At 45.7% G+C, this 57,671-nt stretch carries 56 protein-coding genes and 1 pseudogene (1 of these 57 only partly in view); 52 read left to right on the top strand and 5 right to left on the bottom strand.

The features are described 5' to 3' along the window. Together AB4384_RS18090 and AB4384_RS18085 are read left to right on the top strand one after the other, a co-directional pair. Window positions 1-374, top strand: partial view of a methyltransferase gene (locus AB4384_RS18090; protein WP_065584069.1) — the final stretch only. The gene continues 700 nt to the left of window position 1, outside the view; 374 of the gene's 1,074 nt are visible here — the last part of the coding sequence; its start codon lies beyond the left edge, outside the window; its stop codon occupies window positions 372-374. A gap of 23 nt (window positions 375-397) precedes the next feature. Beyond that, a complete protein-coding gene (locus AB4384_RS18085) occupies window positions 398-1,639 on the top strand; it encodes an NAD(P)/FAD-dependent oxidoreductase (protein ID WP_372129901.1) in 1,242 nt (413 codons plus the stop codon). Window positions 1,640-1,768: 129 nt separating this feature from the next. Here the strand turns inward: AB4384_RS18085 and AB4384_RS18080 are convergent, their stop codons facing one another. Together AB4384_RS18080 and AB4384_RS18075 are read right to left on the bottom strand one after the other, a co-directional pair. After that, the gene (locus tag AB4384_RS18080; RefSeq protein WP_372129900.1) at window positions 1,769-2,275 is read right to left on the bottom strand and encodes a Fe3+-citrate ABC transporter substrate-binding protein; all 507 of its coding nucleotides are present in this window, start codon (window positions 2,273-2,275) and stop codon (window positions 1,769-1,771) included. Window positions 2,276-2,414: 139 nt separating this feature from the next. Beyond that, window positions 2,415-3,548, bottom strand: coding sequence for a flagellar assembly protein FlgT (locus tag AB4384_RS18075; protein ID WP_017064138.1), 1,134 nt, complete (start codon window positions 3,546-3,548; stop codon window positions 2,415-2,417). Between the two features lie 192 nt (window positions 3,549-3,740). Between AB4384_RS18075 and AB4384_RS18070 the strand changes: the two genes are divergently transcribed. After that, a complete protein-coding gene (locus AB4384_RS18070) occupies window positions 3,741-4,376 on the top strand; it encodes a FlgO family outer membrane protein (protein WP_017064137.1) in 636 nt (211 codons plus the stop codon). Between the two features lie 9 nt (window positions 4,377-4,385). Continuing rightward, the gene (gene flgP, locus AB4384_RS18065; protein ID WP_017062265.1) at window positions 4,386-4,817 is read left to right on the top strand and encodes a flagellar assembly lipoprotein FlgP; all 432 of its coding nucleotides are present in this window, start codon (window positions 4,386-4,388) and stop codon (window positions 4,815-4,817) included. A 295-nt stretch (window positions 4,818-5,112) separates the two neighbouring features. Here flgP and AB4384_RS18060 read toward each other — a convergent pair whose 3' ends face one another. The 3 genes from AB4384_RS18060 to flgA form a co-directional block, all read right to left on the bottom strand. Next, a complete protein-coding gene (locus AB4384_RS18060) occupies window positions 5,113-5,538 on the bottom strand; it encodes a flagella synthesis protein FlgN (RefSeq protein ID WP_372129899.1) in 426 nt (141 codons plus the stop codon). 66 nt (window positions 5,539-5,604) lie between these two features. Next, entirely contained in the window at window positions 5,605-5,922 is a 318-nt protein-coding gene (gene flgM / locus AB4384_RS18055; protein ID WP_017062263.1) for a flagellar biosynthesis anti-sigma factor FlgM, read from the bottom strand. Between the two features lie 178 nt (window positions 5,923-6,100). Further along, entirely contained in the window at window positions 6,101-6,847 is a 747-nt protein-coding gene (gene flgA / locus AB4384_RS18050) for a flagellar basal body P-ring formation chaperone FlgA (RefSeq protein ID WP_372129898.1), read from the bottom strand. A gap of 77 nt (window positions 6,848-6,924) precedes the next feature. On the opposite strand from flgA, the gene AB4384_RS18045 reads away from it, so the two are divergent. From AB4384_RS18045 to AB4384_RS17810, 48 genes and pseudogenes are all read left to right on the top strand, one after another. Continuing rightward, window positions 6,925-7,851, top strand: coding sequence for a chemotaxis protein CheV (locus tag AB4384_RS18045; protein WP_017064134.1), 927 nt, complete (start codon window positions 6,925-6,927; stop codon window positions 7,849-7,851). Between the two features lie 11 nt (window positions 7,852-7,862). Continuing rightward, window positions 7,863-8,690, top strand: a complete 828-nt coding sequence (locus AB4384_RS18040; protein WP_004736174.1) for a protein-glutamate O-methyltransferase — start codon at window positions 7,863-7,865, stop codon at window positions 8,688-8,690. A 255-nt stretch (window positions 8,691-8,945) separates the two neighbouring features. After that, window positions 8,946-9,341, top strand: a complete 396-nt coding sequence (flgB, locus tag AB4384_RS18035; protein WP_004736175.1) for a flagellar basal body rod protein FlgB — start codon at window positions 8,946-8,948, stop codon at window positions 9,339-9,341. Window positions 9,342-9,345: 4 nt separating this feature from the next. Then, window positions 9,346-9,759 (top strand): flagellar basal body rod protein FlgC, encoded by a 414-nt coding sequence (flgC, locus tag AB4384_RS18030; protein WP_004736176.1) that lies wholly within the window; start codon window positions 9,346-9,348, stop codon window positions 9,757-9,759. A gap of 17 nt (window positions 9,760-9,776) precedes the next feature. Further along, window positions 9,777-10,490 (top strand): flagellar hook assembly protein FlgD, encoded by a 714-nt coding sequence (flgD, locus tag AB4384_RS18025; protein WP_010439286.1) that lies wholly within the window; start codon window positions 9,777-9,779, stop codon window positions 10,488-10,490. A gap of 49 nt (window positions 10,491-10,539) precedes the next feature. Then, the gene (flgE, locus tag AB4384_RS18020) at window positions 10,540-11,844 is read left to right on the top strand and encodes a flagellar hook protein FlgE (RefSeq protein ID WP_102321491.1); all 1,305 of its coding nucleotides are present in this window, start codon (window positions 10,540-10,542) and stop codon (window positions 11,842-11,844) included. A gap of 253 nt (window positions 11,845-12,097) precedes the next feature. Beyond that, window positions 12,098-12,847 carry a flagellar basal body rod protein FlgF gene (locus AB4384_RS18015; protein ID WP_019825277.1) on the top strand — a complete coding sequence of 250 codons (750 nt, stop codon included), beginning with the start codon at window positions 12,098-12,100 and terminating at the stop codon, window positions 12,845-12,847. A gap of 21 nt (window positions 12,848-12,868) precedes the next feature. Further along, on the top strand, window positions 12,869-13,657 hold the full coding sequence (flgG, locus tag AB4384_RS18010; RefSeq protein WP_017062259.1) for a flagellar basal-body rod protein FlgG: 789 nt from the start codon (window positions 12,869-12,871) through the stop codon (window positions 13,655-13,657). A gap of 88 nt (window positions 13,658-13,745) precedes the next feature. Then, window positions 13,746-14,522 (top strand): flagellar basal body L-ring protein FlgH, encoded by a 777-nt coding sequence (gene flgH / locus AB4384_RS18005; RefSeq protein ID WP_017071817.1) that lies wholly within the window; start codon window positions 13,746-13,748, stop codon window positions 14,520-14,522. A 94-nt stretch (window positions 14,523-14,616) separates the two neighbouring features. Next, on the top strand, window positions 14,617-15,708 hold the full coding sequence (locus AB4384_RS18000; protein ID WP_372129897.1) for a flagellar basal body P-ring protein FlgI: 1,092 nt from the start codon (window positions 14,617-14,619) through the stop codon (window positions 15,706-15,708). A gap of 10 nt (window positions 15,709-15,718) precedes the next feature. After that, the gene (gene flgJ, locus AB4384_RS17995) at window positions 15,719-16,636 is read left to right on the top strand and encodes a flagellar assembly peptidoglycan hydrolase FlgJ (RefSeq protein WP_372129896.1); all 918 of its coding nucleotides are present in this window, start codon (window positions 15,719-15,721) and stop codon (window positions 16,634-16,636) included. A 220-nt stretch (window positions 16,637-16,856) separates the two neighbouring features. After that, complete coding sequence (gene flgK, locus AB4384_RS17990) at window positions 16,857-18,737, top strand: flagellar hook-associated protein FlgK (RefSeq protein ID WP_017067655.1); 1,881 nt, start codon at window positions 16,857-16,859, stop codon at window positions 18,735-18,737. Window positions 18,738-18,747: 10 nt separating this feature from the next. Then, window positions 18,748-19,938, top strand: coding sequence for a flagellar hook-associated protein FlgL (flgL, locus tag AB4384_RS17985; RefSeq protein WP_017064129.1), 1,191 nt, complete (start codon window positions 18,748-18,750; stop codon window positions 19,936-19,938). Window positions 19,939-20,356: 418 nt separating this feature from the next. Beyond that, a complete protein-coding gene (locus AB4384_RS17980) occupies window positions 20,357-21,493 on the top strand; it encodes a flagellin (RefSeq protein WP_017064128.1) in 1,137 nt (378 codons plus the stop codon). A gap of 648 nt (window positions 21,494-22,141) precedes the next feature. Continuing rightward, complete coding sequence (locus AB4384_RS17975; RefSeq protein ID WP_048616124.1) at window positions 22,142-23,275, top strand: flagellin; 1,134 nt, start codon at window positions 22,142-22,144, stop codon at window positions 23,273-23,275. A 632-nt stretch (window positions 23,276-23,907) separates the two neighbouring features. Beyond that, on the top strand, window positions 23,908-25,038 hold the full coding sequence (locus tag AB4384_RS17970; RefSeq protein ID WP_372129895.1) for a flagellin: 1,131 nt from the start codon (window positions 23,908-23,910) through the stop codon (window positions 25,036-25,038). Window positions 25,039-25,119: 81 nt separating this feature from the next. Beyond that, a complete protein-coding gene (flaG, locus tag AB4384_RS17965) occupies window positions 25,120-25,545 on the top strand; it encodes a flagellar protein FlaG (protein WP_017066380.1) in 426 nt (141 codons plus the stop codon). Between the two features lie 22 nt (window positions 25,546-25,567). Next, window positions 25,568-27,595 (top strand): flagellar filament capping protein FliD, encoded by a 2,028-nt coding sequence (gene fliD, locus AB4384_RS17960; RefSeq protein ID WP_017066379.1) that lies wholly within the window; start codon window positions 25,568-25,570, stop codon window positions 27,593-27,595. Window positions 27,596-27,598: 3 nt separating this feature from the next. Further along, complete coding sequence (locus AB4384_RS17955; RefSeq protein ID WP_017060688.1) at window positions 27,599-27,904, top strand: flagellar protein FliT; 306 nt, start codon at window positions 27,599-27,601, stop codon at window positions 27,902-27,904. 12 nt (window positions 27,905-27,916) lie between these two features. Continuing rightward, the gene (gene fliS / locus AB4384_RS17950) at window positions 27,917-28,327 is read left to right on the top strand and encodes a flagellar export chaperone FliS (RefSeq protein ID WP_004736194.1); all 411 of its coding nucleotides are present in this window, start codon (window positions 27,917-27,919) and stop codon (window positions 28,325-28,327) included. 228 nt (window positions 28,328-28,555) lie between these two features. Beyond that, window positions 28,556-30,022, top strand: a complete 1,467-nt coding sequence (locus tag AB4384_RS17945; protein ID WP_017064122.1) for a sigma-54 dependent transcriptional regulator — start codon at window positions 28,556-28,558, stop codon at window positions 30,020-30,022. Window positions 30,023-30,206: 184 nt separating this feature from the next. Next, the gene (locus AB4384_RS17940; protein WP_372129894.1) at window positions 30,207-31,247 is read left to right on the top strand and encodes a PAS domain-containing sensor histidine kinase; all 1,041 of its coding nucleotides are present in this window, start codon (window positions 30,207-30,209) and stop codon (window positions 31,245-31,247) included. Window positions 31,248-31,280: 33 nt separating this feature from the next. After that, complete coding sequence (locus AB4384_RS17935; protein ID WP_372129893.1) at window positions 31,281-32,690, top strand: sigma-54-dependent transcriptional regulator; 1,410 nt, start codon at window positions 31,281-31,283, stop codon at window positions 32,688-32,690. A gap of 132 nt (window positions 32,691-32,822) precedes the next feature. After that, a complete protein-coding gene (gene fliE / locus AB4384_RS17930; RefSeq protein ID WP_017060684.1) occupies window positions 32,823-33,134 on the top strand; it encodes a flagellar hook-basal body complex protein FliE in 312 nt (103 codons plus the stop codon). A gap of 16 nt (window positions 33,135-33,150) precedes the next feature. Beyond that, window positions 33,151-34,893, top strand: a complete 1,743-nt coding sequence (fliF, locus tag AB4384_RS17925) for a flagellar basal-body MS-ring/collar protein FliF (protein ID WP_017060683.1) — start codon at window positions 33,151-33,153, stop codon at window positions 34,891-34,893. Next, complete coding sequence (fliG, locus tag AB4384_RS17920) at window positions 34,886-35,947, top strand: flagellar motor switch protein FliG (protein WP_017060682.1); 1,062 nt, start codon at window positions 34,886-34,888, stop codon at window positions 35,945-35,947. The genes fliF and fliG overlap by 8 nt, the downstream gene beginning before the upstream one ends. Before the next feature lie 124 nt (window positions 35,948-36,071). After that, window positions 36,072-36,872, top strand: coding sequence for a flagellar assembly protein FliH (gene fliH, locus AB4384_RS17915; protein WP_372129892.1), 801 nt, complete (start codon window positions 36,072-36,074; stop codon window positions 36,870-36,872). After that, on the top strand, window positions 36,872-38,191 hold the full coding sequence (gene fliI / locus AB4384_RS17910; protein ID WP_017060680.1) for a flagellar protein export ATPase FliI: 1,320 nt from the start codon (window positions 36,872-36,874) through the stop codon (window positions 38,189-38,191). The genes fliH and fliI overlap by 1 nt, the downstream gene beginning before the upstream one ends. A 19-nt stretch (window positions 38,192-38,210) precedes the next feature. Next, window positions 38,211-38,648 carry a flagellar export protein FliJ gene (gene fliJ / locus AB4384_RS17905; RefSeq protein WP_048661518.1) on the top strand — a complete coding sequence of 146 codons (438 nt, stop codon included), beginning with the start codon at window positions 38,211-38,213 and terminating at the stop codon, window positions 38,646-38,648. A 182-nt stretch (window positions 38,649-38,830) separates the two neighbouring features. Further along, window positions 38,831-40,969 carry a flagellar hook-length control protein FliK gene (locus AB4384_RS17900; protein WP_372129891.1) on the top strand — a complete coding sequence of 713 codons (2,139 nt, stop codon included), beginning with the start codon at window positions 38,831-38,833 and terminating at the stop codon, window positions 40,967-40,969. Between the two features lie 90 nt (window positions 40,970-41,059). Beyond that, the gene (gene fliL / locus AB4384_RS17895; protein ID WP_017060677.1) at window positions 41,060-41,548 is read left to right on the top strand and encodes a flagellar basal body-associated protein FliL; all 489 of its coding nucleotides are present in this window, start codon (window positions 41,060-41,062) and stop codon (window positions 41,546-41,548) included. A 7-nt stretch (window positions 41,549-41,555) separates the two neighbouring features. Next, window positions 41,556-42,602 carry a flagellar motor switch protein FliM gene (fliM, locus tag AB4384_RS17890; protein ID WP_017060676.1) on the top strand — a complete coding sequence of 349 codons (1,047 nt, stop codon included), beginning with the start codon at window positions 41,556-41,558 and terminating at the stop codon, window positions 42,600-42,602. Window positions 42,603-42,631: 29 nt separating this feature from the next. Beyond that, complete coding sequence (fliN, locus tag AB4384_RS17885) at window positions 42,632-43,042, top strand: flagellar motor switch protein FliN (RefSeq protein ID WP_004739851.1); 411 nt, start codon at window positions 42,632-42,634, stop codon at window positions 43,040-43,042. Beyond that, window positions 43,042-43,482, top strand: coding sequence for a flagellar biosynthetic protein FliO (gene fliO, locus AB4384_RS17880; protein ID WP_017060675.1), 441 nt, complete (start codon window positions 43,042-43,044; stop codon window positions 43,480-43,482). The genes fliN and fliO overlap by 1 nt, the downstream gene beginning before the upstream one ends. Further along, window positions 43,469-44,398 (top strand): flagellar type III secretion system pore protein FliP, encoded by a 930-nt coding sequence (gene fliP, locus AB4384_RS17875; protein WP_017064117.1) that lies wholly within the window; start codon window positions 43,469-43,471, stop codon window positions 44,396-44,398. Before fliO ends, fliP begins: the two co-directional genes overlap by 14 nt. An 11-nt stretch (window positions 44,399-44,409) precedes the next feature. Then, window positions 44,410-44,679 (top strand): flagellar biosynthesis protein FliQ, encoded by a 270-nt coding sequence (gene fliQ / locus AB4384_RS17870; protein WP_029235191.1) that lies wholly within the window; start codon window positions 44,410-44,412, stop codon window positions 44,677-44,679. Window positions 44,680-44,685: 6 nt separating this feature from the next. After that, the gene (fliR, locus tag AB4384_RS17865; RefSeq protein WP_017060672.1) at window positions 44,686-45,468 is read left to right on the top strand and encodes a flagellar biosynthetic protein FliR; all 783 of its coding nucleotides are present in this window, start codon (window positions 44,686-44,688) and stop codon (window positions 45,466-45,468) included. A gap of 9 nt (window positions 45,469-45,477) precedes the next feature. Next, window positions 45,478-46,608 carry a flagellar biosynthesis protein FlhB gene (gene flhB / locus AB4384_RS17860; RefSeq protein WP_017064116.1) on the top strand — a complete coding sequence of 377 codons (1,131 nt, stop codon included), beginning with the start codon at window positions 45,478-45,480 and terminating at the stop codon, window positions 46,606-46,608. A 210-nt stretch (window positions 46,609-46,818) separates the two neighbouring features. Next, window positions 46,819-48,918 (top strand): flagellar biosynthesis protein FlhA, encoded by a 2,100-nt coding sequence (gene flhA / locus AB4384_RS17855; RefSeq protein WP_372129890.1) that lies wholly within the window; start codon window positions 46,819-46,821, stop codon window positions 48,916-48,918. 27 nt (window positions 48,919-48,945) lie between these two features. Beyond that, window positions 48,946-50,508, top strand: coding sequence for a flagellar biosynthesis protein FlhF (gene flhF / locus AB4384_RS17850; protein ID WP_029235190.1), 1,563 nt, complete (start codon window positions 48,946-48,948; stop codon window positions 50,506-50,508). A gap of 13 nt (window positions 50,509-50,521) precedes the next feature. Continuing rightward, a complete protein-coding gene (locus tag AB4384_RS17845; protein ID WP_017060668.1) occupies window positions 50,522-51,409 on the top strand; it encodes a MinD/ParA family protein in 888 nt (295 codons plus the stop codon). Then, a complete protein-coding gene (locus AB4384_RS17840) occupies window positions 51,402-52,136 on the top strand; it encodes an RNA polymerase sigma factor FliA (protein WP_017060667.1) in 735 nt (244 codons plus the stop codon). The genes AB4384_RS17845 and AB4384_RS17840 overlap by 8 nt, the downstream gene beginning before the upstream one ends. 42 nt (window positions 52,137-52,178) lie before the next feature. Continuing rightward, window positions 52,179-52,547, top strand: coding sequence for a chemotaxis response regulator CheY (gene cheY, locus AB4384_RS17835; protein ID WP_016767062.1), 369 nt, complete (start codon window positions 52,179-52,181; stop codon window positions 52,545-52,547). A gap of 105 nt (window positions 52,548-52,652) precedes the next feature. Further along, window positions 52,653-53,384, top strand: coding sequence for a protein phosphatase CheZ (locus AB4384_RS17830; RefSeq protein WP_017064113.1), 732 nt, complete (start codon window positions 52,653-52,655; stop codon window positions 53,382-53,384). A 9-nt stretch (window positions 53,385-53,393) separates the two neighbouring features. Continuing rightward, window positions 53,394-55,586, top strand: a complete 2,193-nt coding sequence (locus AB4384_RS17825; protein ID WP_017064112.1) for a chemotaxis protein CheA — start codon at window positions 53,394-53,396, stop codon at window positions 55,584-55,586. 13 nt (window positions 55,587-55,599) lie between these two features. Then, on the top strand, window positions 55,600-56,724 hold the full coding sequence (locus AB4384_RS17820) for a chemotaxis response regulator protein-glutamate methylesterase (protein ID WP_372129889.1): 1,125 nt from the start codon (window positions 55,600-55,602) through the stop codon (window positions 56,722-56,724). 10 nt (window positions 56,725-56,734) lie between these two features. Next, complete coding sequence (locus tag AB4384_RS17815; RefSeq protein WP_004736223.1) at window positions 56,735-57,517, top strand: ParA family protein; 783 nt, start codon at window positions 56,735-56,737, stop codon at window positions 57,515-57,517. Continuing rightward, window positions 57,504-57,671 (top strand): annotated as a pseudogene (locus tag AB4384_RS17810) (chemotaxis protein CheW); the annotation flags it as partial. The gene AB4384_RS17815 and the pseudogene AB4384_RS17810, both read left to right, overlap by 14 nt.

Raw genomic sequence — 57,671 nt, 5'->3', positions numbered from 1 at the left:
TCCCAGCGAATATGCTCGATAAACAGCAAACTCTGCCAACGGGCGCGGATGTTTGGTGGATGAGTCAGTTCCTTGATTGTTTCTCGCCAATGGAGATTCTGAGCATATTAAAGCGCGTTCGCTCTCATATGTCAGAAGACGCGACTGTCTATATCCTTGAACTGTTTTGGGATGCACAGAAATACGATGCGGCTTCTTATAGCTTAAACGCGACGTCTCTCTACTTTACCTGCTTGGCAAATGGCAACAGCCGTTTTTACCGCAGTGAAGATTTCTTAGAGATCGTTGAAGAAGCGGGCTTTGAAGTGGTAACTCGCACCGACGATATCGGTCTTGGTCACACGCTTCTTGAATTGAAAGCTGGCGCGCAATAAAAATAACAAACATGGCTTAAATAATGAAAAAACTATCAACTCAAGTGGTGATCATCGGAGCTGGGCCATCAGGGTCTATTGCTGCGTCTTTACTTCATAAAAAAGGCATCGATGTTCGAGTGATTGAAAAGAGCGTATTCCCTCGCTTTTCTATTGGTGAAAGCCTATTACCAGCTTGTATGGAAGTGATTGAACAGGCTGGGATGACTGACGCAGTGATCAACGCTAACTTCCAATACAAAGATGGCGCTGCCTTTCGCAAAAATGGCGTTTATACGGCGTTTAATTTTGAAGACAAGTTCTCTTCTGGCCCTGGAACTACGTTTCAGGTTCAGCGAGGTGCCTTTGATAAGGTTTTGGCAGATACGGCTGAGGCGCAGGGTGTCTGCATTGATTACCAACATGAGTTAATGGGCATTAATTTCACCGACGACAGCACCATTTTAGATGTACAAGTGCTGGGTGGAGAGCGTTATCAGATAGAAGCGCAATACGTTCTGGATGGCAGTGGTTTTGGTCGAGTGCTACCAAAAATGCTTAACTTGGCAGAGCCGTCATCGCTCCCTCCACGCAAAGCTATTTTTACGCACATTAACGATCATATTGCAGAGGTGGATACCGATCTTGAATATGACCGAAATAAAATTCTTATCTCTGTGCATCCAACCAACCCTGATGTTTGGTATTGGTTGATCCCGTTTAGTAACGGTGTCTCTTCGTTTGGTGTGGTAGGAGAGCCTAAGTTCTTTGAGTCCTATCCAGAAGACAAGATTGCTGCAATTAAACAGCTGGCAGCGGAAGAGCCGGGCTTGGCTGAGATACTGGCAAGCGCCGAGTATCCAAACCCTGGGGGTGAAATTGGTGGCTATTCTGCCAATGTAAAACATTTGGCGACGGATAAGTACGCGTTGCTTGGCAATGCCGGCGAGTTCCTTGACCCGGTGTTCTCGTCAGGCGTGACGATTGCGATGAAGTCGGCACAGTTTGCGGTTGAGTGTGTCGAAAAGCAACTTAACGGTGAGAAGGTAGATTGGGAACGCGATTATGCCGCTCCTTTGATGGTTGGTGTAAACACCTTTAGAACGTATGTTGAGGGGTGGTACTCAGGTACTTTGCAGGATGTGATTTTCTATCAAGATCCAAATCCAAAGATTAAGCAGATGGTATGCTCAATTCTGGCGGGTTACGCATGGGATCAAGCCAACCCTTATGTGAAAGAGTCTAAGCGCCGACTCACAACATTGGCAGAGATATGCCGAAGCTAGGTGGTCTATTTAGTGTGTGGACGACATGCTAAAGCGCCAAGATGCCTAACCCAAAAAGAAAAACAGCCACAATGTGCGGCTGTTTTTGTATTTGAAGAATACAGGTAATCAACCTAATTGCATTCTAGGCTACTTCAGGTCGATGCTGTTTAATCGTCCCATAAAGACAAGTAGATCAATCACATCTTTGTGGGCATCCAGTAGCGCCCTTTTGGTTTGGCTATAAGCGGCAAGTCTGCCGTGCTTTCTAATGGAGCACACCTTAGTTTTGTATTTGTAGTCGCCGTTTTCTGAGAATACACGCCACTTAGCGATGTAGCATTCGTCGCGGTGTTCAGGATCACTCTGAGTTGGATTTGGTTTGAATACTATTTTGGGTTCTAAACTATGAGGCAGGCGCGTCATCAGGAAGGGCTCTTTGAGGACTTTGGGCCAAAATTTACCCCAAAGCTGTCTGCCCAGTTCATCTCTTAATTTAATGGTTTTCTTTAGTGCTTTGTCTTCACCCATACGAACAAAGCCGACCGATCGATGCAACACCGTATCTTCGGGAGTATGGATGTGGATCTTAAAAGCGGTTTTACCTTTCGAGATAAAGCGGTAACCGGTAGCACCAATTAGATTATTCTGACTCATAGTTTGCTAAGTGATGATTATGTTATTAATAAGACTACGCCAAATACTGCAAAACCGAAACTAATACCCATGAAAAAAATAAAGCCTTAACAAAAGTGCTAAGGCTTTATTAGAAACTATGAGATGAGCGTGTCGCTAACTACATGATTTTCTGCATCACATCACCAATTTGAATGCTTCCTGCAAGGCTTGGTTGGTCGATCGTCAGTTCTGCTTCGTTTTCATAAACGCGAGAAACCGTCAGTGTGATATCGCTTTGAGATACCTTATTACGCGGCAAGCCGCGTTGGTCGATAAACGAGCCTGTGTGCCATAGCTGTAGCTTGTCACCTTGTTGAACACCATGCATTCGACCTAAATCAATGGTTACCGTGTTACCAAATACTGCAGCCACCTCTGGAAGTGTGATCTTACATGACACTTCAGATTCTAAGTCCAACATAATATTGCGGCTAACACGCAGCATCATACTGCCGTAGGTTGATGCCCAGAAACGAGCACTGCGGGTGTCCACTTCACTGGTCTTAGCAAATGGCCACTTTGCCACTTCACGATAGCTACGGTTGTAAACCTGATGTCCTGTTTTGCCATCGAAGACTTGCATCTCTAACGCAAACTGACGATTGATGATGTCGTCTTTCAAAAGCTTGGATTCGATGGTCGCGGTTAAATCGGTAATGTCGCCACCAATGATGTACTGCGCGCCAGTGTCTTGGGCGATCATCTTGATCACCTCAGGTCGACGTTTGTCGATGTCGTAATTGGTCGTGCCAACGGAAACAAAGCTGCGAGACTCTTGCGCCAGTTGTCGGTCCACGACATGGCCAAAATCATCACCAATGTTATAGATTCTGCCCATTACAGCTTGCTGAGGGGAGGTCACATCAATGTTGCCGACTAAAAATGTCTTCTTGTATTGGCTCTCATGGCAAGCATTTGCCGAAGGATAGATATCGATCCTTGCGGTGATCATTATATTGCCACTGCGTTTTTTCTCTTTCTCTACCAAGATGTAGCGCACTTCATGATTGGTAAATTGAAACTCTTTCTTGTTTGCGTCGAGGTACGGCGTGAGGTTGGAGATACTACCAATATCAGCACCTGAGAACTGGATCGCTTTATATACCGCGTCTTCCAGAGCATGAACCCTTGCCGTTTCCTCTGAGGATACGATGGCTGCGGTACCGGTAACTTCATACCAAGAGGCATGAGCACTGAAGCTTATGGTTATCAGTGAACTTATTGAAAATAAGTAAGAAATTATTTTTTTCATCTATTCGTTACCAGTTGGGTATAAATATTGCTTAACAAATAACTATAAGCTTGAAGCTGACTTAAGTGCGTTTTTCTTAATCTGAACCATTAATGAAAAGCAAAGACTGTTCCAACATTGTAATCCATTGAAAAGAATAATGGTGAGAACATATTGGAACAGGGAGCACTAAACCTATCTGGAGATAAGAGAATGAAAAAATGGCTCGTAGTAATGAGTGTCATGTTGTTGACCTCATGCGCTTATTCGCCAATCTATAACGGCAAGTCTGAATATTCAGGCAGTCAGTTTATGTTGATGGATAGCCCTCGTCATACCATGGATTTCTTCGTGGAAAGTATGACCGAAGATCTGATCATTTCGAATACGAGTATCTCAGCAAGAACTCCGATAGCGATTACCTCGTTTGTCGACCTACAACACATGGACACAACGAACTGGCTAGGAAACTCGGTATCAGAAGGTTTCATTCATCAGTTTCAGCGTCGTGGCTTCAAGGTTGTTGATTTCAAAACAACAGGTTCTATTCAAGTGACTCACCAAGGTGACTTCGCGTTAAGCCGCGATTGGAAAGACTTAGCTCAAGAGCAAGACGTACAGTACGTACTGACAGGCACTATGCTGCGCCAAGAAGGCGGTGTGTTAGTCAATGCTCGTGTTGTTGGCATGCAAACTCGCATTGTCGTGGCGACGGCACAAGGCTTCTTGCCTGCAGACCGTATTGGTCGTGACCTAGATACTCTAAACAGTATTCGAACTCAAGATGGCGTTATCATTCGTTCTGACCCAACGATCAGCCAGCCTTATACTGTTATTCTTCGCCCTTAGGAGTTCGAGATGAAGAAGTTAATATTTGTTGTTGCCGCTTTACTGCTTGTTGGCTGTCAGCCACTGCAAAACATGAGGCCAGACGACTACTTAGTTGCCGTTGGCTACGCGAGTATCAGTGAGCAGAAGGGACGTAACGATGAAGAAAGACGTATCCGTGCGATGAGAGCCTCTAAGATCGATGCCTATCGTGAACTTGCTGAACAAGTCTATGGTATGCGAGTGAGTGGTCGAGCAGAGCTGGAAGATCAACGCCTTGGTACAGAACGTACTTCTGGTGCAGTTGATGGCGTAATCCGCGGTGCAGAAGTGGTACGCAGCTACCCAGTGGGTGACAGCTATGTAACAGAGCTTCAGCTTGATATCCGTAAGATGGAACAGCTACGTAATTACGGTGAAGTACAACCCGTACCCGAAAAGAGACAACAAACGTTGTTCTAGCCTAACGGGCGTCTAGTGATAGGATTATCCAGTTATATTGGCTGCTCTCGTTTTCCAGATGGCGTATCGGCAACCAATAACTGATATGAATGATAAGCGGCAAGTATGAAAATACTTGCCGCTTTTTTGTATTTATTGATTCGTTTGGCACATTTACCGACCTAGTGGGAGCTTTGACGGATGTCATGCTAAGGATAAGCTGAGATACAGATACAGATACAGATACAGATACAGATACAGATACAGATACAAGCAGGAAGGTGACTAAAGATATTATTGAATAGTGGGGGCTTAACTATGCTTTTACGTTGGTTCCCAGCGTAGAAATCGTATGCGTTTGACCGCCGGCATTGTAGGTCATGCCAATTTTACCGTGACTTTGCTGCATCATATTGCTGAGTTTTTTGAAGCTAAGGTGCGCTCGATTCAAGGCTTCGCCATTCACAAGGTTCGCTTGCTGGCAATCGTGCACTATGGACTGGATCTTGCTGACTAACTGAGCAAGTTCAGGGTTCTCGGTCAGTTCTGAGATATTGGTATGGGCTGCGATTCGCTGATCGGTTGATCTTAGTTGTTCAACTAGGACCACTTTTTCTTTGGCGATTCGCTCAATATCGTTTGATTGTCGGCTCGTAATAGCGGTTTTCTCTGAACTTAATAATTCAGATAAGGCTTTGGCATTTTGAAGTTGAAAATTAACTAAATCTGCTAGTGCCGCCATAACGTAAACCTATTCATAACCTCGTGTGCTTTAAGATAATCACTTCAATTAAAAGTGAGTGCTGGCTTAAAGACCTTTTAATTCATCTTCGAACTTGATCATGTTGTCTGCCAGTTTTTCTGGATCGACAGTGTATGAACCGTTCGCAATTGCTTCTTTGATCGCTGCTACTTTCACAGAATCAAAGCTTGGCTGTGCTGCCATATCTTGGTGGAGCTGACCAATCGCTTTGCCTTGTTGGCTCAGTGAAACCGCATCTTTGCTTGCTGGCGATTTAGTTGATACATCAGAGCGTGATGCCTCAGAACTAGAATCAGAGCGTACTGCTGATCGGTTAGTGGTCGTTAGGGTTTGCCCTGAACGAATATTATCAATGCCTGCCATAGTTAAGCCTTTTTCTTCAAAAATGGGAACCTGTACAGTCAATATCGACCAAGGGTTCGAATACTTTAGCAATTTTTAGCTCAATAGTCGAAAAGGGACCAAACACCGCAGCCGCTATATTTGGCGTTAGAGTTGAGGCTGAAATCGCTAACGATACCGTCAATTTAGAAGTAAAGAGTTAAAAGTAAACCGTGACTTCAGACATGCTGGTAACAATTCCTTCAATTATACGCTGTGATTTATCATTTTTCACTCTTACTTGATCGCCCATCGAGCCATCGGTAAGCGCAGTTCCTTTGGTGGTAATGGTCATGCCACCTTTTACTGCCTGTATGATAACCTTCTCGTTTCGGCACACGACACAGATATCACCTCTTTCTACAACATCACCCGGTCTTAGGTTCTTTTTTAACTTAGCGCCGATGACTTGTTGTGGATCTGTGAAACCTTGGCGACGAAACTTGTTAAGAGAAATCATAGCGGTGGTGACATCGTATTGGCCGACGATTTCGCCTCTCGCGAGTGAGCGAGTGGTGGTGACAAGGGGCACCGACATCGAAAGGCGAACGGGTACATAAACTCGCCACTCATCAGGAACACATTGCACTAAAACCGTAATACTGCTGCGGGTATTGGTGGTCGTTGAAGCACTGGTCTCTAAAGGCTCTGGGCAGTCTGTCGCTTTGATTCTTGAGTCAACATTTGCTGAATTAACAAAGAGTTCGCCACCTTGTGGCTGCTCAACCGTATCAAGGATATGTTGCTCCGCTGCAGACTGAATCGTCTCAATTTGTTCTGGGGTCGCAGCTTGTACAAAAAAACTAAACAATATTGATAAAATGCCGATAAACTTAGCGACAGTTTTAAAAGTAGCTCTACACATTGCTATGGAAAGAGGTGGCAAATTTGTTTTATAATACGTCATTCCGTTTCTCTGGTGGTTCGTAGCCTGCAGTAGACTAACACTTTTTATACAAAAAAGTTTGATATGGAGATGAGCTCATGACGGGTATTCTTGATTCGGTGAATCAGCGTACGCAACTCGTCGGTCAAAACCGATTAGAATTACTAACCTTTCGCCTAATGGGGCGTCAGCGTTACGGCATTAATGTCTTTAAAGTAAAAGAAGTGCTTCAATGCCCTAAGCTGACAAAGATGCCAAACTTGAACCCACTGGTTAAAGGTGTAGCACATATTCGTGGCCAAACGATCTCTGTGATCGATTTGAGCTTAGCGATTGGTGGCCGTCCTACAACGGATGTTGAAAAGTGTTTTGTGGTTATCTCTGAATTTAACCGAACCATTCAAGGTTTCTTGGTAAGTTCAGTAGAGCGCATTATTAACATGCACTGGGAATCGATTCTTCCGCCGCCAGATGGCGCAGGTAGAGCGAACTACCTGACAGCGGTAACCAACATTGATAATGAATTGGTAGAAATTCTTGATGTTGAGAAGATCCTTGCAGAAATTTCTCCTGTTGATGAAACAATGGACAGCAAGATTGCTGAAGATATTGCGAAAGTAGAACAAGAGAAAGAACTGGTTCGCCGCATCTTGATTGCTGATGACTCGACCGTTGCTCGTAAGCAGGTTCAACGTGCTATTGAGTCGATTGGTTTTGAAGTTATCTCGGTGAAGGATGGTAAAGAAGCCTACGAGAAGCTGATACAGATGTCATCAGAAGGCAGTATTTACGATCAGATTTCATTGGTGATTTCTGATATCGAAATGCCAGAAATGGATGGATACACGCTGACTGCTGAGATTCGTCGTCACGCCGAACTTAAAGATTTATACGTAATTTTACACTCATCGTTGAGTGGTGTATTTAACCAAGCCATGGTTGAGCGTGTTGGAGCTAACTCCTTCATCGCTAAATTCAACCCAGATGAGCTTGGTGCAGCTGTAAAAGCTGCGTTAACTAACTAAAAGAGACATTAATGACTGCTATAACAATAAGTGATCAAGAGTATCGCGATTTCAGCCGTTTCTTAGAATCTCAATGTGGCATTGTATTAGGTGACAGCAAGCAGTATTTAGTGCGCAGTCGTCTAAGCCCATTAGTAACGAAGTTTAAGTTAGCTTCTTTGTCTGATTTGTTGAGAGATGTAGTAACAGGTCGAAACCGTGAGCTGCGTGTGGCTGCTGTCGATGCCATGACGACGAACGAGACACTTTGGTTCCGTGATACTTACCCGTTTGCTGTGCTTGCGGATAAGCTTCTACCGGAAATAGCGGCAAATAAACGTCCTATTAAGATTTGGTCTGCGGCAAGCTCTTCAGGCCAAGAAGCATACTCAATGGCAATGACGATTCTTGAAACTCAAGCTCGTAAGCCAGGTATGCTGCCAAATGTATCGATTACCGCAACTGACATCTCAGCAAGTATGTTGGATATGTGCCGCACTGGCGCTTACGACAACCTTGCATTGGGACGTGGACTTTCTCCAGAGCGCCGTCGTACTTTCTTTGAAGATGCGGGCGATGGCCGTATGAAAGTGAAAGATAACGTCAAGCGCATGGTGAACTTCCGCCCTCAGAACCTGATGGACAGCTATGCATTGTTAGGCAAGTTCGACATTATTTTCTGTCGTAACGTGCTGATTTACTTCTCGCCTGATATGAAGTCAAAGGTACTTAACCAGATGGCAAATAGCCTGAACCCTGGTGGGTACTTACTATTGGGCGCGTCTGAATCGTTAACAGGCTTAACCGATCGTTTTGAAATGGTTCGCTGTAATCCAGGCATCATCTACAAATTAAAGTAACGAGCGGCACCGATATTAGGTGTAAGGTTACCGTCTAAATTTAAAACCCAGCCAAGTGCTGGGTTTTCTTTTTCCTGCTTAAGCTATATCTTTAAGTCAGAGTGACATTCCAATTTACTCTATTTTTTGGCTTGTTTATTGCAAGTTTACCCACGAGTAACCTGTAAAAGCATTGATAGACCGCCTTGTTTCAAAAGTTGGTATATATATTGCTTTGGTTATTTCATAACAGTCAGTTCTTGAGTTGAGGTTTACATGGCTATTTCTTTTGACAATGCTTTGGGCATTCACCAGCACACAGTTGGTGTACGTGAACGTAACGCTGAGGTGCTTTCCACCAATATCGCGCAAGCAAACACGCCTGGGTATAAAGCAAAGGGATTAGACTTTAAGAAATCACTGCAAGCGGCAAGTTCTGGGGCAAGCATTGGTCTTAGCCGTACAGATGGTCGGCACATTTCTGCCTCAACAACGGTGAACGGGGAAACGAAGTATCGCATTCCTACCCAACCTGATACAGGAGATGGCAACACGGTTGATTTGGATTTGGAAAGAAACCTTTTCATGCAAAACCAAATTAGGCATCAAGCCTCTCTCGACTTCTTAGGAAGTAAGTTCAAGAATTTAACTAAAGCGATTAAAGGGGAATAATTAGATGAGTTTATTCAATGTATTCAATGTGACTGGTTCTGCGATGAGTGCTGAATCTGTTCGTCTAAATACGACCTCGAGCAACCTTGCGAACGCGGACAGTGTAAGTAGTTCTGCTGAAGAAACTTACAAGGCTCGTCACGCAGTGTTCGGCGCTGAGTTAAATAAAGCACGCAACAGTGGTCACACTGTGCCTGTGAAAGTATTAGGTATTGTGGAAAGCGATAAGCCGCTAAGCGCGGAGTACAACCCGGATCACCCATTAGCGAACAACGAAGGCTATATCTACAAGCCTAATGTCAACGTTATGGAAGAGATGGCAAACATGATTTCGGCATCACGTGCGTACCAAACAAACGTACAGGTTGCTGACTCGAGTAAACAAATGCTGCTGCGTACGCTGCAGATGGGTCAATAAGGATAAGGAGGTAGCACATGGCTGGAATCAACAACAATGTTGGTCAAAGCGGCTTGTCCTATGTTGACCAGCTGAAGAGTCTTCAAGATGGCGCTAAAAAGCCCGACGAAACAACAGGTAAGCAGGATCTTAAACAAGAAGACTTCTTATCTTTGTTGACTAAGCAACTAGCACAACAAGACCCTTTCAAGCCGGTTAGCAATGACCAGATGATTGCGCAAATGGCTTCATTTGCGACCGTAGATGGCATTGGCAAAATGAATACACAGTTTGAAAGCTTGAATTCATCAATGACCTCTAACCAAGCTCTTCAGGCCTCCTCTTTAGTTGGGCGTGATGTATTGGTTCCTGGTGCGGCAGGTGTAAAACCCGGTGATGGCGGTATGGCGGCAATGGTTAAGCTTCCTCAGGCAATGGACAATGTAATGGTCCGTGTTGAGAACGAAGTTGGCCAATTGGTTCGCACATTTGATATCGGCTCTAAACCATCTGGTGATACACGTGTTGAATGGGACGGAAAAGACGAAGACGGTAACCCATTGCCGGCCGGTAAATACAACGTGAAAGCGTCGGGTTTGCTGGATGGCGAGAACACAGAGTTCCAAGTTTCCAGTTATGCGAACGTGAACAGTGTGCTTCTTGGTAAGGGCGATGGCAACGTACTACTCAATCTGGCTGGTTTCACATCGCCAGTACGACTTGCTGAAGTACTAGAAGTTGGTAAAGCGTAGCTCTTTATTGAGTGACTATGCTAGCTAGATAGATTAGGAGAATAATGGAATGTCATATGTAGCTTTAAGCGGCTTATCCGCTGCACAATTAGACCTGAATACAACCAGTAACAACATTGCGAACGCAAACACATTTGGCTTTAAAGAGTCTCGTGCTGAGTTTGGTGATGTTTACTCAAGCTCGTTGTTCACTAACGCAAAAACGACTGCTGGTGGCGGTGCGCAAGCTAGCCAAGTGGCGCAACAGTTCCACGAAGGTTCAAGTATTTATACGAACAACCCAATGGACTTACGTGTAAGTGGTACAGGTTTCTTTGCAGTATCGAAAGACCGCATGGTGCCAGAGATTAACGAATTAACGCGTAATGGTGCATTTCACCTAAACAAAGACAACTACATGGTTACCGCTAACGATGAGTTTCTTTTAGGTTACGATGTTGATCCAAACTCGGGTGAAGTTCTTTCTTACGCGCCAAAGCCACTCGACATTCCTGCTGAGTTTGGTAAGCCAAAACAGACAGAAAACATTGAAGTAGGAGTTAACCTTCCTGCAAACGGTGATCTTAAAGACCCGGCTGCATTTAACTACCAAGATGCTGATACCTATAACCGTGCAACGTCTTCGACGGTATACGATTCTATGGGTCAGTCTTACAAGTTAACGACTTACTACCTCAAAGATCAGACTCAACCAAACACTTGGCAGACATACTACACCATGTCAGATGAGAACGGTGAAAAGCCGGTCAACATTACTGGTGGTGATGCGACGAATGCACAAGGCCATGTTGGTCACACAATGAAGTTCAACAATGACGGTACGTTGGCGAGCCTGAACAATGGTCAGCCGATTAACTCGGAACCACTGGGTACTGGTGCGAACCCTATTGACTTGAACGGTGCTGATCCAACTCAAGTGCTTAAGTTTGGTCTAGATTCTTCAACTCAGTTTGCCGCTCCGTTTGAATTGACTAAGTTTGATGAAGATGGCGCGACAACAGGTTTCTTAACAAAAATCGATTTCGATGAGTACGGCAGTGTTCTAGGTACTTACTCAAATGGTGAAAACGTGATGCTTGGCCGTGTAGGCTTGGTTCGTGTACCCAATGAGCAAGGCCTAGATAAGAAAGGCGGCACTCAGTGGGATTCTACTAATGACTCAGGTTCTAAAATCTGGGGTGAATCGAACAAAGGTTCATTTGGTAGTATCAACAACGGCTCACTAGAGCAGTCGAACATCGATATGACTCAAGAACTGGTTGATTTGATTTCTGCTCAACGTAACTTCCAAGCGAACTCGCGTTCTCTAGAAGTGCACAACCAACTGCAACAGAATATTCTTCAGATTCGTTAATCGTTTCGAGCGTTTGAATCATCTGCGAATACCCAATTCAATGTTATTGAATTGGGTATTGTTGTTTGTCTTCTTATTTGCCGCCCCTATTGCCGCACGGTAATGCCACTGGCAACAATTCTTCCTGAATGATCCTTTAATGATCACCCCTCTTTGTTCATTTTCTATTTAAATTATTGATAAATAACAGTTAAAAATATTGGCACAGTGTTTGCTTTATAAGCTCTAGAAGATGATTTTTTGGAGCAAAATTATGGATCGCGCACTGTTTCTTGCCATGAGTGGCGCAAAGCAAAATATGCAGGCTTTGCAGCTACGTGCAAACAACCTTGCCAACGTAAGTACAACGGGTTTCCGTGCTGATTTAGCACAAGCACGTTCAATGCAAGCGTATGGTGAAGGCATGCCTACTCGTGTTTTCAGCATGACAGAGCGTCCTGGTCATAATTTTGCGCAAGGTAGTGTGGTTACCACTGGCCGAGATCTCGATGTTACCGTTCAAGGTGATGGCTGGATTTCAGTTATGGATAACACCGGCCGCGAAGGTTTAACGCGTAACGGTAACCTTAAGGTTGACCAAAACGGTTTGCTAACCAATGCAAGTGGCCATTTGGTGCTAGGTGAAAACGATGCGCCAATCACGCTGCCCATCCCAATCAGTAAAGTAGAAATTGGTACTGACGGTACGATTTCGGTGATTCCTCAAGGCGCTCCAGCTGAAGAATTGGCCGTCGTTGATCGTATTAAGCTTGTGCGTCCAGACAACCAAAGTTTGTTTAAAGATACGAATGGTCTATTCCGTTCGAAAAACCCAGATCAGGCATACGAAGCAGATGCAGCGGTAACGTTGCTAAAAGGTGCTATCGAAGGCAGTAACGTAAATGCTGTAGGTGAAATGACCAGCTTAATTGACTTACAACGTCAATTTGAAATGCAGGTCAAGATGATGAGCACAGCAGAGGAAATGGACAAGTCGTCTGATTCACTGCTTCGTATGAGCTAATAGAATTTAAAGGACATTGCTATGCATCCAGCATTATGGGTAAGCAAAACGGGTTTAGACGCCCAACAAACCAATATCTCAACGATTTCGAACAACCTTGCCAACGCCTCGACCATTGGTTTTAAAAAGAGCCGCGCTGTATTTGAAGATCTGTTCTACCAGAATATTAATCAACCGGGTGGTCAATCGTCTCAGAATACTGAGCTGCCAAGTGGTTTGATGCTGGGTGCCGGTTCTAAGGTCGTCGCGACTCAAAAAGTGCACACTCACGGTAACGCACAAACGACATCTAACAGCCTAGACATGATGATTGAAGGCGACGGTTTCTTCCAAGTTGAAATGCCAGACGGTGAAACAGGTTACAGCCGCAATGGTCAGTTCACACTGAACGGTGAAGGCGCGATCGTAACGTCGGGCCAAGGTTATCCTCTACAACCAGAAATTGTGATTCCTGAAGACGCGATCTCGGTAACGGTTGGTAACGACGGTGAAGTATCGGTTCGTCTACGTGGCGAGCAAAACAACGTCGTGGTTGGTCAAATTACCATTACTGACTTTGTAAACCCAGGTGGTCTAGAGCCAGTAGGTCAAAACCTTTACTTGCCAACTGGCGCGAGTGGCGACCCACAAGAGGGTGTACCGGGCTTTGATGGCCTGGGTAACATCCGCCAATCGATGCTAGAAACATCGAACGTAAACGTAACCGAAGAGCTGGTAAACATGATTGAAGCTCAGCGTGTATACGAAATGAATTCGAAAGTTATCTCGTCAGTAGACAAGATGATGAGCTTTGTTAACCAACAGCTGTAATTGGTTTATTCGCCGTTTACTTTTTTAATTAATCTATCTGTTTTTGCTAATTGACCCATTTACCACTGCCTGCTGAGAGTATATCGCCATGAAACGTATTTTTTGTTTAGCCCTGTTAGCTTCGATGACTGGTTGTACAGTACTGGATCCAATTGAGACGCCAGCACAAGAGAACGCGACCACAGTGGTTGATGCGGTTGAAGGCGATAAGTCGGCAGAAGAAAGTTCAGGAATTATCGACACGCTTCGTGGGCGAACCGATCCAATTGCTGGTGACCCTGCATGGGCGCCAATCAACCCCAAGCAGAAGCCAGAGCATTATGCAGCGGCAACGGGCTCACTGTTTAATGTGAACCACATTGGCAGCATGTATGACGACTCAAAGCCTCGTGGTATTGGTGACATCATCACTGTAGCGCTAGATGAGAATACTCGAGCGACCAAAAAAGCCAACGCAGACATGTCTAAGTCGAATGATGCATCAATGGAGCCGCTGGCTGTTGGTGGTCAAGATCTGACGATCGACAAGTACAACTTCTCTTATGATCTGAGTAACACCAATACTTTTGCTGGTGATGCGTCAGCCAACCAAAGTAACAGCATCAGCGGCTACATTACCGTTGAAGTCATCGAAGTATTAGCTAATGGCAACCTAGTGGTTCGTGGTGAGAAGTGGATGACACTGAACACCGGCGATGAGTACATCCGCCTAAGCGGTACCATCCGTCCAGACGATATTGACTTCGAAAATACCATTGCTTCAAACCGTGTTTCTAACGCACGAATTCAGTACTCAGGGACTGGCGTACAGAAAGATATGCAAGAGCCTGGATTCTTGGCACGATTCTTTAATGTATCTCTGTAGAGCTTGATAGGACGACGACATACTGACAGCCTCTATCACTCAGCCACATTTAGCTAAGCTATTATAAATTAAAGCAATACAGACAGGTTACTCAATGAAAAAACTGACACTCGTACTATTCGGCATGCTATTTCTTGCCACCAGTGCCCATGCTGCGCGAATCAAAGACGTGGCAAAAGTGGCGGGTGTTCGTAGTAACCAACTTATCGGTTATGGTTTGGTCACGGGCTTGCCGGGTACTGGTGAGACAACTCCCTTTACCGATCAAACATTTAACGCAATGCTGCAAAATTTTGGCATCCAATTGCCGCCCGGCACTAAGCCAAAAACCAAAAACGTCGCGGCTGTTATTGTGACTGCTGAACTGCCAGCATTCTCTAAGCAAGGCCAAGAAGTTGACGTAACCGTTTCTTCTATCGGTTCAGCAAAAAGCCTTCGTGGTGGTACCTTGCTACAGACCTTCTTGAAAGGTCTAGACGGTCAAGTGTATGCGGTCGCGCAGGGTAACTTGGTGGTAAGTGGCTTTAGTGCACAAGGTAACGACGGTTCTAAGATTGTCGGTAACAACCCTAACGTTGGTATCATCTCTAGCGGTGCGACGGTTGAACAAGAGATCCCAACACCATTCGGTCGTGGTGACTACATCACCTTCAACCTAATCCAATCAGATTTCACAACGGCTCAGCGTATGGCTGATGCGGTTAATAATTTCCTAGGCCCACAAATGGCTTCAGCGGTAGACGCAACTTCAGTAAAAGTTCGTGCACCGCGTGAAATCAGCCAGCGTGTAGCATTCTTGTCGGCTATCGAAAACATCGAGTTCGACCCTGCTGAAGGCTCTGCAAAAATCATCGTCAACTCTCGTACAGGTACGATTGTGGTTGGTAAGCACGTTCGCCTAAAAGCGGCGGCGGTCACCCACGGTGGTATGACGGTTGCAATTAAAGAAAATCTAAACGTAAGCCAACCGAATGCATTCTCTGGTGGCCAAACGGTAGTGGTCCCTGATTCTGATATCGAAATCACGGAAGGCGATGGTAAGATGTTCAAATTTGAACCTGGCCTAACGCTGGACGATTTGGTACGCGCAGTCAATGAAGTGGGCGCTGCACCTTCTGATTTAATGGCAATCCTTCAAGCACTGAAACAAGCGGGTGCGATTGAAGGCCAATTGATCATTATCTAAGGAATAAAGCATGATTAAGAATAACAATGACATCGGCTTTATTCACGACATCGGTAGTTTAGACCGTCTTCGTCAACAAGCGGTAAACGGTGAAGAAGGTAGCGAGAAAGAAGCATTAACCGCGGCGGCAAAACAGTTTGAATCGATTTTCACCTCGATGTTGTTTAAGTCAATGCGCGATGCTAACTCGAGCTTTAAGTCGGATATGTTGAACAGCCAGAACGAGCAGTTCTATCGTCAGATGCAAGATGACCAAATGGCGAGTGAGTTAAGCGCTTCAGGTTCATTAGGTCTTGCAGATATGATCGTGGCTCAACTAAGCGCTGGCCAAGCAAGCGATACGTCTGAAGAGAAGGTTCGCAGTGAAGGCTTTGATGCTTCATTGCAAAGACCGCAATATTCAGGCCGTTCGGAAGAGCGAGCGTCAGACGTTCAACCTGCGCAAGCAGCAAAACAGCCAGTATCCTTTGATTCTCCAGAATCGTTTGTGACCTCAATGAGGCCTTACGCGGAAAAAGCGGCAAGTGCGCTTGGTGTGGACTCGTCTCTTCTATTGGCACAAGCTGCCCTTGAAACGGGTTGGGGTTCTAAAATGGTTAAGAACTCTTTGGGCAACAGCAATAACTTATTTAACATCAAAGCAGATAGAAGTTGGAAGGGCGATAAGGTCGCGACTCAAACTCTTGAGTTCCATGGCAAAACCGCCGTTAAAGAGTCAGCTTCCTTCCGTTCTTACTCTAATTTCGAAGATAGCTTTAATGATTACGTGAAGTTCTTGAACGAAAATCCAAGATACGAAACGGCGCTACAGCATCAAGGCAATTCAGAGAATTTCATCAAAGGTATTCATCAGGCTGGTTACGCAACTGACCCTAACTATGCAGACAAGGTTTTACGAGTTAAAGCCAAGATTGATGAGATGAACTAGCGTCATAAATCAACATAGAGAGCTTGCTACTGGCAGGCTCTTTTCTTCTCCGCCCCTTCAGTTCTTACGCGTAATCCATAGTTATCTCCTTACACTTCAATAAATTATCGTCTTTTAATTTCCTATTGTTTTTGTTGGCACATATATTGCAATTATCTTAGTAATATACGGTTGTAGTTAATCAGTTCATTCTGGTTTTGTTAAGTTTTTTGGGGGCATTATGGCGTCGGATCTTCTGAATGTAGGGGCACAAAGTGTTCTTACGGCTCAGAGACAGCTCAACACCACAGGTCATAACATTTCTAACGCTAACACAGAGGGCTATAGCCGCCAGTCTGTGATTCAAGGTGTGAATGACCCGCGCCAGTACGGTGGGCAATCCTACGGTATGGGGGTACATGTGGAAAATGTTCGCCGCTCTTGGGATCAGTTTGCCGTCAAAGAACTTAACTTATCGACAACCAATGCCGCCAACAAAGGCGATACCGAAGCCAACCTCGATATGCTGTCGAGCATGTTGTCGTCGGTCGCTTCAAAGAAGATTCCAGAAAACCTCAACGAATGGTTTGATTCCGTTAAGACTCTCGCCGATACCCCAAATGATGTGGGTGCGCGTAAGGTCGTGTTAGAGAAAGCAGGGCTTGTAACTAAAACCTTGAATGAATTTCATGAAACAGTTCGTCAACAGTCTGATTCTACGAATAAAAAATTAGATATGGGTATCGAGCGAGTTAACCAACTTGCGTACGAGATCCGTGATGTTCAGCGTTTAATGATGCGAACTCCTGGGCCTCATAATGACCTACGAGATCAGCATGAAAAGTTGATTAATGAGCTTTCTGGTTACACCAAAGTTACGGTGACACCACGCTCAAATGCCGAAGGGTTTAATGTCCATATTGGTAATGGCCATACCTTGGTCTCTGGTAGTGAAGCGAGTCAGCTGAAGATGGTTGATGGCTTACCCGATGCACATCAGCGCCGCCTAGCGATTGTTGAAGGTAAGTCTTTAAAACCGATCACCAGCAGTGATATCGACGGAAAAATCGGCGCCATGCTAGACATGCGTGACGAACATATCCCAGCAATCATGGATGAGCTTGGTCGTTTGGCGACCGCGTTTTCATATGAGGTCAATAGTCTTCAAGAACAAGGTTTGGATCTTAACGGCAACGTAGGTAAGGACTTGTTTACCGACGTGAACTCAGAGCTGGTGGCAAAATCTCGTGTCACGGCTAGCGGGCAATCGAAAGCCGATGTTGCGGTATACATTGATGATACTTCTGCCTTAAAAGGCGGTGAGTATGGACTGAAATACGATGGCAGTGATTATGTCGTGACTAAGCCGAACGGTGAGACCGTTAAGATGGCGACCGACTCTAGCGGTAGTGCTTTTTATCTTGATGGCATGCGAGTGGAAGTACGTAACCCTCCTGAACTAGGAGAGAAACTGTTACTGCGTCCAACGCGTAATTTTGCTGCGCAGATTCATATGGAAACCAAAGACCCGAAAGACATTGCTGCGCAAAGTTATGAGGCATCGACCACGTTTGCCAAGGGTACAGCGGGATTTAAAATCCTAGAAGCAGGTCAACTGCGTGAGTTTGAAGTGATTGTCTCACCAAAAGGTGAGCAGTTTGCTGTGACGGATCCGAAGGGTAACATTTTAATGCAGCCTCAACCGTATCCGCCACAAGGGCCAGTGACCATCAACGGTACAACGTTTGAGCTCACACCCGGTGCGGTGGCAAATGATAAGTTTACGGCAAACCTTGTCCCATCAGAAGGTGACAACGGTAACCTGCGTAAGCTACAAGATCTTCAAACAGGAAAGCTGTTGAATGATGGTGAGTCTACGATTTTAGACCTTTACCACAACTTGAATACTAATACGGGCTTGAAGTCTTCAACGGCAAATCGCCTGAGTGATATTGCGACATTAGAAAAACAGTCGGCTCAAGAACGTATTGCTTCTATCTCGGGAGTAAACCTCGATGAAGAAGCGGCAAACATGATGAAATTTCAGCAAGCGTATATGGCTTCTTCACGTATCATGCAAGCAGCCAACGATACGTTTAACACTATTTTGGCTCTGAGATAGGAAGGTATAAATGTTGAATCGTATCTCTAGCTTCCATAATTATCAGTCAGTACAAAACGACTTGCGCCGTCAAGAGAACAAGGTGCATCACAACCAAGCACAACTTGCTTCGGGTAAGAAGTTACAGTCGCCAAGTGATGACCCATTAGCGACGCACTATTTACAGAACATTGGTCAGCAGTCAGAACAGCTTAAACAGTATGTCGATGCGATTACTCTAGTCAGAAACCGTCTTGAGCATCATGAAGTATTGGTTTCTAACACTGAAGGCTTTGCTGATGAAGCAAAACGAACCGTGATGGAAATGATCAACGGTGCGCTTTCTCCGGAAGACCGTTTAGCTAAGAAGCGTGAAATTCAAGAACTGGCGAATAACTTCCTGCATTTAGCCAACTCTCAAGATGAGTCGGGTAACTACACGTTTGCAGGCACTAAGCCGAAAAATCAGCCTTTCTTTCGAGATAACGAAGGGAATGTGACATATCAAGGTGATGACTACCAACGCAAGATGCGTGTGGCAAGCAGCTTTGAAATGGCAATGAATGATCCGGGCAGCAAGATGTTTATGGAAATAGACAACCCGTTCGGTGACTACGAACCTCAGTACGAGCTTGAACCTGCGTCTGAGTTATTGCTCGGGCGTGCGACCAACAGCGATGAAGATGGGTCTACTTATAAAGTGACGTTTGTCGACATGCAGACGGGCAATTTCGCTTATCAGCTTGAAAAAGACGGCGCAGTGGTTGCGGCAGAAGATTTTGATCCTTCGACAGGCATTGTTTATGAAGGGCTGAATATTCAAATCAAAGGCCAAATCACTAAAGGTGATTCGATCACCTTAGAACCACGAGAGACTTTCTCTATCTTTGATACGTTCAAAGAGGCTGCTGAGCAGGCTGAAAACCCGGTATCGGATGCATCAGCAACAGCGAAACTGCACCAAGTAACTGAAGAGTTCCACGCTGCGTTTATCCATTTGACCAAGGCAAGAACCGATGTTGGTGCACGCTTGAGTACTTTGGATATTCAAGAGCAACAACATGAAGATTTCAAGTTGTCTTTAGCAAAAGCAAAAAGCAACTTTGAAGACTTGGATTACTCGAAAGCGATCATTGAGTTCAATGAAAACTCTCGAGCACTACAAGCTTCTCAACAAGCGTTTGGCAAAACCAAAGACCTGACCTTGTTTAACTATATTTAATGATCAATCGGTATTTAATGGTGGCTTGTCGATCACCATGGCGTTGATTCCTTGCCGTATGTGCTATGCCATACGTGCGAATGACGCCACAGTTTGCCGCTTTTTTGTACGAAGCATGATGTTTCTAGAATAGCGGCAAAAAACGGCAATAAGGAAGGTGAATGTTTTTCATCTTCTAATAGTAGAAAATCATAATTGCGCAGTGTTGTTTGTAAGCTTCTGATTTTTAGATAATTAAAAAATTATTTATATGATATTAAACTTGGCATACAACTTGTATCTGTGTTGGTTATAAATGATTAATACAGATCTTAAACCTTGTATAGGGTTTATCGAGTAATACACGGTCAGTGCTTATCCATATGAGAGTAAAGCTGGCCGCTTCGCAGAAACTTTGCGAACTCATAAGGAGAGCAAAATGGCTATCAATGTAAGCACTAACGTATCTGCTATGACAGCACAGCGTTACCTGAATAAAGCATCTAATGACTTAGCGACTTCTATGGAGCGTTTGTCATCTGGTCACAAGATCAACAGCGCGAAAGATGATGCGGCAGGTCTGCAAATCTCGAACCGTCTAACCGCTCAGTCTCGTGGTCTTGATGTGGCAATGCGTAATGCCAACGACGGTATTTCGATTGCTCAAACAGCAGAAGGCGCGATGAACGAATCGACTAACGTACTACAACGTATGCGTGATCTAGCGATTCAATCATCAAACGGCACTAACTCGCCGGCAGAGCGTACTGCACTGAACGAAGAGTCAATGGCACTTCAAGATGAGCTTAACCGTATTGCGGAAACCACATCGTTTGGTGGTCGTCGTCTACTGAACGGTTCATTCGGTGAAGCTTCATTCCAGATCGGTTCTAACTCTGGTGAAGCAATGATCATGGCTCTGACAAGTATCCGTGCAGATGACTACCGTATGGGTGGTACTACGTTCGATTCAGAAAACGCGAAAGATAAGAACTGGGAAGTACCGCCAACAGCGAGCGATCTTAAGTTCGAATTCAAAACCAAAGCGGGTGAAGACATCGTTTTAGATATCAATACCAAAGCGGGCGATGATATCGAAGAGCTTGCGACTTACATTAATGGTCAGTCTGATCTTGTGAACGCATCGGTTACTGATGATGGTCGCATTCAACTGTTCGTTGCTGAACCTGACCTTGACGGCCCAATGTCTATCTCTGGTGGTCTAGCGTCTGAGCTAGGTATTAAGAGTGAAGGCCGCGCAACCTCGGTTCAAGATGTTAGCTTAACCAGCGTTGCGGGTTCACAGAACGCGATCAGCGTGATTGATTCTGCAATGAAGTACGTGGATTCACAGCGTGCTGATTTGGGTGCAAAACAGAACCGTCTAAGCCACAGTATTAATAACTTGGCAAACGTACAAGAGAACGTAGACGCTTCAAACAGCCGAATCAAAGATACGGACTTTGCGAAAGAGACGACGCAAATGACCAAATCACAAATTCTGCAACAAGCAGGTACTTCAATACTTGCTCAAGCAAAACAGTTGCCTAACTCTGCAATGTCATTATTGCAATAGTTATTGGTTGAACTTGCTGCTCGTGTTCAGACGTGAGCCATGCAGCAAGGGAAACTGGCAAGCATACTTACTATTGAATGTTTAGCTCTCTCATCTCTCACCTGCTATCCATTTTTGCAGTAAGAATGCAACGGCAAGTCGGAAATGTGTTCATTTCTCGATGATCTCCACACAGGCTCTGACGCGCCAACTAGCCCCGGTTCTCTCAAAGGAAAAGGGGCTTTTTCCTTTCTGTATTTCTTGTTTTTGCTATTTATTTTCCTGTGAACTTTCTCGCACTACCTTTTCCAAATCTCTATTTGATGGTTCTTCTTCACGACAAATAATGTCATCTATTACACAAGATTTGCGTAAGTCAGAGATCTTTGGCGATTGATCATTTCTCGACCTTGAGCCATTTAGACGGCGGTTCGTACGCTTTCTGAACAGATTAAGATCTTTTTCCAATTGAAATCTATCGCTGTATTAGAAAATGATGAAAATTAAGTTGTTGATAAATATTAGATTAATATTTTTTTTGTGGTTTTTTGAAAGTTTTTCTAAAGCTTCTGATTTTCGCGCCGTTATTAAAAGTAACTTTGAGAGAACTACTTGGTTTTCCGAGACGTCGGAAACCGCTATACCGGAAAATCAATTGGAGAAATCACCATGGCAGTGAATGTAAATACAAACGTTTCAGCGATGACAGCGCAACGTTACCTAAACAACGCAAACAGCGCACAACAAACATCAATGGAGCGTCTAGCTTCTGGCTCAAAAATCAACAGCGCAAAAGATGACGCTGCGGGTCTACAAATCTCGAACCGTTTGAACGTTCAAAGTCGTGGTCTTGATGTTGCTGTACGTAACGCGAACGACGGTATCTCAATTGCACAAACAGCTGAAGGTGCAATGAATGAGACGACTAACATCCTGCAACGTATGCGTGATTTGTCTCTACAATCTTCAAACGGCTCAAACTCAAAATCTGAGCGTGTAGCGATTCAAGAAGAAGTAACAGCGCTGAACGACGAACTGAACCGTATCGCGGAAACGACGTCTTTTGGTGGCAACAAGTTGCTTAACGGTACTCACGGTACTAAATCATTCCAAATCGGTGCAGACAACGGTGAAGCGGTAATGCTTCAACTGAAAGACATGCGCTCTGATAACGCTCAGATGGGTGGTAAGAGCTACCAAACTGAGAACGCGAAAGATAAAGATTGGAACGTTCAAGCAGGCTCTAACGACCTAAAAATGTCGTTCACTGATAACTTCGGTCAAGCACAAGAAATCGACATCAGCGCAAAAGCGGGTGACGACATCGAAGAGCTAGCAACGTACATCAACGGTCAACAAGACTCTGTTAAAGCGTCTGTAACTGAAGACGGTAAGCTACAAATGTTTACTGGTAACAACAAGGTTGAAGGCGAAGTGGCATTCTCTGGCAGCCTGGCTGGCGAACTAGGCATGCAACCTGGCAAAGACGTAACGGTTGATACTATCGACGTAACATCAGTTGGCGGCGCACAAGAGTCTGTAGCTATTATCGATGCGGCACTTAAGTATGTAGATAGCCACCGTGCTGAGCTAGGTGCTTTCCAAAACCGTTTCGACCACGCTATCAGCAACTTAGACAACATTAACGAGAACGTTAACGCATCTAAGAGCCGTATTAAAGATACCGATTTCGCGAAAGAAACGACTCAGATGACGAAGTCTCAGATCCTTTCTCAAGCTTCAAGCTCGATTCTTGCTCAAGCGAAGCAAGCTCCGAACTCGGCACTTAGCCTACTAGGTTAATCGATTAAAAAGCCACGTTGACCAATAGTGTTGACGCAAGGCTTCCACAAATTAGCTCGTGGTGAGAGATGAGCGCTAAACAGACCCAGCTTCGGCTGGGTTTTTTATTGCCTGCAATTTGGCGAAGGTGTATTTGAAAAAGTGCAATGTTGGTAAGCAGGAGCAAAAGCGAGATTCCCTATCGCGTTCGTTCCTCACTGTAGGGAATGACGGGGTTGGGTTGTGGAGACTGTATAGCTGCTTTGGCAAGGTTAGATCGAGTAAATAATTACTCAGATTCAAACAATAGTTTTCAATCGTCATTCCAGAATCGAGTAGAACGAGGTATCAGGGATCGGCTTTGGTTTTTATGTGCAAGGCGACACTTATAAATGAGCGAGGATACGAAACTTTAGCGAATGCCGCTCTATTAATTGAAGCCTGATCACACTTTTCTTTGTTGTTGAAAAGAATACGAAAAAAATCGCATTTTTTATTAAAGCTTCTAATTAAGGGGCCGTTAAAGGGATTGAGAGAAATGATATGTACCAATGTAAGGTGAGAGAGACACTGGTGCATAAACAAATTGACATGTATTTGTGTGAGGTGAGAGTCACATAAGTGCATTAAAAAATGCCTAAAGGAGATCAACTATGGCGATTAATGTAAACACTAATGTGTCTGCAATGACGGCTCAGCGCTACCTGAATAACGCGGCTGAAGGTACTCAAAAATCAATGGAGCGTTTGTCTTCTGGCTATAAAATCAATAGCGCAAAAGATGATGCTGCAGGCCTACAAATCTCTAACCGCTTAACGTCGCAAAGTCGTGGCCTAGATATGGCTGTGAAAAACGCGAATGACGGTATCTCTATTGCACAAACAGCTGAAGGTGCGATGAATGAGTCAACCAACATTCTGCAACGTATGCGTGACCTTTCTCTTCAATCTTCAAACGGTTCGAACAGCAAATCTGAACGTGTTGCGATCCAAGAAGAAGTCTCTGCTCTAAACACAGAACTTAACCGTATCGCTGAAACGACCTCTTTTGGTGGTAACAAGCTTCTGAACGGTACTTACGGCAGCCAATCTTTCCAAATCGGTGCTGACTCAGGTGAAGCAGTAATGCTATCTATGAGCAACATGCGTACTGACACTCAAGACATGGGTGGTAAGAGCTACGGCGTTACAGAAGGCAAAGATGCTTCTTGGCGTGTAGGTGCGGGTGCTGATTTAACAATCAAATACAACGATAAGTTTGGTGAAGCGCAAGAGCTATCTATCTCTGCTAAAGAAGGCAACGATATCGAAGAGCTAGCAACTTACATCAATGGTCAAAGCCAAGACGTTAAAGCGTCTGTGGGTGAAGGCGGTAAACTGCAACTTTTCGCTTCAAGCCAAAAAGTTGAAGGTGATGTTGAGTTTGGCGGCAGCCTTGCGGGCGAACTAGGTATCGGTGCTGGTAAAGACGTTACCGTTAACGATATCGACGTAACTTCTGTTGCAGGTGCAAACGAAGCAGTATCTATCATTGATGGTGCTCTAAAATCTGTTGATAGCCAACGTGCTTCTCTAGGTGCTTTCCAAAACCGTTTTGACCATGCAATCAGCAACTTAGACAACATCAACGAAAACGTTAATGCGTCTAAGAGCCGTATCAAAGATACCGATTACGCGAAAGAAACAACAGCTATGACGAAGTCTCAAATCCTACAACAGGCGAGTACTTCTATCCTAGCTCAAGCAAAACAGTCACCATCAGCAGCTCTAAGCTTATTGGGCTAAACTTACCTCGGTAAGTAGCGGTAAACTCTACTCTGGGTAGAGTTTTACTGTTTGGCTCATAAAGGAGGGAGGGAGAGTGTTATGGAAATATCATCCAACGCATCGAACATCCAGCCTTATGGCTCACCTAATGGCATTAAAATTGCAAGCGATGAAGGTAGTAGTGCGTCGAGTCTTTCGCGACTAAAAGAAGCAACATCTTATGACAAGGTAGAGAAATCGAAAGAGGAAGCTACCGAAGCGGCGATTCAATTAGCTCAACATAGACAAGAGTTAAATGATGAAGAGCGAGTCAAAATGGTGGAGAAGGTAAACGAGTTTATCTCCTCTCTCAATAAAGGTGTGGCTTTTAAGGTCGATGAAGAATCTGGGAGAGATGTGGTTACCATTTATGAGACCACAACCGGTGATATTATTCGCCAGATCCCTGATGAAGAAATGCTTGAAATTCTAAGACGCCTAGCAGCCCAAAACTCGAATAGTCGAATATTTGAGGTGAAGGTTTAAGTCGTATTATTGAGGTGATTTAATGAGTTTTGGCCCAATGGGGATTTCGTCTGGCATGGATATCAATTCCATGGTCAGCAAAATTGTTGATTCGGAGCGTGTACCTAAACAGCAACGAATCGACAATGAACGAACGCGAATCGATACCAGCATTAGTGCCTATGGAAGACTCAGAGAATCCCTTGATTCGATGAAAAACCTGATGACAAACTTTCGTCAGGAAAAAGCTTTTGCTGTGCGAACAGTGGAAAGTACCGATGAAGCGCTTGTCTCTGCAACCGCGACTACCGAAGCGATCGCTGGCAAATATGCCATCGATGTGTTGCAGCTTGCCCAAAGCCATAAAGTGGCTTCTGATGTACTGTCAGAGGACATGAAATTTGGCCCAGGTAAGCTGCAGGTTTCGCTTGGTGATGACAGCTTTGACGTGCAAGTTGGCGACAGATCGAGACTTATCGAAGTTGTTCGTGGTATCAACGGTGCAGATAGCAACCCAGGCGTTCGTGCATCTATTATCAACGATGTCGAAGGTCCAAGACTTATTATTGCCTCGAACCAGTCTGGTTCAGATCAGCAGATCAGCATTAATGTTGAGTCAGATGCTGCCAATCCCTTAAAAAAACTCGAATACAAAACGCTTGAAGAACGTGTTAAAGCGCTAGAGAAAGCGCGCGTTGCTGCTCAAGATATTCTAGCTCTAACCCCTGCAGGAAAAGCCGTTGAACTCATCGATGAAGTGATCGCTAGCGATGACCCAAATGCGAATGAAACACTCGATAAAGATGGCAATATCATCCCAGCAGCCCAAACCGATTCTACTTCAGATGTTGACGGAGACTCTAAAAGTCTCAGCTACGGTGAGCAAGCAGCCGCCGACGGCCAAGCCGCCCTAGACGCAGCTCAAGCGGCAAAGTCTGTGATGCCTGAAGATAATATCCCTGGCTGGACTGAAACCGCGTCAGGTACGCTTTTAGATTCTTACTACACACCAGAACTTGAGCTTGATGAAAAAGCGATAGAGAAGGCACCCGATGTGCCGGGGTGGTCAAATGCTGCCTCAGGTACTCTGACCGATTCATACGTGACACCGAAAGAAGCCCAACAAAAGCTTGAGGCTGAGCAAGCGCGTATCGAAGAGAAGATTTCACAAGAAAAAGCGGAGTTGGCTGAGAAAGTTCAAAAAGGCGAACTCACCGCAGAGCAAGCCAAGAAAATTGAGCGTGCCAAATTAGAACCCGAAGAGCGCGAGCTCTTAGAGAAGGTCGATAAAGCGCAAGCAGATCTTGAACAAGCACAGCAATCTTTTGATACCTATAGTGGAATGACTGAAGTTCAGGCTGGCCAAGATTCTATGGTTGTCCTAGATGGTGTTGCTCAACTCTCTAGTAATAACAATGTGATTGAAGATGCCATTGAAGGTATTGATATTACGGTGAAAGGAAAAACGCCAAAAGATAAGCCGCCGGCAGAAATTGGTGTGGAGTACGACCGTAACAGTGTTCGCCAAGATATCGAATCCTTTGTGAGCTCTTATAACCAGTTCTATCAAGTGTCGAAAGACCTCGCGGGTGTTGATCCAACGACTGGTCAAAAAGGCCCGCTCTCTGGTGACAGTACAGTGCGTAACGCCGACTCCCGATTGAAAGGGGTGTTCTCATCAAGTATCGAAGGTGCGCCAGACAATCTAAAGTCTTTGACTGAATTCGGTATCACCACCACAAGACAAGGCTCGCTAGAAATCAACTACGATATGCTTGACCGTCAACTCAACAATAACTTTGATAAGTTGGGTGAGTTCTTTGGTGGCAACAACGGTTTCGCCAAAAAAGTGGAAGATGCGATTCAAGGTATCACAGGTATCACGGGTTCAATCCGTACTAGAGAAAAGAGCTTGGTCGAGCAAAACTACCGTTTGGTTGATGACCAAAGCGCGCTCGACCGCCGCATGGACAGCCTAGAGAGCCGTACCCACTCTAAGTTCACCGCCATGCAAGATGCGACCAGTAAGATGCAATCTCAGCTGGGCAGTATGATGAATGCGTTGGGCTAATAGATGAATAGCCAGCTACAAGAGCTTTGTGAACTCGATCAACTAATTATCTCTAAACTGGAATTTAGTGAAATTAATGCTGAAGAAATAACGCAGCTTGTCGATAACAGAGAACAGTTATTGCAAAACGTGCTTCAAATAATCGACTCACATCCCGACGTTAAGCAAAGTTCTGAATGGTTTGAAGCCATTACCAGAACCAGAAAATTAGTCGAATTGATGCAGTCTGAGACGAGTCGAGTAGGTAAGACCCTACATAAATACCGTCACGGCGCTAAATCAGTTCAACAATACAAAAAGTTTTTATAGAAGAGGTTTACTATGCGCGGTTCTTTACAGGCATATAAAAAGGTATCAGTGGATAGTCAGCTAACGGCTGCCTCACCGCATAAGATTGTACAAATGCTAATGGCCGGTGCTATCGAGCGTTTGATTCAAGGCAAAGCGGCAATGCAAGCAGGCAACATCCCAGTGAAAGGTGAGCGACTTGGTAAGGCTCTAGATATCATTATTAGCCTACGTAGTTGCCTATCTATGGACGATGGTGGCGATATTGCGAAAAACCTAGATCAACTTTATGAGTTCATGATCACGCAAATTTCTGCGGCAAATCACAAAAATGACCCACAGCCTATTGATGATGTTATCGATATTATTCGCGAAATTAAGAGCGCTTGGGACCAAATTCCGAACGAATATCACAACTTGACGTCCGCTGACGTAGGTATTTAAAGAAAAATTGCAGTTTTAACCAATCTCATATCCCTTAATTGGTTGGTTGCCTTATTTTTTTAATCAAATAAAATAGAAGCCATTAGATAGCCTAATGGCTTTTTTCGTTGCTGATTTCCTAAATTTGTCCACGTAGACCATAATCATTGATACATCTCACTGTTTTATAGACTACGTTGCTCACCGTTTTTCCGCATCGCACCAAAATAAAGGCAATAATTCCTACTTATGCAAGGTTTGGCAAAACTGCTTGTCGTCGACGATAACGCTCAAGATCGTCACAATTTAAGCACAATATTAGAGTTTGTAGGAGAGAGCTGCGAAGTAATCAGCTCTGAACAAGCACGTAAAGTTGACTGGTCACTACAGTGGGCCGGCTGCATTATTGGTACCATTAAAGGTAAAGGCTTCAACGCATTACTGAATGAGAAGCTTGTTCACGCCAATCACATCCCTTTACTGGTGATTGGCAAAAACAATCACCCGGTTGACGAGTTGACTAACTATGTTGGTGAGCTTGAACTTCCTCTTAACTACCCGCAATTAAGTGATGCATTAAGACACTGTAAAGACTTCTTAGGCCGCAAAGGTGTTCAAGTTGTGTCTTCGGCACGCAAGAACACCCTGTTTCGCAGCCTAGTAGGACAAAGTGCTGGCATTCAAGAAGTACGTCACTTAATTGAACAAGTCTCTTCTACGGAAGCGAACGTGCTGATTCTTGGTGAATCTGGTACAGGCAAAGAAGTCGTAGCGCGTAACATTCACTATCACTCTAAACGTCGTTCAGGGCCTTTTGTTCCTGTAAACTGTGGCGCGATTCCACCTGATTTGCTTGAAAGTGAACTGTTTGGTCATGAGAAGGGCGCATTTACTGGGGCGATTACCGCACGTAAAGGCCGTTTTGAATTGGCTGAAGGTGGCACACTGTTTCTTGATGAAATTGGCGATATGCCGATGGCGATGCAAGTTAAGCTGCTACGAGTACTGCAAGAGCGATGCTTTGAGCGTGTAGGTGGCAATAGCACCATACAAGCTGATGTTAGAGTGATTGCGGCAACCCACCGCAACCTTGAAGATATGATCGACGATGATTCGTTCCGTGAAGATCTTTACTACCGCTTAAATGTATTCCCGATTGAAATGCCGGCGCTTCAAGATCGTAAAGAAGATATTCCACTGTTGCTTCAAGAGCTGATGACTCGAATGGAAGCGGAAGGCAGCATGCCTATCTGTTTCACGGCTCGTGCTATCAACTCTTTGATGGAGCATTACTGGCCGGGCAACGTTCGTGAACTAGCGAACCTGGTTGAACGAATGGTTATCTTGTATCCAAACAGCTTGGTTGATGTGAATCACCTGCCAACTAAATATCGATACAGCGATATCCCTGAGTTCCAGCCAGAGTTTAATAGCTTTGGATCTGAAGAGGAGCAAGAGCGTGATGCACTTGCTGACTTATTCTCAGAAGATTTCAGTTTTGATCAGCAAGATGATATTGCCGACAATGCTAATGCGCCTCAAGAGTTACCGCCAGAAGGGGTTAACTTGAAAGAGCTACTCGCGGATATGGAAGTGAATATGATCAATCAAGCGTTGGAAGCGCAGGGCGGCATTGTTGCTCGTGCTGCTGACATGCTTGGAATGCGTAGAACCACTCTGGTTGAAAAAATGCGTAAATATAACTTGCAGCGCTAGTGTCCAGTTTTCGATGAAAACGAAAAACTAGCACACACTTTTTAGCTATTTGGTAACTCTAGCTAAGTGAACAGATAAACCATAGTCGAGTTGTTGCTTGCTTAACTATGTGATAAATATAGCAAATAGCCTGACTCGTGTTGTACGTCTCAGGCTGTTTTAGTATTTGAGGCAAATTTTTGACATGCGCGTATCTAACGAACCAGAAAATCAATCACACCTAGATTCTGTTGAACAGCAGGTTGAGCGCTATAAGCAAGTACTCGACGTGATGCCAGCTGGGGTTATCTTGTTAGATACACACGGCGAAGTGAGAGAAGCGAACCCTGAAGCGCATCGTATTCTTGGTGTTGAGTTGGTTGGCGAGAAGTGGTTTTCAGTGATTCAAAGTGCCTTTGACCCAAAAGACGATGACGGTCATGAGATCTCATTGAAGAACGGGCGAAAAGTGCGTTTGGCGATTTCAGCCTCTACCACGGGTCAGCTGATTTTGATTACCGATCTGACCGAGACCCGACTATTGCAGTCTCGCGTGAGTGATCTTCAGCGTTTGTCTTCATTAGGTAGAATGGTGGCCTCGCTTGCCCATCAAGTGCGAACGCCGCTTTCAAGTGCGATGCTGTATGCATCAAACCTTGCCGCGCCAAATCTGCCGCCGGCAACAAAAACGCGTTTTCAATCTAAGCTTATGGATAGATTGCATGACTTAGAGAAGCAAGTGAACGACATGCTGTTGTTTGCCAAAGGTGGTGACAACAAAGTCGTTAAGCCATTTACTGTGGCTGAATTGATCACTGAATTTCACCCTATGGTGGAAGCGGCATTGAAAACTAACCAGATTGATTATTGCCAAGAAGTTGAGGGCGAACAGACTCAAATGTTCGGCAACGCCAATGCTATCGCCTCAGCGTTAAGCAACCTAGTGTTGAACGCGGTTCAAATTGCGGGTAAGGAATCGCAGATCGATGTGTTTTTTAGGCCCGTAAATGGCGAGCTTAAGATATCAGTGCAAGACAGTGGCCCCGGCGTACCGAAAGAGCTTCAAGGTAAAATAATGGAACCCTTCTTTACCACTCGTTCACAAGGTACAGGTCTAGGCTTAGCGGTTGTACAAATGGTATGTCGAGCACATGAAGGCCGACTGGAATTGATATCAGAAGAAGGCGACGGCGCATGCTTTACCATGTGTCTGCCGTTTGAAAGAAGTGCTTCTTCTGAAGACTAATAAGTTTTAACTGAATTTACACTGGAGAATCCTATGGCTCAAAGCAAAGTGTTAATCGTCGAAGATGATGAAGGTCTACGCGAAGCCCTTGTCGACACACTCGCGCTTGCTGGCTATGAATGGCTGGAAGCGGATTGTGCGGAAGATGCTCTGGTCAAATTAAAATCGAACTCCGTTGATATTGTCGTATCTGACGTGCAGATGGCGGGCATGGGTGGCTTGGCACTATTGAGAAACATTAAGCAGCATTGGCCAAATTTGCCGGTATTGCTAATGACAGCGTACGCCAACATCGAAGATGCCGTTGCTGCAATGAAAGAGGGCGCTATCGACTATATGGCAAAGCCATTTGCGCCAGAAGTGCTGATCAACATGGTCAGCCGTTATGCGCCTGTAAAGTCGGATGACAACGGCGACGCTATTGTTGCTGATGAAAAAAGTATCAAGCTAATGATGCTGGCTGATAAAGTTGCGAAAACCGATGCCAACGTCATGGTGTTGGGCCCGAGTGGTTCTGGTAAAGAGGTGATGTCTCGCTACATTCACAATGCTTCTAGCCGAAAAGATGGCCCGTTTGTCGCGATTAACTGCGCGGCGATCCCAGACAACATGTTAGAAGCGACCCTGTTTGGTTATGAAAAAGGCGCATTTACTGGCGCTATTCAAGCTTGCCCGGGGAAATTCGAGCAAGCGCAGGGCGGTACAATTCTGTTGGATGAGATCAGTGAAATGGATCTTAGCCTACAAGCCAAACTACTGCGTGTTTTGCAAGAGCGCGAAGTTGAGCGATTAGGTAGTCGTAAGAGCATCAAATTGGATGTTCGTGTATTAGCGACCAGTAACCGAGACCTTAAACAGTATGTTTCTGAAGGGAATTTCCGTGAGGATTTATACTACCGCCTGAATGTATTCCCAATTTCTTGGCCTCCATTGTGCGAGCGTAAAGGCGATATTGAGCCTTTAGCCAAGCACTTAGTTGAGCGCCACTGCACCAAACTTGGTATGCCTGTACCCGTTATGTCAGCACAAGCGATCAGCAAACTCGTCAATTATCCGTGGCCGGGCAATGTTCGCGAATTAGACAATGTGGTACAGCGTGCGCTAATATTGAGCGAACAAGAGAACATCTCTGGTGAGCATATCCTTCTTGAAGGTGTCGATTGGCAAGACGCAAGCAGCCTACAACAAATCGTCGAAGGCAGTGACGTAGCTGCGCCAGAAATTAAGCCTATTGCCGAAGCAAACCCAATCAATAAAATCGCGGCTAGCAGCGAAGGGTTAGGTAATGAGCTTAGAGATCAAGAGTATGCGATCATTCTTGAAACCCTGATTGCATGTAATGGCCGACGCAAAGATATGGCTGAAAAACTGGGCATTAGCCCTCGTACACTGCGTTACAAGTTGGCTAAAATGCGCGATGCTGGAATAGATATCCCAAACTGAGGATAGATTAGTAGTGTCAGCTTTCTGACTAGTGTAATACGATATCTAGTCAATTAAATGTGTGGCACGCTAATTGCTCTGTCAATAATATAGCTAAATAGATGGTCATAATTTTGACTCCTGAGGTAGTAGATGAGAATAGATGGTTTACAAGGCGAAATGCAGGCAATGATGGTCGAAGCTGCCAGCGCGCGTCCCGCAGCAACGGGGCAAGCGGTCGGTGCAGATTTTGGCAACATGCTGACTAATGCCATCAATAATGTGAACTCATTACAAAAGACCTCAGGTGATCTTCAAGCTCGTTTTGATAGTGGCGACCAAAGCGTATCCCTATCGGACGTGATGATTGCTCGTAATAAATCTAGTGTGGCTTTTGAGGCGACGATCCAAATTAGAAATAAATTGGTCGAATCGTACAAAGAGCTGATGAATATGCCGGTATAAGTTGGGTAGTTAAATAGTGGCAGATAATAGTCAAACAACAGATTTAACCGTAAGCGATAGCAACGACCATGCACTTATTGCAGGCTCTGAGCTAGACGGAGAAGGGCAAAATCCCGATCTAGGTGAACGCAGTTCATCGAAGTTCGATATGGCTGTCGGTGATCTTGATTTACTTCGTCAGGTCGTCTTAGTCCTTTCTATCTCTATCTGTGTAGCGCTGATTGTGATGCTGTTTTTCTGGGTAAAAGAGCCAGAAATGCGTCCATTAGGGGCTTACGAAACAGAAGAATTGATCCCCGTTCTTGATTACTTAGATCTGCAAAAGATCGATTACACGCTTGAAGGCAATACCATCTCAGTACCGGCGAGTGAGTACAACTCATTAAAGCTTAATATGGTACGAGCGGGTTTGAATCAAGAGCGAAACGCGGGTGATGACATCCTCATGCAAGACATGGGTTTTGGTGTATCACAACGTTTAGAACAAGAACGCCTTAAATTAAGCCGCGAAAGACAACTTGCCAAAGCCATTGAGCAGATGAAACAGGTGCGTAAAGCTCAGGTTTTATTGGCCCTGCCGAAGCAGAGTGTTTTTGTACGTCATAATCAAGAAGCCTCTGCTTCTGTATTCCTAACTCTAAAAACAGGTACTAACCTCAAGCAGCAAGAAGTTGATTCTGTTGTGGATATGGTGGCAAGTGCCGTTCCGGGAATGAAAACCTCACGTATTACGGTGACCGATCAGCATGGCCGATTGTTGAGCTCAGGCTCTCAAGACCCTATGTCAGCGGCGCGCCGTAAAGAACACGAGTTAGAGCGCAATCAAGAACAAGCGCTGCGTGAAAAAATTGACTCTATCCTTATTCCTATTCTTGGGTTTGGTAACTACACCGCTCAGGTTGATATTCAACTCGATTTCAGTGCTGTGGAGCAAACCAGAAAACGTTTTGATCCGAATACACCAGCGACTCGAAGTGAATACACCTTAGAAGATTACAACAACGGCAATACGGTGGCGGGTATTCCGGGTGCATTGAGTAACCAGCCTCCAGCGGATGCCTCAATTCCACAAGATGTGGCTCAGATGAAAGACGGCGCGATGACAGGTCAAGGCTCTGTTCATAAAGAAGCGACCCGAAACTTTGAGCTAGACACCACCATCAGTCATGAACGTAAACAGAGCGGCACGGTTAACCGCCAGACGGTTTCTGTTGCGATCAAAGACCGCCAATCCTTGAACCCAGATACGGGTGAAGTGGTTCATACTCCAATCCCGGCGAGCGAGATCAATGCGATTCGCCAAGTACTGATTGGCACGGTGGGCTTTGATGAAACTCGTGGTGATTTGCTCAACGTATTAAGCATGCAGTTTGCACCTCAAGTAACAGATGTTGTTGCTGATGTGCCAATCTGGGAGCATCCAAACTTCAATGATTGGGTTCGTTGGTTTGCAAGTGCCTTGGTTATCATTGTGGTGGTGTTGGTACTTGTTCGCCCTGCAATGAAGAAACTGCTTAACCCAGCAGCAGACAACGATGAACAGATGTACGGTCCTGATGGCATGCCAATTGGTGCCGACGGCGAAACCAGCTTAATTGGTGGTGATATTGAAGGTGGTGAGCTGTTTGAATTTGGTTCAAGTATCGACTTACCAAACCTTCATAAAGACGAGGACGTGCTGAAAGCAGTACGTGCACTTGTAGCGAATGAACCAGAGCTAGCAGCTCAAGTAGTTAAGAATTGGATGGTAGATGGCTAACGAAATAGTTCCACAACAAACTGAAGGCGGTGAAGTGCTTGATGTCTCTAGCGTGGATATCGGCTCTATCTCAGGCGATGAGCGCGCTGCGATCTTGTTGCTCAGTTTAAATGAAGAAGATGCTGCTGGTATTATTCGTCACCTAGAGCCAAAGCAGGTTCAGCGTGTGGGTAGTGCGATGGCGCGAGCTACAGACCTATCCCAAGAGAAAGTAGGCGCTGTGCACCGTGCTTTCTTAGATGATATTCAGAAGTACACCAACATTGGTATGGGCAGCGAAGACTTCATGCGTAATGCGTTAGTTGCTGCTCTGGGTGAAGACAAGGCGAATAACCTTGTTGACCAAATCCTTCTCGGCACAGGTTCGAAAGGTTTGGATTCGCTTAAGTGGATGGATCCTCGTCAGGTGGCGAGCATTATCATCAACGAGCACCCTCAAATTCAAACTATTGTGTTGTCGTACCTCGATGCCGATCAATCGGCTGAGATCCTGTCTCAGTTCCCAGAGCGAGTTCGTCTGGATCTGATGATGCGTATTGCCAACCTTGAAGAAGTTCAACCTTCGGCGCTTGCTGAACTGAATGAAATCATGGAGAAACAGTTCGCGGGTCAAGCGGGTGCTCAAGCTGCCAAAATTGGTGGCCTGAAAGCCGCGGCTGAGATCATGAACTACATGGATAACAACGTGGAAGGCGTCTTGATGGATCAAATCCGTGACCAAGACGAAGACATGGCAACACAGATTCAAGATCTGATGTTTGTCTTTGAAAACCTTATTGAAGTTGATGACCAAGGTGTTCAACGACTACTACGTGATGTTCCACAAGATATTCTACAGAAAGCACTTAAAGGTGCAGATGAAGGTCTACGTGAGAAGATCTTCAAGAACATGTCTAAACGTGCTGCCGATATGATGAGAGACGATATTGAGGCGATGCCGCCAGTCAAAGTCTCTGATGTTGAAGCGGCTCAGAAAGAGATTTTGGGTATCGCGAGGAAGATGGCAGACAGTGGCGAAATTATGCTGTCTGGTGGCGCCGACGAGTTCCTTTAATACAGAAATCTCAAAAGCCCCACACTGTTGGGGCTTTTCTTTATCCAATCTCGAACCACAGATTAACTCAGTTTAACTGCTTGAATTCACAATACAGTTAAGCCACTCATAGATAGGTACTGATATGTCAGGTGATAGAAAACGCGGCTTCCTTCGCCCTGAAGAAGATAATACGGTTGCCCAACCTCAGAAATGGGGGCTGCCTGACTACACCTCTGACGTGAGCAAACAAGCCAAAGAAACCGCTTTTAATTACGACCCTAGTTGGATGCCAACGGTTGAAGAAGCCATTGAAGATGAAGAGCTGGTTCTGACTGAAGAGCAAATCGAGCTGATTAAACAAGGCGCTTATCAGGAAGGGCTGCATCAAGGCCAAGAGGCGGGCTTTAAGCAAGGCTATGAAAAAGGCAAAGAAGAAGGTTTTGCTGCCGGTCACGAAGAAGGCAACGAAGCCGGCAAGCTTGAAGGCGTAACCGCGGGTCAAGAGTACATTCAACAGCAGGTGGCCGTCTTCATGGGGCTGGCAAACCAGTTCGCTCAACCATTAGAGTTGATGAACGCTCAGGTGGAGAAGCAATTGGTCGACATGGTGCTTACGATGGTCAAAGAAGTGGTTCATGTTGAAGTGCAAACCAACCCACAAATCATATTAGATACCGTTAAAGAATCGGTAGAGTCGTTGCCGATTTCTGGTCACGCAATCACATTGAAACTCAATCCGGAAGATGTGGCGATCATTCGCTCTGCGTATGGCGAGGCTGAATTGGACTGCCGTAATTGGACGCTGGTCGCAGAGCCAGCACTCAACCGTGGTGATGTACAAATTGAAGCGGGTGAGTCGAGCGTTAACTACCGCATGGAAGATCGTGTAAAGAACGTTATTCAAAATTTCTGCGGCGCAAATCGTCACCAAGGTCATGAGTAATGCTTGAGTTAGCGAATCGTCTCAGTCAGTACAAAGTCGAGGGGCTAAAATCGCGACCAATTGCCTCTGGTAAATTAGTACGCGTTGTTGGCTTAACGCTTGAAGCGACCGGCTGTAAAGCGCCAATCGGCAGTTTGTGTTTAGTCGAAACCATGTCTGGTCAGATGGAAGCCGAAGTCGTCGGTTTCTCTGGCGATAACCTATTTTTGATGCCGAGTGAGCAAATCACCGGGATCTTACCTGGCGCTCGCGTCACGCCAATGACTACCGAAAGTGGTATCCCTGTTGGAATGGAACTGCTCGGTCGAGTGATCGACGGCGTAGGTAATCCACTCGACGGTTTAGGTCCAATCTATACAGAGCAACGCGCTTCATTTAATGCGGAGCCAATCAACCCGTTAGCTCGTAAACCGATTTCTGAACCACTCGATGTCGGCTTGAAAGCCATTAATGGTTTGCTAACCGTGGGTAAAGGGCAACGTATCGGTCTGTTTGCTGGCTCTGGTGTTGGTAAATCCGTAACTCTGGGCATGATGACTCGAGGCACAACTGCGCAAGTAGTGGTCGTAGGCCTAATCGGTGAGCGTGGACGAGAAGTTAAAGAATTTATTGAAGAGATTCTTGGTGAAGATGGCCGTAAGCGTTCGGTTGTTGTTGCCGCTCCTGCCGACTCATCACCATTGATGCGCTTAAAAGGCTGTCAAACCGCGTTGGCTGTCGCCGAGTACTTCCGCGACCAAGGCTTAGATGTTCTGCTACTCATGGATTCATTGACCCGTTTTGCTCAAGCTCAGCGTGAAATTGCTCTGTCTGTGGGTGAGCCGCCAGCAACCAAGGGCTATCCGCCATCAGTCTTCGCTAAGCTTCCTGCGCTGGTGGAACGAGCAGGTAACGGCAATGATGAACAAGGTTCTATCACGGCTTTCTTTACCGTGTTAACCGAAGGCGATGACTTACAAGATCCGATTGCGGATGCGTCGCGAGCAATTCTCGATGGTCACGTTGTGTTATCTCGTGAGATGGCCGATGCCGGTCACTACCCAGCGATTGACGTTGAGAAATCCGTCAGTCGTGTTATGCCGCAAATCACCACTGAAGAACATGTCTTGATGTCGAAAGCGGTAAGGCAAGTGCTGTCTATCTGCCGTAAAAACCAAGATTTGGTGTCGATTGGTGCTTACAAGCCAGGAACGGATCCAGCAATCGATAGTGCCTTCACGTTGAAACCAAAACTGGATGAGTACTTGCAGCAGAAGATGAAAGAGACCGTCCCATACGACATGTGCGTCAACATGTTGAAACATGTATTGGGTGGCTAACGGGTGAATAAGGTTAGTCATGGATAACGCATTAGAATTTTTGCTCGATCAAGCCAAAGATCAAGAGAACCAAGCGGTACTTGCGCTCAACAAAGCGAACTCTGAGCTGCAAGGCTACTATGAGCAGGTTGCGCAGATTGAAAAGTATCGACTTGATTACTGCCAGCAGCTTGTCGACCGTGGTAAGGCTGGCTTAACGGCGAGTCAATATGGTCACTTGAATCGTTTCTTAACCCAGTTAGATGAAACATTATCCAAGCAGCGAGAAGCCGAGCACCACTTTAAAAATCAAGTCGACAATTGCCAAAACTACTGGATGGAGTTACGAAAAAAACGTAAATCCTACGAGTGGTTGATGGAGAAAAAGCAAAAAGAAAAAGCAAAGTTGCAAGACCTAAGAGATCAAAAGCAAATGGATGAGTTCTCGACGCTGTTATACAGCCGAAAGAAGATGTGATCCTAAGCCACGAATGACGCAGGTGCTGCTCTCGATATTGTGAGAACAGAACTTATAGGCATGTTTCTTGCTCCGTTTTATATAAAATTGCGCGTTATGCCCACCAAAGGCATAAAAAGCACCCGACTTTCTTTTTGTTGCCTGGTTCATGGCAGCAAAGCTAGTAGATAGAGCTTGTATATATGAATGTTAGTCTTTCCTCAAATTCAGCGGCCAACAAAACGTCATCGTTGTTGGACACCGGTTCTGCCTCTTCCAAGGTAGAAGAAACCGGAGACTCTAAAGGTTTCTTTGAATCCTTTAAGGAAGCGCTCGGCTTTGAAGAAAGTGACAGTAAAGCTGCAGTAAAAGACTCAGAAAGCACCACAAAATCTGATGCTAAACAGGCCTCTACCGAAGGTGAAGCGTCAGCTGAAGCGGATAAAGGTGATTCAGCCGAATCAAAGGCTACTGAGGAAGTGAGCGAAGCGCAAAGCAAGCAAGCAGCTTCAGGAGTAGAGGGTGACAAAGCCACAGATAAAACATCTACAGAGGCAGCGTCTGATTCCGCGGCTCAGCTCAAAGCCCATTCGAGCGCTGATAGCACTGTCGCTGATAACAATGTCGCAGATAAGGCGGTTGGTAAAGACGCGCAGGCTACGACTAACGATTCGAAAGAACAGGTTGCTCAACCCCAAGAGCAGGCTTCATCTGCGGTAGATGAGTCTAAGCAGGCATCGCGAGCAAGTGCCGCGATGAATGAAGGTAATAAGTTGCTTGGCCAGTTGGATGAGGCAAATAAAACGCTGAATCAGACTCCGAACGGCAAAGCCTTGCCACAACAGTCTCAGTTCAACCAAGCTCAAGGTAATATCCCAGGAGCTTCAGTTGCTGGTCTTTCAGTTGCAGGTGAAGCGGGTAAGCAAGTGAGCCAAGCCAATGCAGCGAATCAAGGTAGCGCTCTAGAAGTTGATTCTGAAATCGCTGTACTTACCGGAGGTAAGGGTGTTTCTCAGCTGACTGATGATGAAATCCGACAGTTGATGGATAAAGGCGTCACTCCAGAACAAATTGAAGCCAGTATGAGCCGAGAGCTGAGCCAAAAGAATGCAGCTAGTGCGGTTGCTGCCGATCAGAGTCAAGCATTGTCAGCCGCGGATATTGAACTGGCAAAGCAAGTAGATGCCCATACCAAAGCGCTAAACCAATTGAATGGACAAATCGAATCAGAGCAGTCTGTTGTCGATAGCTTGCTTGATAAGCAACAAAGTGGCGCTAAGTTGACGGTTGATGAGCAAGCCGCTTTGGCTAAAGCGACCTCTAACCTAGACCTGTTGAATCAACAGCTCGCTAACGTTCAACAACAAGTAACAGCTTTGCTAAGTCAAGCTCCGGCTGCGAACAGTGCGTCTGGTGAACCCACTGCTATCGATTGGGATAATACGGATTCAAGCGAAACTAAAGCCTTAGCTGCGGCAGCATCAACAGCAGCTGTAGCGACGGCTACACAACAAGTGTCAGCGCAGGCCGCTTCTCAATCAGCAAACAATGCTCTTACGGACAAGGCGGTAATGCTGCACGCCAATAATGCACATGCAGCCCAACAGGCCGCAGCTCAACAAGCTAATGTGGCTTCACCTCAGCAGCAAGCAACGTTGGATCCAGCTTTAACCGCGCAAGGAATGGCGATGAATGCAACGCCAGCTGCCACAAAAGCAGGCTCGACTGATACGCTTCTTAAAGCGGGCGCCGGTGCAGCAGCACTGTCTGGTTTGGGTAAAGCGGGTGCTAAAGAAGATTCTAAAGATTCGACCTTTGCTCAGCAGATCGCTTCTGCGGCTGGTGCACAAGGTACGGCAACGGTGGGTTCAGCACCTACGCGAGCTGAAATTCAAGCTGCTCAACAAGCGCCCTTACAGCTCACCAAAGAGCTAGCCAATGAGCAAGTGGCTGAAAAAGTACAAATGATGATGTCTAAGAACCTTAAGAACTTGGACATTCGTCTCGACCCACCAGAATTGGGCCAAATGAAAATCCGCATGACCATGAATAATGACGTGGCAAACGTGCACTTTACGGTGAGTAATCAGCAAGCGAGAGATGTGATTGAACAAACCTTACCTCGCTTGAGAGAGATGCTTGCTCAGCAAGGTCTGCAGCTTGCCGATTCGTCTGTTCAACAACAGAACTCCGGTCAGGGACAAGATAGATACAACAATGGTGAGCAACAATCCGGCGCTAACCGCACAAATGATACGCAAGGTGATGAAAACCTTGATAGTGGCAGCAATCTTGAATTGAATGTCGCATCAAAGCGTGATGGAATTAGTTATTATGCCTAATATCAGGCTAAGAACGCTTGGTTAATAGAAAAAACCAGTTAATAAAAAGAACCATCAGTTAATCGCAAGAACAGGAAGTTAGAGTAAGATATGGCCGAAGAACAAGATGCACCTAAAGGGAAGAGCAAGCTCCTTATAATTATTATTGCCGTAGTTGTGTTACTGCTTGGTATAGGTGGTGCGCTGTACTTTTTCTTAGGTTCTGACGATAGCGCCTCTGAATCTCAGTCTCAGCCAGCAACGGCTGTGGTCGCTGCAGAGCCGGTTATGTATGTTAATATTCCTCAGCCCTTCTTGTTTAATGTGACAGGTGACAAAAAAGATCGCCTAGTTCAGATAAAAGCACAGCTCATGGTACGTGGCAGTAAGAATGAAGACCTGGCTCGTTACCACTCTCCACTTGTAGAAAGTACGCTACTGGCCACGTTCGCTTCGGCAACGGTTGATCAATTGCGCTCACCAACAGGCCGCGTGGAACTGCGTAATAAGGCAACAGAAGATATTAAAGCAAGCCTGGCTCAAGCTGTTGGCCAGCCTGTGATTGAAAAAGTGTTATTCACTGACTTCGTAATTCAATAGGTAATTTGTGACCGATTTATTAAGCCAAGACGAAATTGATGCGCTGTTACATGGCGTTGATGATGTTGAAGAAGTTGAAGATGTCTTAGAAACCGAAAATGACAATGCGGTCAATTTCGACTTTTCATCTCAAGATCGAATCGTCCGTGGTCGAATGCCGACCCTTGAACTTATTAACGAGCGCTTCGCACGTCATATGCGTATCAGCTTGTTTAATATGTTACGTAAAACGGCTGAAGTGTCGATTAACGGCGTACAGATGATGAAGTTTGGTGAGTACCAAAACACATTGTATGTACCCACCAGTTTAAACATGGTTCGTTTCCGTCCATTGAAAGGTACGGCACTCATCACCATGGAAGCTCGTCTGGTTTTCATTCTCGTAGAGAACTTTTTTGGCGGTGATGGTCGTTTCCACGCCAAGATTGAAGGTCGTGAATTCACGCCTACTGAAAGACGAATCATTCAGTTACTGCTGAAAATTGTTTTTGAAGATTACAAAGAAGCTTGGTCGCCAGTGATGGGGGTTGAGTTTGAATACTTGGATTCCGAAGTGAACCCAAGTATGGCGAACATTGTGAGCCCAACCGAAGTGATTGTTGTGAGTTCGTTCCACATTGAAGTGGATGGCGGTGGTGGTGACTTCCACGTTGTCATGCCTTACTCCATGGTTGAGCCGATCCGTGAACTGCTTGATGCGGGTGTTCAATCAGACAAGATGGAAACCGATGTTCGTTGGAGTACCGCACTGCGTGATGAGATCATGGATGTGCCCGTCAATTTCCGCGTGAATTTGCTAGAGCAAGATATTTCCCTTCGTGATCTGATGGAGCTGCGCCCTGGTGATGTTATCCCAATGAACATGCCTGAGCACGCAACCATGTTTGTCGAAGAACTGCCGACTTATCGTGTGAAAATGGGCCGTTCTGGTGAGAAGCTTGCAGTACAGATTTCGGAAAAAATTCAAAGACCACATGTGGTTAAAACTGATCTCGCTTTTCTAGGTAAAGACTTATTGTCTGAGCTCGAAAACAGTGATGATGACGACGAATAGTAAAATAGATAAAAGTATAGGAATTGGTAATGGAACCTAGTGAAGATCAAAAGCTAGCAGACGAATGGGCTGCAGCACTTGGTGAAGATCCTTCAGCGCCGTCAATTGATGTTGATGATGTGCTTGCGGCACCACTTGATGAGCTAACCGATTCATCATCTCCGATTTCTGAAGATGAGCGTCGTAAGCTGGATACCATTATGGATATTCCAGTGACTATTTCGATGGAAGTTGGTCGCTCTCAGATCAGTATCCGTAATTTACTTCAGTTGAACCAAGGTTCGGTTGTTGAGCTAGATAGAATTGCTGGTGAGTCACTGGATGTGATGGTAAACGGTACCTTGATTGCTCATGGTGAAGTGGTTGTGGTGAACGACAAGTTTGGTATTCGTTTGACTGACGTTATTAGCCAAACAGAACGAATTAAGAAGCTGCGTTAATGAGCTTTTTGTCTCAAAGACTTGCGGGCTCTTTTCTCGGAATGACAGGTTTGTTACGAGGAATCTTGGGAGTAGGGCTATTAACGGCTCCTTCCATTGCCTTTGCAGCAACACCGCCTTCTCTCGATTTAGCGACCACCTTTGGGTCGCTAATTTTCGTAATAGCCTTCATTTTATTTATTGCTTGGCTACTCAAGCGAATGCAAGTACCTGCGATGTCGAATCAACAAGGTTTGGCGATTGTTAGGCAAATCCCTGTTGGTACTAAAGAGCGTATCGCTATTGTGCAAGCGGGTGATGAACAGTTCTTGGTAGGGATTACCACACAATCGATTCAGCTGATCTCTAAGCTCGATAAACCTCTTACTCAGGAGATGCTGGAAAAAAGTACATTTTCAAGTCAGCTTTCCCAGCTAATAAAAAAAGATGCAAACAAGTAACGGACTTTTGAACTCCTCTTACTTTCACCAAGCCGGAGCTTTCCGAGCGGTGAAAGTGTGGTTGGTTCAGCTTATTCTCCTATGCTCAATCGTATTCAGTGTGTCGGTATTTGCACAAGCTGAAGACGGCACCGTCATTCCTGCGAATACCGCTGGCTCGGAATCGGTCACTATCAGCACGATGGAACAAGACCAAGCCAAATCGACAACCATGACCACGGGCAGCTTGACTGGCAATGGTGGCGGCATACCTGCCTTTACCATGACAACCAATGCCAATGGCGGTGAAGACTACTCGATTAACCTGCAAATTCTCGCGTTAATGACCATGCTTGGCTTCTTGCCGGCGATGGTGATTTTGATGACATCGTTCACTCGTATTGTGGTTGTGATGTCTATCTTGCGTCAGGCGATGGGTCTACAACAAACACCGTCTAACCAAGTCATTATTGGTATCGCGATATTCTTGACCTTCTTCATCATGTCGCCAGTGATTAATCAAGTTAACGAACAAGCAGTTCAGCCTTATCTTAATGAACAGATATCGGCACGACAGGCATTTGATGTTGCCCAAAAACCGATTAAATCCTTCATGCTCAAGCAGACTCGAATCAAAGATCTTGAAACCTTTGTTGAGATTTCTGGCGCGGAAGTGACTAACCCTGAAGATGTTTCGATGGCGGTTCTGATTCCAGCATTTATCACATCGGAATTAAAAACGGCTTTCCAAATCGGATTTATGCTGTTCTTGCCTTTCCTAATCATCGACTTGGTGGTGGCATCGGTATTGATGGCTATGGGTATGATGATGTTGTCACCGATGATTGTATCGCTGCCGTTTAAGTTGATGCTGTTTGTTCTTGTTGATGGCTGGAACTTGATACTCTCCACACTCGCCGGCAGTTTTGCCTTGTAGCTGGGGGAATAATGAATCCTGAAATATTCGTAGAGTTGTTCCGAGATGCCCTTTGGATGGTATTAATCATGGTTTGCGCCATCATTATTCCTAGCCTGCTGATCGGTTTGGTTGTGGCTGTTTTCCAAGCTGCGACCTCAATCAACGAACAAACCCTGAGTTTCCTGCCGCGTTTGATCGTAACTTTGTTGGCGTTGATGCTATTCGCACACTGGATGACCCAGATGATGATGGAGTTCTTTTTTGAGCTCATCGAACGCTTGCCGCAAGTTCTGTATTAAACCGATATGGAATACCCAACGAGCCTTGTACTAGAGTGGTTAGCCAATTATTTTTGGCCATACACTCGCATCTCAGCGATGCTGATGGTGATGACGGTAACAGGGGCACGCTTCGTGTCGCCGCGTATTCGTCTGTATTTAGGCTTGGCGATCACTTTTGCGGTGATGCCTGCGATTCCGGCCGTTCCCAAAGAGATTGAACTTCTGTCCTTTCAAGGCTTCCTGACTGTCTTCGAGCAAATTGTGATTGGCGTGGCCATGGGTTTTGTTACCCAGTTCATGATTCAAACCTTTGTTATGCTGGGTCAGATCCTCGGTATGCAATCGAGCTTGGGTTTTGCATCAATGGTCGACCCGGCTAACGGGCAAAACACGCCGGTACTTGGTCAGCTGTTCATGCTGCTAGCGACCATGTTTTTTTTGGCGACCGATGGTCACTTGAAAATGCTGCAGCTGGTGGTGTTTAGTTTTAAGACCTTGCCGATTGGCAGTGGCTCTCTAACCTCTGTGGATTTTCGAGAGCTCGCGTTGTGGCTCGGCATCATGTTCAAAACGGCATTAGCGATGTCATTGTCGGGGATTATTGCGCTGCTAACGATTAACCTTTCTTTTGGTGTAATGACGCGTGCGGCACCTCAATTAAACATCTTTTCTTTGGGTTTTGCATTTGCGCTACTCGTGGGTCTGTTACTTTGTTGGTACATCCTTGGCGGCTTGTATAGTCACTATGAGCTATTCTGGATGCAGGGCGAACAACAGATATGTCGTCTAATCCGGTTAGATTGCTAGGAGACTGAAATGGCAGAGTCAGACGGTCAAGAACGCACAGAAGACGCCACGCCCAAACGCTTGCAACAGGCCAAAGAGAAAGGGCAGGTTGCAAGGTCAAAAGAGCTAGCGTCAGCATCGGTATTAATTGTCGGTGCGATTGCTTTAATGTGGTTTGGCGAATCGATGGCGAAGGCTTTGTTCGAGGCGATGCAACGCCTGTTCTCTTTGAGTCGCGACGAGATCTTTGACACTAACAAACTCCTAGAAATCGCTGGTGGTGCACTGGTGAACCTGCTGTTCCCGCTGTTTTTGATACTGATAACTTTGTTTGTTGCTGCCGTCATCGGCGCTGCGGGTGTCGGTGGGATTAACTTCTCAATGCAAGCGGCGATGCCAAAGGCGTCTAAGCTCAACCCACTCAGTGGTATCAAGCGTATGTTTGGCCTGCAAAGTTGGGTTGAACTGCTCAAGTCTATTCTTAAAGTAGCGCTCGTATCGGGGATGGCGATTTATCTGATTCAAGCCTCTCAGCATGATTTAATGCAGCTGAGTATGGATGTGTACCCGCAGAACATCTTTCATGCCTTGGATATCTTGCTCAATTTCATCCTGTTGATCAGCTGCTCACTGCTGATTGTGGTGGCGATTGATATCCCGTTCCAGATCTGGCAACACGCCGATCAATTGAAGATGACCAAACAAGAAGTCAAAGACGAATTCAAAGACACCGAGGGTAAGCCTGAGGTGAAAGGTCGAATTCGCATGTTGCAAAGGGAGGCGGCTCAGCGTCGTATGATGGCCGATGTGCCGCAAGCGGACGTGATAGTCACCAACCCAGAGCACTTCTCAGTGGCGCTGCGCTACAAGCAGAATCAAGACAAAGCACCAATTGTGGTTGCTAAAGGTGTCGACCACATGGCGATGAAGATCCGAGAGATTGCGCGTGAAAATGACATCTATATCGTTCCAGCGCCGCCATTGGCGAGGGCGCTTTATCATACCACTGAGCTAGAACAACAAATTCCTGACGGTCTGTTTACAGCAGTTGCACAAGTGCTTGCATATGTTTTCCAGCTTAAACAGTACCGAAAACGAGGTGGTGAGCGACCAAAGCTGCAAGATTCTAATATGCCGATCCCACCTGATTTACGTCATTAGATCAATTGCTTGAGCTCTGCGTGATGAACCCTGATAATAGCGAGCTAGCTAATCTTCCTTTTATAGAGGTGATGGCGATAATTTGACGTGAGATGTTGGTACAGTGTTTGCTGTAGTAGCCTGAACATTATAAGCCCATAGCAAACAGCCCTGACTAAGACCTAATCCACTTGTTCAGAGAGCTACAACATAGCGAAACTGTCTAGATTTATGAAATTCTCCCTGCCTTTTGTGGACAAGCTACCTAAAATCCCTAACCGTGCCATGCCTGCGATTGGTGCACCTATTATGGTACTTGCAACGCTTGCTATGGTGGTGTTGCCCATTCCAGCTTTCTTGTTGGATATGTTCTTCACCTTCAACATTGCACTGTCTATGGTTGTGCTACTGGTCTCGGTATATACCCGCAGGCCTTTAGACTTCGCTGCATTCCCGACCGTCCTGCTGATTGCGACTCTACTTCGATTGGCCTTGAACGTTGCTTCGACACGTGTGGTATTGCTCCATGGTCACGAAGGTGGCGACGCGGCAGGTAACGTGATTGAAGCCTTCGGTAACGTGGTTATCGGTGGTAACTATGCGGTAGGTCTAGTGGTGTTCTTGATTCTTATGATCATCAACTTCATGGTTGTAACCAAAGGTGCGGGTCGTATCTCGGAAGTAAGCGCGCGTTTCACGTTAGACGCCTTACCGGGTAAACAGATGGCAATCGATGCCGACTTGAACGCAGGTTTGATCGACCAAGACCAAGCGCGTCTGAGACGTTTTGAAGTCACCAAAGAAGCTGACTTCTACGGTTCGATGGACGGTGCTTCTAAGTTTGTTAAAGGCGATGCGATCGCTGGTATCTTAATCTTATTCATCAACATCATTGGTGGCTTGAGCATTGGTATGGCTCAGTTTGATCTTGGTTTTGGTGAAGCAATCGAAATCTACACGCTACTGACTATCGGTGATGGTCTGGTTGCACAAATTCCATCTCTATTACTGTCTATTGCAGCTGCTATGATGGTAACGCGCCAAAATACTGATGAAGATATGGGTGAGCAACTTGTCTTCCAGATGTTCGACAATCCAAAAGCCTTGATGATCACCGCCGCCATCCTTGGCATCATGGGTATTGTTCCGGGTATGCCACATTTCTCGTTCTTGAGCCTTGCCATCGTTGCAGGAGCGGGGGCGTATTACATCGATAAAAAGAACAAGAAGAAGGCGGAAGAGCCTAACCTTCCGGCGACAGTTGAAGCGAATGGAGAAGTAGGCTCTCAGAAGGAGCTCTCTTGGGATGATGTTCAACCTGTCGATATTATTGGTTTAGAAGTGGGTTACCGTTTAATTCCTTTGGTTGATAGAGACCAAGGTGGTGAATTGCTTGAACGCGTTAAAGGTGTGCGTAAAAAGCTGTCTCAAGACTTTGGTTTCTTGATCCCAGCGGTACACATTCGCGATAACCTAGAACTGACACCAAACAGCTACCGTATTACCCTGATGGGTGTTGCTGTGGGTGAAGCTGAGATTAAGCCAGACATGGAGCTCGCGATTAACCCGGGCCAAGTCTATGGCATGATCGATGGCGAGCCGACGATTGACCCTGCCTTTGGCCTTGAAGCGGTTTGGATTCGTGAAGAGCAGCGTGAACACGCACAAGCTCTAGGTTATACCGTTGTAGATTCTTCTACAGTACTGGCGACACACCTTAGCCAGCTGCTAACCAACAACGCATCGCAGCTCATTGGCCACGAAGAAGTTCAGAACTTACTTGAGATGCTCAGCCGCTCAACACCTAAGCTGGTGGAAGGTTTTGTACCGGATCAATTGCAGTTGGGTGTGGTTGTGAAAGTGCTACAGAACCTGCTGAATGAAGCGATTCCAATTCGTGACATTCGAACCATAGTCCAAACTTTGTCGGAGTATTCAGGTAAGAGTCAAGAACCTGACATACTTACTGCGGCGGTTCGCATCTCATTGAAACGATTAATTGTTCAGGAAATCAATGGTATAGAGCCCGAGTTACCAGTGATAACCTTGATTCCTGAGCTGGAACAAATCTTGCATCAAACCATGCAGGCATCCGGCGGAGAATCTGCTGGTATTGAACCTGGTTTAGCCGAACGTTTACAGACCTCTCTCAGCCACGCTACACAAGAGCAAGAGCTGAAAGGTGAGCCCGCGGTACTATTGACCTCTGGCGTGTTGCGTTCGACTCTGGCTAAGTTCGTGAAGAACACGATCCCAAGCTTGCGAGTCTTGTCTTACCAAGAAATACCGGACGAAAAGCAGATACGTATAGTACAAGCTGTTGGTAATTAAGTCGCCTAATTAGAACGGACAATCGAATTGAAAATTAAACGATTTTTTGCAAAAGATATGCGAACGGCTCTGCTCCAAGTTAAAGAAGAACTTGGTTCAGAAGCGGTGATCATGTCTAACAAAAAGGTCGCAGGTGGCGTGGAAATTGTTGCCGCTATTGATGGCGAATCCAGCCCGTCGACAGCGAGCCAGAGATTAAATAAACCTCAGCAGCCTGCACAAAGCCAATATACGCAAATGGCCGCGCCCGCAGCTCCTGCTGGGCGACGTCAACTAGACGATGACAAGGTTAGCCTACAGTCGAATGTTGAAGGTGGACGCTCAATGACTAAGCGCTTTGCGAATATGCTTAAGCAATACAGTCATGGCGCCGATGATGAGCCACAGCATCGTGCAGAAAATGAAGATTCATTGTCAGCATTGCTCAATCGCCAATCAAGCACGGGCCATAAGCCTCATAGTCATCAGACTCAAAGCAATTTGCAGTCTCATGGCCATCAGCAATCTCACGGTAACCAACAGTCTCACGGAAATCTTGATTCTGCATTTGCTCGTGAAACGGGTTTGTCTAAGTTGATTGCTGAAGACCGCAGAGTAGAGCGCCCGACACCTCGCTTGGATCCTACCCGTTATGATCGTGGTCGAGAGAACACTCAGTCCAAAGGTTCTGATACTGAAATGGAAACGATGCGCGAAGAGATGACCTCAATTCGTCGTCTGTTAGAGCATCAAGTTTCTGGGTTGATGTGGCAAGAAGTTGAGCGCCGTGAACCACTGAGAGCCATGCTTATTAAGCGCCTTGAACGTATGGGTGTATCTGCAGAGCTTGCCGATCAAATGGCTTGCTACATTCCTGAAGATACTAAACCTGCACGTGCATGGAAGGCTCTGTTAGCTCTGGTTGCTGACCAAATCTCCGTTACACAAAAAGATATTTTAAAACGCGGCGGTATTGTGGCTCTACTTGGCCCAACCGGCGTGGGTAAAACAACGACTGTTGCAAAGCTAGCTGCACGTGCTGCCATGGAATATGGCGCTGATAACGTCGCACTAGTGACAACTGACACATATCGTATAGGTGCACATGAGCAGTTATCGATCTACGGCCGAATTATGGGTTGTCCTGTAAGAGTTGCTAAAGATTCTAGCGAACTGGCCGATGTAATATATCAGTTACGTAATCGTCGCCTGATTCTGGTCGATACTGCAGGCATGGGACAACGAGATGTTCGCCTATCTGAGCAGTTAGACACATTGATGCAAGAGAGTGGTTCCGTTATCAATAGCTACCTTGTGTTGCCTGCAACCGCGCAACGCAAAGTGCTGCAAGAAACAATTGAACACTTTAGAAGAATCCCGTTGTCGGGATGCATCATGACTAAGCTGGATGAATCCCTAAGTCTAGGTGAATTCATCAGTGTCGTAATACAAAATGCATTACCAGTTGCTTACATAGCAAATGGTCAACGAGTTCCTGAAGATATCGTTATAGCTCAGCCAAAGTACATGATTGCTAAGGCTAATGAGCTATTAGAAAAATCTACAGAGAATGAACCTCATTACTGGAATAGCGATTCTGAAGGGCTCTAGGCGGCGGATAAATATGAATGAAAATATGATACATGACCAAGCTAGCGGCCTCCGTCGCTTAACCAAGCCTTCACTCACAAAAGTTATCGCTGTAACCGGTGGTAAGGGAGGCGTTGGTAAATCTAATGTGACGTTAGGTATGGCTATTTGCATGGCGCGCCAAGGCAAAAAAGTCATGGTGCTAGATGCCGATTTAGGACTAGCGAACGTCGATATCATGCTAGGTATTCGTTCTAAACGAAACCTTGGGCATGTGTTGGCTGGCGAATGTGAACTTAAGGATGCGATTGTCGAAGGGCCGCACGGAATTAAAATTATTCCAGCGACATCGGGCACTCAAAGCATGACTGAACTATCACACGCACAGCATGCTGGTTTGATTCGCGCATTCGGTTCGCTTGAAGACGAGATGGATATCTTGTTGGTTGATACCGCAGCCGGTATTTCGGACATGGTGATCAGCTTCTCAAGAGCGGCGCAAGACGTGGTTGTCGTGGTATGTGATGAACCTACCTCGATCACGGATGCATATGCTTTGATTAAGCTTTTAAGCAGAGAACACCAAGTTCAGCGATTCAAAGTTGTTGCAAATATGGTCAGAAGCTACCGCGAAGGCCGAGAATTATTTGCAAAGTTGACTTTGGTCACAGAGCGCTTCTTGAATGTGAGCCTCGAACTCGTAGCATGTATTCCTTTAGATGATAAAGTACGTCAATCAGTCAAGAGACAGAAAATCGTAGTCGATGCGTTTCCTCGCTCTCCAGCTGCATTGGCAATCAGCTCTTTGGCTAACAAAGCCTTGACCTGGCCAATACCAAAAACACCGAGCGGACACTTGGAGTTCTTTGTTGAAAGGCTGCTGAATCGTACTGAATTTATAGAGGAACCATTTGGTGAATAAAGCGCTTACTTACGACCAACACGCTAATCACAATAGCCAACAGGCTTTTTTTGAGAAGTACTCTGTGTTGGTTAAACGTATCGCTCATCACTTGTTGGGGCGATTACCGCCTAATGTATTGGTTGATGACTTAATTCAAGCTGGCATGATCGGCTTGATTGAAGCGCAACAAAACTATGATGGTACCAAAGGCGCAAGCTTTGAGACGTATGCTGGTATTCGGATTCGCGGGGCAATGTTGGATGACATTCGCCGTGGGGACTGGGTGCCGAGATCGGTTCATAAGAACAATCGAGAAATCAGCAGTGCAATTGCGGAATTAGAGGGTATCCTCAACCGCGACCCGAGTGATGCCGAAGTGGCAAAACACATGGGGCTCAGTTTAGAGCAGTATCACAGTGCTTTAACTGACATTAATTGCTCAAGACTGGTTGGAATTGAAGATTTAGGCGTCTCAGATGATGTAATATCTCCGAATGAAGACTCTCAAGATAATACGCCTTTTCAAGGGGTTGCTGATGAGTCATTCCGCCAAGCTTTGATCGATTCGATAAAACAACTTCCGGAAAGGGAAGGCCTTGTGCTTTCGCTTTATTACGACGAAGAGCTCAATTTAAAAGAGATTGGGGAAGTGTTAGGTGTCAGCGAATCTCGTGTCAGCCAAATACTGAGCCAATCTATGCAGCGTTTACGCACTAAGTTAAGTGCTTGGACACAGAACGACTAACAACACTGATCCTATTCAGTGGAGGCTAATTTGAACAAAAACATGAAAATTCTCATTGTTGATGATTTTTCAACGATGCGCCGAATTGTTAAAAACCTACTTCGCGATTTAGGTTTCAACAACACTCAAGAAGCAGATGATGGCTTGACCGCGTTACCTATGCTGAAAAAAGGCGAATTTGATTTCGTGGTAACTGACTGGAACATGCCAGGCATGCAAGGGATTGACCTGCTTAAACACATTCGCGCAGACGCAGAACTTAAGCACCTTCCAGTGCTTATGATCACAGCTGAAGCGAAGCGTGAGCAGATCATCGAAGCTGCGCAAGCGGGTGTTAATGGTTACATTGTGAAGCCTTTCACTGCCGCAACGCTGAAAGAGAAACTTGATAAGATTTTTGATCGCTTATAAGCATCAATAAATTTAGGCACTTCTAGGTAAACACTGACTGATAAGTTATCTGTTTATCTCGATAGCCTAAGCGCACAAAGTATGCGGAGTAAGGCCGAATTCAGGATGATTTCATTAGAACAAGCAAAAAAATTAGTAGAGCTGCTTGAGAACGATGAGCAGCAAAATGCTGATTCTCTTGTGAGAAGCATTTATGAAGATAACTTTAGTCTTCAAGACAATCCAATGCTTCAAGAAATAGGAAGTCTGACACGCGACCTCCACGACTCTTTGACTCAATTCAATTTCGATGAACGCATCAGCGTTATCGCAAATGACGAAATCCCTGATGCAAGGGATCGCCTTCAGTATGTCATTGATAAAACGGAAGTTGCGGCAAATAAGACGATGGACGCTGTCGATCGCTGTATGCCAATCGCAGACAACCTACACGAGTGTTTACTTCAAGTAAGGCCTCAATGGAATGAACTGATGCATGGCCGCATTGAGCTGGCACAATTTAAAGCTTTATGTCACCGCATTGATGGATTGCTTGTCCAAGTAGAAGGCGACAGTACTGAACTACGCGGACAATTGACTGAAATCTTGATGGCTCAGGATTTCCAAGATTTAACTGGGCAGATAATCAGCAAAGTTATTACCTTGGTGAATGAGGTGGAAGGACGTTTGGTCGAGATTCTCACGGTATTCGGTGCGAATCAAAAAGAGCCAACTCCAGAGTCAGAGAAGAAAGCATCGATTGCGCCTGAAGGTCCAATTATGAACCCAGAAGAGCGCGAAGACGCTGTCGCATCTCAAGATGAAGTCGACGATTTGTTATCCAGTCTTGGATTTTAAAGGTAACGTATGAGCTACGATTTAGACGAAGATATTCTTCAGGACTTTTTAGTCGAAGCAGGAGAGATCCTTGAACTCCTATCAGAACAACTGGTAGAGCTTGAGAATAACCCTGACGACAAAGACCTATTAAATGCTATTTTCCGTGGTTTCCATACAGTAAAAGGTGGTGCTGGTTTCCTAGCATTAACTGAGCTGGTGGATACTTGTCATGGTGCTGAGAATGTGTTCGACATTCTGCGAAACGGCCAACGCAGCGTAACATCAGGTTTGATGGATACCATGCTGCAGGCGCTAGATACAGTCAATGTACAGTTTCGCGCCGTGCAAGATCAGGAACCTTTAGTGCCAGCCGACCAATCTTTATTGGATGAACTTCACCGTCTCTGTAAACCAGAGTCTGCGGATGAAGTGGCACCAGTAGAAGCGCCTGCACCTATTATCCCTGAACCTGTTGTTGCAGCGCCTGAGCCTGTTATTGCTCCGGAACCTACAGCTGAAAGCTCAAACATCAATGCATCTTCAGTCGATGATATCTCTGAAGATGAGTTTGAACGCTTGCTTGATGAGCTTCACGGTAAAGGTGGTTCACCAACAGCGCCTTCTGCACCAACACCGCCGCCAGCACCCGCTGCACCTCAGTCTGTTGCTGACAGTGGTGATATTACTGATGACGAATTTGAAAAGTTATTAGATGAATTGCACGGTGCGGGTAAGAGCCCGACAGCGGCAAGTTCAACGCCTCCTCCACCGCCAACGCCGCCAGCAGCACCTGTTTCGGCGATGTCTGAAGGCGATGATCTGATGACTGACGAAGAGTTCGAGAAGTTACTTGACCAACTACATGGCTCAGGTAATGGACCTTCGATTGAAGAATTGGATGCCGCGACTAAGCCAGCAGAAGTTAAGGCAGTAGCACCTCAAGCTGCGCCTAAACCTGCTGCGCCAGTTGCCGTTAAAGCTGAGCCAAAACCGAGCGCTCCAGCAAAAGCTGAAGTTAAAGTGCCGGCTAAGAAGCAACAAGCTGAAGCGACAGTTCGTGTTGATACATCAACACTGGACACCATCATGAACATGGTGGGTGAACTGGTATTGGTGCGTAACCGACTAGTCAGCCTAGGCCTCAACAGCAACGACGAAGAAATGTCGAAAGCTGTCTCTAACTTAGATGTTGTTACTGCAGACCTTCAAGGTGCGGTAATGAAGACTCGTATGCAGCCGATCAAGAAAGTATTTGGTCGCTTCCCACGAGTTGTCCGTGACCTTGCTCGTAGCTTGAAGAAAGACATCGTTCTTGAAATGCGTGGCGAAGAAACGGACCTTGATAAAAACTTAGTAGAAGCACTTGCTGATCCCCTGATTCACTTGGTGAGAAACTCTGTCGATCATGGTATTGAAATGCCAAACGACCGTGTTGCTGCGGGTAAATCACAAACGGGTAAAGTGATTCTGTCTGCCTCTCAAGAAGGTGACCACATTGAACTGGCTATCGTTGATGACGGTGGCGGTATGGACCCTGATAAGCTTCGTGCTATCGCGGTTAAACGTGGCCTGATGGATGAAGATGCAGCGTCTCGCTTATCAAATAAAGAGTGTTTTAACCTGATTTTTGCTCCTGGCTTCTCAAGCAAAGAGCAGATCTCGGATATCTCTGGTCGTGGTGTGGGTATGGACGTTGTGAAAACAGCGATCAACACACTGAACGGCTCTATTGATATTGATTCAGAAATGGGACAGGGCACCAAGATCACCATCAAGGTTCCACTAACCCTAGCGATTCTACCAACCTTGATGGTCGGTGTTGCAGGTCACCCATTTGCATTGCCATTGGCATCGGTTAACGAGATTTTCCACCTAGATTTAAGCCGCACAAACGTGGTTGATGGTCAGCTGACGATCATCGTTCGCGATAAGTCTATTCCGTTGTTCTACTTGCAAAACTGGCTTGCACCTAAAGCGGGTATTGTTGAACTGCGCAAAGGACACGGCCATGTTGTTATCGTGCAACTTGGTAGCCAACGTGTTGGTTTTGTTGTCGATACGCTGATCGGTCAAGAAGAAGTAGTCATCAAGCCGCTTGATAAGCTTCTGCAAGGCACGCCAGGAATGGCAGGCGCGACAATTACAAGTGACGGACACATTGCATTGATTCTAGATGTGCCGGACTTGTTGAAGCAGTACGCAGCAGCGTCAAGAATTTAATTTAAGGATAAATATGGCGATTAAAGTATTAGTCGTTGATGATTCGAGTTTTTTTCGTCGTCGCGTTAGCGAGATCATCAACTCAGAGGCTCGCCTAGAAGTCATTGATGTTGCAGTAAACGGTAAAGAAGCCGTTGAGAAAGCGAAACAGCTAAGACCTGACGTAATCACTATGGACATTGAAATGCCTGTCATGGACGGTATCACTGCCGTTCGTGAAATCATGGCCGCGTCTCCAACGCCTATTTTGATGTTTTCATCGTTAACGCATGATGGAGCGAGAGCAACGTTAGATGCGTTAGATGCAGGTGCTCTCGACTTCTTACCTAAGAAGTTTGAAGACATTGCACGTAACCGCGACGATGCAGTTGCATTGCTTCAACAGCGTGTGATTCAGATTGCAGCAAAGCGTGCGTTTATGCGCCGTGCTCCTATTACGCCGAGAGCGACAGCAACGACTTCAACATCTACGCTATTGCGCCAGCCGATTTCAACAGCAGCTTCGACTTCGACAGCGAAGCCTGCGGTTGCATCTACGGCGAAATTCAGAGCGTCAGGTAAGAAGTATCAATTAACAGCAATTGGTACGTCGACTGGCGGCCCTGTTGCTCTACAGAAGATTTTGACTCGCATCCCTGCTAACTATCCACACCCAATTGTGTTAGTTCAGCATATGCCAGCAACATTCACAGCGGCTTTTGCGAGCCGATTGAACACCTTGTGTAAGATTGAAGTTCGCGAAGCGCAAGACGGTGATGTGTTAAAACCTGGCGTGGCGTATCTTGCTCCGGGTGGTAAACAGATGATGCTGGATGGCCGCGCAGGGTCTGCACGTCTACGAATTATCGATGGCGGCGACCGCATGAACTACAAGCCTTGTGTGGATGTCACATTTGGCTCTGCAGCGAAGATCTACGGCGACAAAGTGTTGTCTATGATACTGACCGGTATGGGCGCAGATGGTCGAGAAGGTTCGCGTATGTTGAAAACTGCGGGCTCGACGATTTGGGCACAAGACGAAGATAGTTGTGTTGTATATGGTATGCCTCAAGCTGTAGCAAAAGCTGGCATTTCTACTGAAGACCTCCCTCTAGACCGCATCGCGGAAAGGATCTTGGTTGAAGTTGGGTTAGCTTAGGTAAATCGAAATGATTGTTTGGAGTGTTGCAAACCAAAAAGGTGGTGTTGGTAAAACGACCTCGACCGTGACCCTAGCAGGTTTACTTGCGTTGAAGGGGCACCGTGTTCTGTTGGTTGATACTGACCCGCATGCATCACTAACCACCTATCTGGGTTACGACTCAGATACGGTGGAATCGAGTCTGTTTGATCTATTTCAGTTGCGTGAGTTTAGCGCGCCGACAGTAAGACCTTTGATTTTACAAACGGAAGTCGAAGGTATCGATATTATTCCCGCGCACATGTCTTTGGCAACATTAGACCGTGTGATGGGAAATCGAAGCGGTATGGGGTTGATCTTGAAGCGTGCTTTGGCCGCTTTGAAAGACGACTATGACTATGTGCTTATCGATTGTCCGCCGATTTTGGGCGTGATGATGGTCAACGCATTGGCTGCCAGTGACCGTATTTTGATTCCGGTACAGACTGAGTTTTTGGCAATGAAGGGCTTAGAGCGCATGATTCGCACTTTGGCTATCATGCAGAAGTCTCGCAAAACACCGTTTAAGGTGACGATTGTCCCGACGATGTACGACAAGCGAACTAAAGCATCACTGCAAACATTAACTCAGCTAAAAGAAGATTATCCAAATCAAGTTTGGACATCCGCTGTGCCGATAGACACTAAGTTTCGAGATGCTAGCCTAAAGCGCTTACCAGCATCTCATTTTGCATCGGGTAGTCGTGGTGTATTTGCTTACAAGCAGCTGCTTATTTATCTCGAAAGGCTGGCGATAAATGAGCGCGAATAAAGAATCAACAATGGCGCGATCAAGTTTATCAAGTGAACAAGCACTTGATGATTACTTTACTGCGCTGTTAGGTGATGAAATGCTGGATTCTGACGAATTTTTTGTTGACGAGACCAGCGATGAGTCATCATCTGCAGAGCCAGAGCCAGAGCCA

Origin of the sequence: Vibrio sp. 10N.261.51.A4 (assembly GCF_041471945.1) — a bacterium.
GTDB classification, from domain to species: Bacteria; Pseudomonadota; Gammaproteobacteria; order Enterobacterales; family Vibrionaceae; genus Vibrio; species Vibrio crassostreae_C.
This window is presented reverse-complemented; position numbering and strand designations above follow the sequence as displayed.

Bases quoted from the DNA above. Each gene is read 5' to 3' on its own strand.
- AB4384_RS18085 (WP_372129901.1), top strand. From the start codon at position 398: ATGAAAAAACTATCAACTCAAGTGGTGATCATCGGAGCTGGGCCATCA.
- AB4384_RS18080 (WP_372129900.1), bottom strand. From the start codon at position 2,275: ATGAGTCAGAATAATCTAATTGGTGCTACCGGTTACCGCTTTATCTCG.
- AB4384_RS18075 (WP_017064138.1), bottom strand. From the start codon at position 3,548: ATGAAAAAAATAATTTCTTACTTATTTTCAATAAGTTCACTGATAACC.
- AB4384_RS18070 (WP_017064137.1), top strand. From the start codon at position 3,741: ATGAAAAAATGGCTCGTAGTAATGAGTGTCATGTTGTTGACCTCATGC.
- flgP (WP_017062265.1), top strand. From the start codon at position 4,386: ATGAAGAAGTTAATATTTGTTGTTGCCGCTTTACTGCTTGTTGGCTGT.
- AB4384_RS18060 (WP_372129899.1), bottom strand. From the start codon at position 5,538: ATGGCGGCACTAGCAGATTTAGTTAATTTTCAACTTCAAAATGCCAAA.
- flgM (WP_017062263.1), bottom strand. From the start codon at position 5,922: ATGGCAGGCATTGATAATATTCGTTCAGGGCAAACCCTAACGACCACT.
- flgA (WP_372129898.1), bottom strand. From the start codon at position 6,847: ATGACGTATTATAAAACAAATTTGCCACCTCTTTCCATAGCAATGTGT.
- AB4384_RS18045 (WP_017064134.1), top strand. From the start codon at position 6,925: ATGACGGGTATTCTTGATTCGGTGAATCAGCGTACGCAACTCGTCGGT.
- AB4384_RS18040 (WP_004736174.1), top strand. From the start codon at position 7,863: ATGACTGCTATAACAATAAGTGATCAAGAGTATCGCGATTTCAGCCGT.
- flgB (WP_004736175.1), top strand. From the start codon at position 8,946: ATGGCTATTTCTTTTGACAATGCTTTGGGCATTCACCAGCACACAGTT.
- flgC (WP_004736176.1), top strand. From the start codon at position 9,346: ATGAGTTTATTCAATGTATTCAATGTGACTGGTTCTGCGATGAGTGCT.
- flgD (WP_010439286.1), top strand. From the start codon at position 9,777: ATGGCTGGAATCAACAACAATGTTGGTCAAAGCGGCTTGTCCTATGTT.
- flgE (WP_102321491.1), top strand. From the start codon at position 10,540: ATGTCATATGTAGCTTTAAGCGGCTTATCCGCTGCACAATTAGACCTG.
- AB4384_RS18015 (WP_019825277.1), top strand. From the start codon at position 12,098: ATGGATCGCGCACTGTTTCTTGCCATGAGTGGCGCAAAGCAAAATATG.
- flgG (WP_017062259.1), top strand. From the start codon at position 12,869: ATGCATCCAGCATTATGGGTAAGCAAAACGGGTTTAGACGCCCAACAA.
- flgH (WP_017071817.1), top strand. From the start codon at position 13,746: ATGAAACGTATTTTTTGTTTAGCCCTGTTAGCTTCGATGACTGGTTGT.
- AB4384_RS18000 (WP_372129897.1), top strand. From the start codon at position 14,617: ATGAAAAAACTGACACTCGTACTATTCGGCATGCTATTTCTTGCCACC.
- flgJ (WP_372129896.1), top strand. From the start codon at position 15,719: ATGATTAAGAATAACAATGACATCGGCTTTATTCACGACATCGGTAGT.
- flgK (WP_017067655.1), top strand. From the start codon at position 16,857: ATGGCGTCGGATCTTCTGAATGTAGGGGCACAAAGTGTTCTTACGGCT.
- flgL (WP_017064129.1), top strand. From the start codon at position 18,748: ATGTTGAATCGTATCTCTAGCTTCCATAATTATCAGTCAGTACAAAAC.
- AB4384_RS17980 (WP_017064128.1), top strand. From the start codon at position 20,357: ATGGCTATCAATGTAAGCACTAACGTATCTGCTATGACAGCACAGCGT.
- AB4384_RS17975 (WP_048616124.1), top strand. From the start codon at position 22,142: ATGGCAGTGAATGTAAATACAAACGTTTCAGCGATGACAGCGCAACGT.
- AB4384_RS17970 (WP_372129895.1), top strand. From the start codon at position 23,908: ATGGCGATTAATGTAAACACTAATGTGTCTGCAATGACGGCTCAGCGC.
- flaG (WP_017066380.1), top strand. From the start codon at position 25,120: ATGGAAATATCATCCAACGCATCGAACATCCAGCCTTATGGCTCACCT.
- fliD (WP_017066379.1), top strand. From the start codon at position 25,568: ATGAGTTTTGGCCCAATGGGGATTTCGTCTGGCATGGATATCAATTCC.
- AB4384_RS17955 (WP_017060688.1), top strand. From the start codon at position 27,599: ATGAATAGCCAGCTACAAGAGCTTTGTGAACTCGATCAACTAATTATC.
- fliS (WP_004736194.1), top strand. From the start codon at position 27,917: ATGCGCGGTTCTTTACAGGCATATAAAAAGGTATCAGTGGATAGTCAG.
- AB4384_RS17945 (WP_017064122.1), top strand. From the start codon at position 28,556: ATGCAAGGTTTGGCAAAACTGCTTGTCGTCGACGATAACGCTCAAGAT.
- AB4384_RS17940 (WP_372129894.1), top strand. From the start codon at position 30,207: ATGCGCGTATCTAACGAACCAGAAAATCAATCACACCTAGATTCTGTT.
- AB4384_RS17935 (WP_372129893.1), top strand. From the start codon at position 31,281: ATGGCTCAAAGCAAAGTGTTAATCGTCGAAGATGATGAAGGTCTACGC.
- fliE (WP_017060684.1), top strand. From the start codon at position 32,823: ATGAGAATAGATGGTTTACAAGGCGAAATGCAGGCAATGATGGTCGAA.
- fliG (WP_017060682.1), top strand. From the start codon at position 34,886: ATGGCTAACGAAATAGTTCCACAACAAACTGAAGGCGGTGAAGTGCTT.
- fliH (WP_372129892.1), top strand. From the start codon at position 36,072: ATGTCAGGTGATAGAAAACGCGGCTTCCTTCGCCCTGAAGAAGATAAT.
- fliI (WP_017060680.1), top strand. From the start codon at position 36,872: ATGCTTGAGTTAGCGAATCGTCTCAGTCAGTACAAAGTCGAGGGGCTA.
- fliJ (WP_048661518.1), top strand. From the start codon at position 38,211: ATGGATAACGCATTAGAATTTTTGCTCGATCAAGCCAAAGATCAAGAG.
- AB4384_RS17900 (WP_372129891.1), top strand. From the start codon at position 38,831: ATGAATGTTAGTCTTTCCTCAAATTCAGCGGCCAACAAAACGTCATCG.
- fliL (WP_017060677.1), top strand. From the start codon at position 41,060: ATGGCCGAAGAACAAGATGCACCTAAAGGGAAGAGCAAGCTCCTTATA.
- fliN (WP_004739851.1), top strand. From the start codon at position 42,632: ATGGAACCTAGTGAAGATCAAAAGCTAGCAGACGAATGGGCTGCAGCA.
- fliO (WP_017060675.1), top strand. From the start codon at position 43,042: ATGAGCTTTTTGTCTCAAAGACTTGCGGGCTCTTTTCTCGGAATGACA.
- fliP (WP_017064117.1), top strand. From the start codon at position 43,469: ATGCAAACAAGTAACGGACTTTTGAACTCCTCTTACTTTCACCAAGCC.
- fliQ (WP_029235191.1), top strand. From the start codon at position 44,410: ATGAATCCTGAAATATTCGTAGAGTTGTTCCGAGATGCCCTTTGGATG.
- fliR (WP_017060672.1), top strand. From the start codon at position 44,686: ATGGAATACCCAACGAGCCTTGTACTAGAGTGGTTAGCCAATTATTTT.
- flhB (WP_017064116.1), top strand. From the start codon at position 45,478: ATGGCAGAGTCAGACGGTCAAGAACGCACAGAAGACGCCACGCCCAAA.
- flhA (WP_372129890.1), top strand. From the start codon at position 46,819: ATGAAATTCTCCCTGCCTTTTGTGGACAAGCTACCTAAAATCCCTAAC.
- AB4384_RS17845 (WP_017060668.1), top strand. From the start codon at position 50,522: ATGAATGAAAATATGATACATGACCAAGCTAGCGGCCTCCGTCGCTTA.
- cheY (WP_016767062.1), top strand. From the start codon at position 52,179: ATGAAAATTCTCATTGTTGATGATTTTTCAACGATGCGCCGAATTGTT.
- AB4384_RS17830 (WP_017064113.1), top strand. From the start codon at position 52,653: ATGATTTCATTAGAACAAGCAAAAAAATTAGTAGAGCTGCTTGAGAAC.
- AB4384_RS17825 (WP_017064112.1), top strand. From the start codon at position 53,394: ATGAGCTACGATTTAGACGAAGATATTCTTCAGGACTTTTTAGTCGAA.
- AB4384_RS17820 (WP_372129889.1), top strand. From the start codon at position 55,600: ATGGCGATTAAAGTATTAGTCGTTGATGATTCGAGTTTTTTTCGTCGT.
- AB4384_RS17815 (WP_004736223.1), top strand. From the start codon at position 56,735: ATGATTGTTTGGAGTGTTGCAAACCAAAAAGGTGGTGTTGGTAAAACG.